General features: G+C 67.0%; 58 protein-coding genes, 1 tRNA gene and 2 pseudogenes (2 of these 61 running past the window's edge). 32 read left to right on the top strand and 29 right to left on the bottom strand.

Features of this window, described 5'->3' with window-relative positions; all coding sequences use genetic code 11:
• Both AB5S17_RS08850 and AB5S17_RS08845 read right to left on the bottom strand, forming a co-directional pair.
• On the bottom strand, positions 1–513 hold the 5' portion of the coding sequence (locus AB5S17_RS08850) for an ImmA/IrrE family metallo-endopeptidase (RefSeq protein ID WP_369238296.1). The gene continues 381 nt to the left of window position 1, outside the view; the window shows 513 of its 894 coding nt (coding positions 1–513); its start codon is at positions 511–513; its stop codon lies off the left edge, out of view.
• Positions 510–830 carry a helix-turn-helix domain-containing protein gene (locus AB5S17_RS08845; RefSeq protein ID WP_369238294.1) on the bottom strand — a complete coding sequence of 107 codons (321 nt, stop codon included), beginning with the start codon at positions 828–830 and terminating at the stop codon, positions 510–512. Before AB5S17_RS08845 ends, AB5S17_RS08850 begins: the two co-directional genes overlap by 4 nt.
• 213 nt (positions 831–1,043) lie before the next feature.
• Between AB5S17_RS08845 and AB5S17_RS08840 the strand changes: the two genes are divergently transcribed.
• From AB5S17_RS08840 to AB5S17_RS08815, 6 genes are all read left to right on the top strand, one after another.
• A complete protein-coding gene (locus AB5S17_RS08840; protein WP_369238292.1) occupies positions 1,044–1,232 on the top strand; it encodes a hypothetical protein in 189 nt (62 codons plus the stop codon).
• Positions 1,233–1,305: 73 nt separating this feature from the next.
• On the top strand, positions 1,306–2,460 hold the full coding sequence (locus AB5S17_RS08835; protein ID WP_369238290.1) for a metallohydrolase: 1,155 nt from the start codon (positions 1,306–1,308) through the stop codon (positions 2,458–2,460).
• Positions 2,453–4,729 carry a ThiF family adenylyltransferase gene (locus AB5S17_RS08830; protein ID WP_369238288.1) on the top strand — a complete coding sequence of 759 codons (2,277 nt, stop codon included), beginning with the start codon at positions 2,453–2,455 and terminating at the stop codon, positions 4,727–4,729. Before AB5S17_RS08835 ends, AB5S17_RS08830 begins: the two co-directional genes overlap by 8 nt.
• Entirely contained in the window at positions 4,726–5,538 is an 813-nt protein-coding gene (locus AB5S17_RS08825; protein WP_369238286.1) for a hypothetical protein, read from the top strand. Before AB5S17_RS08830 ends, AB5S17_RS08825 begins: the two co-directional genes overlap by 4 nt.
• 68 nt (positions 5,539–5,606) lie before the next feature.
• The gene (locus AB5S17_RS08820) at positions 5,607–6,260 is read left to right on the top strand and encodes an antitoxin Xre/MbcA/ParS toxin-binding domain-containing protein (RefSeq protein ID WP_369238284.1); all 654 of its coding nucleotides are present in this window, start codon (positions 5,607–5,609) and stop codon (positions 6,258–6,260) included.
• Positions 6,261–6,267: 7 nt separating this feature from the next.
• Positions 6,268–6,768: an RES family NAD+ phosphorylase gene (locus tag AB5S17_RS08815; RefSeq protein ID WP_369238357.1), complete on the top strand. Its 501-nt coding sequence runs from the start codon at positions 6,268–6,270 to the stop codon at positions 6,766–6,768.
• A 706-nt stretch (positions 6,769–7,474) separates the two neighbouring features.
• Here the strand turns inward: AB5S17_RS08815 and AB5S17_RS08810 are convergent.
• Positions 7,475–8,239, bottom strand: a complete 765-nt coding sequence (locus AB5S17_RS08810; protein ID WP_369238282.1) for a hypothetical protein — start codon at positions 8,237–8,239, stop codon at positions 7,475–7,477.
• A gap of 599 nt (positions 8,240–8,838) precedes the next feature.
• The gene (bdcA, locus tag AB5S17_RS08805; RefSeq protein WP_369238280.1) at positions 8,839–9,552 is read right to left on the bottom strand and encodes an SDR family oxidoreductase; all 714 of its coding nucleotides are present in this window, start codon (positions 9,550–9,552) and stop codon (positions 8,839–8,841) included.
• Positions 9,553–9,614: 62 nt separating this feature from the next.
• Here bdcA and AB5S17_RS08800 point away from each other — a divergent pair, with 62 nt between their 5' ends.
• Positions 9,615–10,220: a TetR/AcrR family transcriptional regulator gene (locus AB5S17_RS08800; protein ID WP_369238278.1), complete on the top strand. Its 606-nt coding sequence runs from the start codon at positions 9,615–9,617 to the stop codon at positions 10,218–10,220.
• 150 nt (positions 10,221–10,370) lie between these two features.
• On the opposite strand, the gene AB5S17_RS08795 is transcribed toward AB5S17_RS08800, so the two are convergent.
• Positions 10,371–10,763, bottom strand: coding sequence for a winged helix-turn-helix transcriptional regulator (locus AB5S17_RS08795; RefSeq protein ID WP_369238276.1), 393 nt, complete (start codon positions 10,761–10,763; stop codon positions 10,371–10,373).
• Between the two features lie 96 nt (positions 10,764–10,859).
• On the opposite strand from AB5S17_RS08795, the gene AB5S17_RS08790 reads away from it, so the two are divergent.
• Positions 10,860–11,585 carry an SDR family NAD(P)-dependent oxidoreductase gene (locus AB5S17_RS08790; protein ID WP_369238274.1) on the top strand — a complete coding sequence of 242 codons (726 nt, stop codon included), beginning with the start codon at positions 10,860–10,862 and terminating at the stop codon, positions 11,583–11,585.
• Positions 11,586–11,804: 219 nt separating this feature from the next.
• Here the strand turns inward: AB5S17_RS08790 and AB5S17_RS08785 are convergent, their stop codons facing one another.
• The 4 genes from AB5S17_RS08785 to AB5S17_RS08770 form a co-directional block, all read right to left on the bottom strand.
• A complete protein-coding gene (locus tag AB5S17_RS08785; protein WP_369238272.1) occupies positions 11,805–12,218 on the bottom strand; it encodes a VOC family protein in 414 nt (137 codons plus the stop codon).
• 167 nt (positions 12,219–12,385) lie between these two features.
• Positions 12,386–13,069, bottom strand: coding sequence for an EthD domain-containing protein (locus tag AB5S17_RS08780; protein ID WP_369238270.1), 684 nt, complete (start codon positions 13,067–13,069; stop codon positions 12,386–12,388).
• A 243-nt stretch (positions 13,070–13,312) separates the two neighbouring features.
• Positions 13,313–13,435, bottom strand: coding sequence for a hypothetical protein (locus tag AB5S17_RS08775; RefSeq protein ID WP_369238268.1), 123 nt, complete (start codon positions 13,433–13,435; stop codon positions 13,313–13,315).
• A gap of 188 nt (positions 13,436–13,623) precedes the next feature.
• On the bottom strand, positions 13,624–14,073 hold the full coding sequence (locus AB5S17_RS08770) for an Lrp/AsnC family transcriptional regulator (RefSeq protein ID WP_369238266.1): 450 nt from the start codon (positions 14,071–14,073) through the stop codon (positions 13,624–13,626).
• A 149-nt stretch (positions 14,074–14,222) separates the two neighbouring features.
• Between AB5S17_RS08770 and AB5S17_RS08765 the strand changes: the two genes are divergently transcribed.
• Positions 14,223–14,630, top strand: coding sequence for a DUF2000 family protein (locus tag AB5S17_RS08765; RefSeq protein WP_369238264.1), 408 nt, complete (start codon positions 14,223–14,225; stop codon positions 14,628–14,630).
• Complete coding sequence (locus AB5S17_RS08760) at positions 14,627–15,250, top strand: LysE family translocator (protein WP_369238262.1); 624 nt, start codon at positions 14,627–14,629, stop codon at positions 15,248–15,250. Before AB5S17_RS08765 ends, AB5S17_RS08760 begins: the two co-directional genes overlap by 4 nt.
• 23 nt (positions 15,251–15,273) lie before the next feature.
• On the opposite strand, the gene AB5S17_RS08755 is transcribed toward AB5S17_RS08760, so the two are convergent.
• Positions 15,274–16,167: a LysR family transcriptional regulator gene (locus tag AB5S17_RS08755; RefSeq protein WP_369238260.1), complete on the bottom strand. Its 894-nt coding sequence runs from the start codon at positions 16,165–16,167 to the stop codon at positions 15,274–15,276.
• A gap of 104 nt (positions 16,168–16,271) precedes the next feature.
• Between AB5S17_RS08755 and AB5S17_RS08750 the strand changes: the two genes are divergently transcribed.
• The 3 genes from AB5S17_RS08750 (at position 16,272) to AB5S17_RS08740 (ending at position 18,476) form a co-directional block, all read left to right on the top strand.
• On the top strand, positions 16,272–17,135 hold the full coding sequence (locus AB5S17_RS08750; protein ID WP_369238258.1) for an SDR family oxidoreductase: 864 nt from the start codon (positions 16,272–16,274) through the stop codon (positions 17,133–17,135).
• Positions 17,136–17,263: 128 nt separating this feature from the next.
• A complete protein-coding gene (locus tag AB5S17_RS08745; RefSeq protein ID WP_369238256.1) occupies positions 17,264–17,737 on the top strand; it encodes an AtaL-like protein in 474 nt (157 codons plus the stop codon).
• 70 nt (positions 17,738–17,807) lie between these two features.
• The gene (locus tag AB5S17_RS08740; RefSeq protein ID WP_369238355.1) at positions 17,808–18,476 is read left to right on the top strand and encodes an NAD(P)-dependent oxidoreductase; all 669 of its coding nucleotides are present in this window, start codon (positions 17,808–17,810) and stop codon (positions 18,474–18,476) included.
• Positions 18,477–18,536: 60 nt separating this feature from the next.
• Here AB5S17_RS08740 and AB5S17_RS08735 read toward each other — a convergent pair whose 3' ends face one another.
• Both AB5S17_RS08735 and AB5S17_RS08730 read right to left on the bottom strand, forming a co-directional pair.
• Positions 18,537–18,839: a putative quinol monooxygenase gene (locus AB5S17_RS08735; RefSeq protein WP_369238254.1), complete on the bottom strand. Its 303-nt coding sequence runs from the start codon at positions 18,837–18,839 to the stop codon at positions 18,537–18,539.
• A gap of 28 nt (positions 18,840–18,867) precedes the next feature.
• Positions 18,868–19,884: an NADP-dependent oxidoreductase gene (locus AB5S17_RS08730; RefSeq protein ID WP_369238252.1), complete on the bottom strand. Its 1,017-nt coding sequence runs from the start codon at positions 19,882–19,884 to the stop codon at positions 18,868–18,870.
• Between the two features lie 88 nt (positions 19,885–19,972).
• Here AB5S17_RS08730 and AB5S17_RS08725 point away from each other — a divergent pair, with 88 nt between their 5' ends.
• Positions 19,973–20,905: a LysR substrate-binding domain-containing protein gene (locus AB5S17_RS08725; RefSeq protein WP_369238353.1), complete on the top strand. Its 933-nt coding sequence runs from the start codon at positions 19,973–19,975 to the stop codon at positions 20,903–20,905.
• A gap of 209 nt (positions 20,906–21,114) precedes the next feature.
• Here the strand turns inward: AB5S17_RS08725 and AB5S17_RS08720 are convergent.
• A pseudogene (locus tag AB5S17_RS08720) lies at positions 21,115–21,594 on the bottom strand (sorbosone dehydrogenase family protein); the annotation flags it as partial.
• On the opposite strand from AB5S17_RS08720, the pseudogene AB5S17_RS08715 reads away from it, so the two are divergent.
• A pseudogene (locus AB5S17_RS08715) lies at positions 21,590–21,859 on the top strand (transposase); the annotation flags it as partial. The pseudogenes AB5S17_RS08720 and AB5S17_RS08715 sit on opposite strands and share 5 nt — an antisense overlap.
• Before the next feature lie 169 nt (positions 21,860–22,028).
• Here the strand turns inward: AB5S17_RS08715 and AB5S17_RS08710 are convergent.
• Positions 22,029–23,732: a hypothetical protein gene (locus AB5S17_RS08710; RefSeq protein ID WP_369238250.1), complete on the bottom strand. Its 1,704-nt coding sequence runs from the start codon at positions 23,730–23,732 to the stop codon at positions 22,029–22,031.
• A gap of 263 nt (positions 23,733–23,995) precedes the next feature.
• Positions 23,996–24,085: transfer RNA gene (locus AB5S17_RS08705), tRNA-Ser, on the bottom strand.
• Positions 24,086–24,852: 767 nt separating this feature from the next.
• Between AB5S17_RS08705 and AB5S17_RS08700 the strand changes: the two genes are divergently transcribed.
• Positions 24,853–26,013: an aromatic ring-hydroxylating dioxygenase subunit alpha gene (locus AB5S17_RS08700; protein ID WP_369238248.1), complete on the top strand. Its 1,161-nt coding sequence runs from the start codon at positions 24,853–24,855 to the stop codon at positions 26,011–26,013.
• A 25-nt stretch (positions 26,014–26,038) separates the two neighbouring features.
• Here AB5S17_RS08700 and AB5S17_RS08695 read toward each other — a convergent pair whose 3' ends face one another.
• From AB5S17_RS08695 to AB5S17_RS08665, 7 genes are all read right to left on the bottom strand, one after another.
• Positions 26,039–27,214 (bottom strand): amidase, encoded by a 1,176-nt coding sequence (locus AB5S17_RS08695; protein ID WP_369238246.1) that lies wholly within the window; start codon positions 27,212–27,214, stop codon positions 26,039–26,041.
• Between the two features lie 199 nt (positions 27,215–27,413).
• Entirely contained in the window at positions 27,414–28,007 is a 594-nt protein-coding gene (locus AB5S17_RS08690) for a Uma2 family endonuclease (RefSeq protein WP_369238244.1), read from the bottom strand.
• Between the two features lie 123 nt (positions 28,008–28,130).
• Positions 28,131–29,048, bottom strand: a complete 918-nt coding sequence (locus AB5S17_RS08685) for an SMP-30/gluconolactonase/LRE family protein (RefSeq protein ID WP_369238242.1) — start codon at positions 29,046–29,048, stop codon at positions 28,131–28,133.
• A 77-nt stretch (positions 29,049–29,125) separates the two neighbouring features.
• The gene (locus AB5S17_RS08680) at positions 29,126–30,091 is read right to left on the bottom strand and encodes an ABC transporter permease (protein WP_369238240.1); all 966 of its coding nucleotides are present in this window, start codon (positions 30,089–30,091) and stop codon (positions 29,126–29,128) included.
• A 3-nt stretch (positions 30,092–30,094) separates the two neighbouring features.
• Positions 30,095–31,054 carry an ABC transporter permease gene (locus AB5S17_RS08675; protein ID WP_369238238.1) on the bottom strand — a complete coding sequence of 320 codons (960 nt, stop codon included), beginning with the start codon at positions 31,052–31,054 and terminating at the stop codon, positions 30,095–30,097.
• A complete protein-coding gene (locus AB5S17_RS08670; RefSeq protein WP_369238236.1) occupies positions 31,051–32,631 on the bottom strand; it encodes a sugar ABC transporter ATP-binding protein in 1,581 nt (526 codons plus the stop codon). The genes AB5S17_RS08675 and AB5S17_RS08670 overlap by 4 nt, the downstream gene beginning before the upstream one ends.
• 68 nt (positions 32,632–32,699) lie before the next feature.
• A complete protein-coding gene (locus AB5S17_RS08665) occupies positions 32,700–33,794 on the bottom strand; it encodes a sugar ABC transporter substrate-binding protein (RefSeq protein WP_369238234.1) in 1,095 nt (364 codons plus the stop codon).
• Between the two features lie 328 nt (positions 33,795–34,122).
• Between AB5S17_RS08665 and AB5S17_RS08660 the strand changes: the two genes are divergently transcribed.
• The 4 genes from AB5S17_RS08660 to alc all read left to right on the top strand — a co-directional run bounded on the left by AB5S17_RS08660 (position 34,123) and on the right by alc (position 37,619).
• Positions 34,123–34,797, top strand: a complete 675-nt coding sequence (locus AB5S17_RS08660; protein ID WP_369238232.1) for an HAD family hydrolase — start codon at positions 34,123–34,125, stop codon at positions 34,795–34,797.
• A gap of 35 nt (positions 34,798–34,832) precedes the next feature.
• Positions 34,833–35,045: an AbrB/MazE/SpoVT family DNA-binding domain-containing protein gene (locus tag AB5S17_RS08655; protein ID WP_369238230.1), complete on the top strand. Its 213-nt coding sequence runs from the start codon at positions 34,833–34,835 to the stop codon at positions 35,043–35,045.
• Positions 35,046–35,157: 112 nt separating this feature from the next.
• A complete protein-coding gene (puuE, locus tag AB5S17_RS08650; protein WP_369238228.1) occupies positions 35,158–36,603 on the top strand; it encodes an allantoinase PuuE in 1,446 nt (481 codons plus the stop codon).
• Positions 36,600–37,619 carry an allantoicase gene (alc, locus tag AB5S17_RS08645; RefSeq protein ID WP_369238226.1) on the top strand — a complete coding sequence of 340 codons (1,020 nt, stop codon included), beginning with the start codon at positions 36,600–36,602 and terminating at the stop codon, positions 37,617–37,619. Before puuE ends, alc begins: the two co-directional genes overlap by 4 nt.
• Positions 37,620–37,719: 100 nt before the next feature.
• Here the strand turns inward: alc and AB5S17_RS08640 are convergent, their stop codons facing one another.
• Complete coding sequence (locus tag AB5S17_RS08640; protein WP_369238224.1) at positions 37,720–37,890, bottom strand: DUF1328 family protein; 171 nt, start codon at positions 37,888–37,890, stop codon at positions 37,720–37,722.
• A gap of 153 nt (positions 37,891–38,043) precedes the next feature.
• On the opposite strand from AB5S17_RS08640, the gene AB5S17_RS08635 reads away from it, so the two are divergent.
• The 6 genes from AB5S17_RS08635 (at position 38,044) to AB5S17_RS08610 (ending at position 42,949) form a co-directional block, all read left to right on the top strand.
• Positions 38,044–38,547, top strand: a complete 504-nt coding sequence (locus AB5S17_RS08635; protein WP_369238222.1) for an ureidoglycolate lyase — start codon at positions 38,044–38,046, stop codon at positions 38,545–38,547.
• 321 nt (positions 38,548–38,868) lie between these two features.
• Positions 38,869–39,576, top strand: coding sequence for a response regulator transcription factor (locus AB5S17_RS08630; RefSeq protein WP_369238220.1), 708 nt, complete (start codon positions 38,869–38,871; stop codon positions 39,574–39,576).
• A gap of 144 nt (positions 39,577–39,720) precedes the next feature.
• Positions 39,721–41,538, top strand: coding sequence for a stimulus-sensing domain-containing protein (locus AB5S17_RS08625; RefSeq protein ID WP_369238218.1), 1,818 nt, complete (start codon positions 39,721–39,723; stop codon positions 41,536–41,538).
• Positions 41,535–41,987: an HPr kinase/phosphorylase gene (locus AB5S17_RS08620; protein WP_369238216.1), complete on the top strand. Its 453-nt coding sequence runs from the start codon at positions 41,535–41,537 to the stop codon at positions 41,985–41,987. The genes AB5S17_RS08625 and AB5S17_RS08620 overlap by 4 nt, the downstream gene beginning before the upstream one ends.
• Positions 41,988–42,188: 201 nt before the next feature.
• Positions 42,189–42,590: a PTS sugar transporter subunit IIA gene (locus AB5S17_RS08615; RefSeq protein WP_369238352.1), complete on the top strand. Its 402-nt coding sequence runs from the start codon at positions 42,189–42,191 to the stop codon at positions 42,588–42,590.
• Between the two features lie 62 nt (positions 42,591–42,652).
• A complete protein-coding gene (locus tag AB5S17_RS08610) occupies positions 42,653–42,949 on the top strand; it encodes an HPr family phosphocarrier protein (RefSeq protein WP_369238350.1) in 297 nt (98 codons plus the stop codon).
• A 64-nt stretch (positions 42,950–43,013) separates the two neighbouring features.
• Here AB5S17_RS08610 and AB5S17_RS08605 read toward each other — a convergent pair whose 3' ends face one another.
• A complete protein-coding gene (locus tag AB5S17_RS08605) occupies positions 43,014–43,226 on the bottom strand; it encodes a hypothetical protein (RefSeq protein ID WP_369238214.1) in 213 nt (70 codons plus the stop codon).
• Between AB5S17_RS08605 and AB5S17_RS08600 the strand changes: the two genes are divergently transcribed.
• Positions 43,225–43,572, top strand: coding sequence for a hypothetical protein (locus AB5S17_RS08600; RefSeq protein ID WP_369238212.1), 348 nt, complete (start codon positions 43,225–43,227; stop codon positions 43,570–43,572). The genes AB5S17_RS08605 and AB5S17_RS08600 overlap by 2 nt on opposite strands.
• A 93-nt stretch (positions 43,573–43,665) precedes the next feature.
• On the opposite strand, the gene AB5S17_RS08595 is transcribed toward AB5S17_RS08600, so the two are convergent.
• The 4 genes from AB5S17_RS08595 to AB5S17_RS08580 are packed head-to-tail and all read right to left on the bottom strand — an operon-like array spanning position 43,666 to position 46,125.
• On the bottom strand, positions 43,666–44,163 hold the full coding sequence (locus AB5S17_RS08595; protein ID WP_369238210.1) for a DUF1178 family protein: 498 nt from the start codon (positions 44,161–44,163) through the stop codon (positions 43,666–43,668).
• A complete protein-coding gene (locus AB5S17_RS08590) occupies positions 44,160–45,047 on the bottom strand; it encodes a carbon-nitrogen hydrolase family protein (protein WP_369238208.1) in 888 nt (295 codons plus the stop codon). The genes AB5S17_RS08595 and AB5S17_RS08590 overlap by 4 nt, the downstream gene beginning before the upstream one ends.
• A gap of 24 nt (positions 45,048–45,071) precedes the next feature.
• Positions 45,072–45,329: a glutaredoxin 3 gene (grxC, locus tag AB5S17_RS08585; protein ID WP_369238206.1), complete on the bottom strand. Its 258-nt coding sequence runs from the start codon at positions 45,327–45,329 to the stop codon at positions 45,072–45,074.
• A 46-nt stretch (positions 45,330–45,375) separates the two neighbouring features.
• Positions 45,376–46,125, bottom strand: a complete 750-nt coding sequence (locus tag AB5S17_RS08580; RefSeq protein ID WP_369238204.1) for a ComF family protein — start codon at positions 46,123–46,125, stop codon at positions 45,376–45,378.
• Positions 46,126–46,283: 158 nt separating this feature from the next.
• Between AB5S17_RS08580 and AB5S17_RS08575 the strand changes: the two genes are divergently transcribed.
• Positions 46,284–47,180 (top strand): methyltransferase domain-containing protein, encoded by an 897-nt coding sequence (locus tag AB5S17_RS08575; RefSeq protein ID WP_369238202.1) that lies wholly within the window; start codon positions 46,284–46,286, stop codon positions 47,178–47,180.
• A gap of 119 nt (positions 47,181–47,299) precedes the next feature.
• Here the strand turns inward: AB5S17_RS08575 and secA are convergent, their stop codons facing one another.
• Positions 47,300–50,032, bottom strand: coding sequence for a preprotein translocase subunit SecA (secA, locus tag AB5S17_RS08570; protein WP_369238200.1), 2,733 nt, complete (start codon positions 50,030–50,032; stop codon positions 47,300–47,302).
• A gap of 273 nt (positions 50,033–50,305) precedes the next feature.
• Between secA and AB5S17_RS08565 the strand changes: the two genes are divergently transcribed.
• The 4 genes from AB5S17_RS08565 to mutT form a co-directional block, all read left to right on the top strand.
• Positions 50,306–51,232: a peptidylprolyl isomerase gene (locus tag AB5S17_RS08565; RefSeq protein WP_369238198.1), complete on the top strand. Its 927-nt coding sequence runs from the start codon at positions 50,306–50,308 to the stop codon at positions 51,230–51,232.
• 72 nt (positions 51,233–51,304) lie between these two features.
• Positions 51,305–52,546, top strand: a complete 1,242-nt coding sequence (gene argJ, locus AB5S17_RS08560) for a bifunctional glutamate N-acetyltransferase/amino-acid acetyltransferase ArgJ (protein WP_369238196.1) — start codon at positions 51,305–51,307, stop codon at positions 52,544–52,546.
• Positions 52,527–53,315 (top strand): GNAT family N-acetyltransferase, encoded by a 789-nt coding sequence (locus AB5S17_RS08555; RefSeq protein WP_369238194.1) that lies wholly within the window; start codon positions 52,527–52,529, stop codon positions 53,313–53,315. Before argJ ends, AB5S17_RS08555 begins: the two co-directional genes overlap by 20 nt.
• Positions 53,312–53,665, top strand: the 5' portion of a protein-coding gene (gene mutT, locus AB5S17_RS08550) for an 8-oxo-dGTP diphosphatase MutT (protein WP_369238192.1). The gene runs 84 nt beyond the window's last position; 354 of the gene's 438 nt are visible here — the first part of the coding sequence; the start codon lies at positions 53,312–53,314; the stop codon falls past the right edge of the window. Before AB5S17_RS08555 ends, mutT begins: the two co-directional genes overlap by 4 nt.

The following is a 53,665-nucleotide window of genomic DNA, read 5'->3' as shown; positions in this document are numbered from 1 at the left end:
GTAGCGGGTCGCGAGCGTCCCGAGTAGGTCGAAGTCTGGGCGAGTCCGTGCGGGAAGCAACCTGCGGCAATCGTTGAGGGGCATGAGGAGGTTGGCCGCGAACTCGTCGGCCTGCCTCTCGATGTCCGGTCCCTCCCCGCGATGGACGCTCTCCTCCTCGCAGTAGATCCCGCCCTCATCTTTGGCCTCGATGAGGTCGCGGTGGAGGAGGTAGTGCCCGAGCTCGTGGGCGATGGTGAAGTTGCGGCGCCCCGGGGTCTGTCCCGTCGAACAGACGATCCCCCATTGCCGCGGAACGGTGTCGGAATAGACGAGGGCACCGACGCATCCGGTGAGGTCGCGGTCTATGACCTCGTGGATCCGCGTCGCCGGCGCCGTCTTAGTCGAGTATTCGATCGCAAGGCGCTCGACGTCGACAGGACCCTTCTCGAACCTGTCGATGCCAAGCACCAGGTCCAGCATCGTTGTGAGCTTGTAGGCTTCCTTCAGCGGACGCGGCGGACTTGCGGTCATGTCGTGTGCTTGCCGCCGAGCGTTTTGGCGATCTCCCGCAACTGCCGCTTCGTGTCCGGGCTCATGCCGCTGTACGCGCGGAAGAACGCTTGGTCCTGAGCATCCCCAAGAGACTGGCTGTCGGACCCCAACAAGTAGTCAACCGTGACGTCGAGGGCGGCCGCGATGGCGGCAAGCTTCTCCGCCGAGGGCCGCGGGGGGTTCTTGTTCTCTAGTTCCCAGACGTAGCTCTTGGACGACCCTGTCACGGCCGCGAGCTGGTCGAGCGTCATCCGCTTGGCCATCCGGAGCTCCTTGATCCTCGGGCCGAAGCTCATCGCCGCCGTCGTCCGCACATGTCCATGCCTGCGTTATCCCCAAAGTTCGCTGTGGACGCATGGTAGGTTCCTTGACTCCGAAGGACAAGATGCCCATCTTGTTCGGAATAGCGATACAAGAAATAGCATTAAAGAGGTTTCCATCTTCTTGATGAGGCATCACGCAGCAGTGGCACGGATGCACTGCCTGGCTCATCGGCAACGGAGGGACGGATGGCGAAAAATACGGGAGATGGCTTCCGCCGCGGAGCGGTGATCGCGAGGACGCAGTTCCAGCGTCCGGACGGCCTCTGGCAAAAGCGCGACGAGCGCACGGGCCAGCTTATGGGCGTCAAGGACGACGGCACCCCTTTCAAGGGCGTGGCCCGCGAGCCAGACGGACGCGACACGCCGAACGCCTGACCGTCTGCACACAACCGGGCTGGTCGAGCGGCGTCGCCGCCGGTCTGCCGAAACGATGATCGAGGAGAGGGCGATGTCCGCCAAGACCACTCACTTCAAAGTCGGCAACGGCGACATGACCCTTGTGGTCCTGGATAGCGGCCGCAGCATCCTGATCGACTGCAAGATCACCAACGATGCGGATGATCCGGACCACGAGGCCGCAGATGTCGGAGCGCAGCTCCGCGACCGCCTGGCACGGGATGCTCAGGGGCGCCTGTACATCGACGCCTTCCTGCTCACGCATCCTGACCAAGACCACTGTGCCGGCCTCCGCCGGAACTTCCACCTCGGGACGCCCGGTTCGTGGGTGAAGGCGGACGACAAGATTCTCATCAAGGAAATGTGGTCGTCCCCGATCGTGTTCCGCCGCACCGACCGCAAGAACGCCAAGTCCGGGCACACCCTGTGCGATGACGCCAAGGCTTGGCGCGACGAGGCCCGCCGCCGTGTCAGGCTGTTCAGGGCACAGGGGTGGCTCGCCGACGGCGACCGCATCCAGATCTTCGGCGAGGACGTCAACGGCAAAACGGACGACCTCCTCCCGATCCTCATCTCGGCCGGCTCGACCTTTTCGACGATCTGCGGCGTGACCGACGGCACGTTCACGGGCGTCCTGCTGGCGCCAATGCTGGCCGACGACGACGAGGAGGCCGAGGTTCTCTCGAAGAACAACTCGAGCGTGATCGTGCGGATGACCCTGGCGGCCGACGGTAACGCCACGGCCGGGCGCTTCCTGTTCGGCGGCGACGCCGAGGTCGCCATCTGGGAACGGATCCGCGACGAGTACACGGACGCGGACCTGACCTACGACGTCCTGATAGCGCCGCACCACTGTAGCTGGCACAGCCTCTCGTGGGATAGCTGGTCCGACAAGCGTGAGAAGGCCAAGGTCTCCGACAAGGCCCGCTCGGCGCTCGCGCAGGCGGCGTCCGGTGCGCTCATCATCTCGAGCAGCAACTCGGTCCTCGACGACGCCAACGATCCGCCCTGCATCCGTGCCAAGCGCGAGTACGAAGCGATCCTGAAGCCCGTTCGCGGCCCCTTCCGGTGCGTGGCGGACGAGCCGGGCGACGACCCGCTGGAGATCAAGGTCGGCTACTTCGGGGTCAAGCCATCTCGGGTCGTCGCGGGGGTCGCCGGCGTCCTCGCGACGGGCGTCGGCAGTGAGGCCCTAGCACATGGCTGAGGTTTCGATCCCCCTTCCCATGGAGCGGGCCCTCCGAGTTTCCTCTGTTCATCCCGCCGTCCGCGACGTGCGGTTTGTCGAGCGTCACGAAGATGGTTCGGTATGGGCCGAGCTCGACGTCGAGCAGGAGCTGCCGTCGACGTGGCGTGCGGCTGGCGTCAGTCCCAGCGGCGTCAAGGCGATCGAGACCGTGACCATCCGGTTCCCGGCAGATTTCCCGAGGGGCTCGCCGCGTGCGTTCCTGCGGCCGGACTTCGACCGGGCCCACCCCCATCTCCTACCCGTGCCGGCGTCGCTCGGCCTTCCGCCGCAGCCGTGCGTCGTGCAGGCCTATCCGTCCGAGCTCATCCAGGCCCGGGGCTTTTCGGGCTACGTCGACCAACTGGCCGACTGGCTCGACAAGGCCGCGATGGTCGAGCTTAACAACCCGAGGCATGGCTGGGAGCCCGTGCGCCGCGACCACATAGACGACGAGCTGATTCTGGATCCCGACGAGATCCGCCGCCTCGCCACGCCTGAGGGCGAGTGCGCTGTCGTGCGGACGCAGTACCTGAGGTTCGGGCCTGCTTCCGGCCCCGTGACTATGCGCGTCGCGCTCCACACGGAGGAAAGGGTCGACCCCGCCAGCGCTGGGTGCGGGGAGGAGAAAGTCACGGACCGTGTCCGCCGCGGCCAGGGCGCCGCCCTCGTGATCTCGGCTCCGGACAGGGACGGATCTCCCTTTGTCGTGGACGTGCCGGTGCCGGAGAACGTCGCCACCGTCGAGGATCTCGTCCGTCGTGCCGACTGGTTCGGTTGCCGCGCTGACCTTGAGGCCAAGCTAGCATACATCGGGATGTTGCTGGCGAACGGCTCGTTCGGCGCTGGACCGCTGCCCGTCATCTTCCTCGTGCGACGCCCGTTCAACCTTATCGGCAGTCAATCCTCGATCGAGATATGCCCCTACCTCCTAGACCTGCGTCCGAACGAAGATCTGTTGCGGGGGAAAGGCGACGTCCGCCTGTGCAGCGTGCGCGACGACGTGTCGGTGCCCCTTCTTAGCCGAGCCTCCGGGTACGACGCCGGCGCCTCGCGCCGGCGGTGGGTCCTGCTCGGGTGCGGCAGCGTCGGGTCAAAGATCGCCGTCCACCTTGCCAGAATGGGCATGGGACCGCGGGACGTCTGCGACCGCTCGGTTATGTCACCCCACAACTACGCTCGCCACGCCCTGCTGCCGGAGCCCGGGGTTCGAGGCGGGATGCCCGGCTACAAGGCCGACGCCCTGGGGCGCGCCCTGTCAGCATTCCGGCAGGAGCCCGTCGCTCGCGTCTGCGACGCCGAGGAGCTCTGGAGCACCACTGAGAGCCGTGCCGACCTTTCCGGCTGCGACCTCGTCCTGCACACCACGGGGTCGAGCCTGCTGCGAGAGATCATCTCGACGCAGGCATGGGACGGGAGACCGCGCTTCGGCGAGGCCCACCTTCTGGGAGCGGGAACGGTTGCCTACGCTGCCTTCGAAGGACCGAGCTCGAACCCGAGCCTCAGCGATCTAGCCGCCGAGTCCTACAGGATCGTCGCCAACGACCGCGACCTCCGGGGCCAGGTGTTCTCCGCCGAGGCGCAAGCCATCGACATCGGCCAAGGCTGTGGAGCGCTAACGTTCCCGATGCCCGACGACCGCTTGGCGACGTTCGCGGCCGGGCTTAGCCACACGGTACTCCGGCGTCTCACTGCGGAGGCCGAGCCTGCGACGGGAAGCATTCATCTCGGTCGAATCCTTGAGGACGGACTGTCCCAGTCGTGGACTTCGGTCGACGTGGAGCCGTGGACGGTGGTGGCGGGAGACGCGGCCAGCGTGCGGATCAGCCCAAGGGTGAACGCGGAGATCAGGGCGGCCATAGCCGCGCGGCCGGGCGTCGAGACAGGCGGCGTGATCGTCGGCCGCTACTCGCAGGTTGGGGACAACTTCCAGGTCGTCGACCTGCTGCCGGCCCCGTCCGACAGCGTCTTCACCGCGGAGCGGTTCGTGCTAGGCGTCAAGGGGCTGCGGCAGTCGGTCCAGCGGTTGCTCGAGGACAGCGGTGGATCTCTCTACGTCCTTGGCACTTGGCACAACCATCTCGCCCCGAGCGGCCCGTCCATGCTGGACGCGGCAACCGCCGCCTGCTTGGCTCTTCGCCAGTTCTTCCCGGCCCTCATGCTGATCGCTCACCCCGAGGGCTACTCGTTCCTCACCGCCGAAGTCGGCGGCACCGTTCCAGCCGAAGCACGGGGACACGCAGCCGAATGACGGACCTATTACGAGGCGTTGGCCTGAGCCGCTACGAGCTCAACGCGCGCCTGAAGCCAGCTCTCTTGGCACTGCTCCCGGCCCTTGTTGTCGGGCTGTTCTGGTATCCGGGAGCTTGGTCGGCCGCCGGGGCGGTCGTGGCCGTCGGGAGTGCTTGCGGCGTCCTCTACGCCATCGCGCAGCTCGCGAGGAACCGGGGGCGTGCGGCGGAGCGCCGACTGGGACGCGAGGTGGGCAGAGACAACAGCGCCAAGCTCCTCACCCATTCCGACGACACGCTCGTCGCGGAGACCAAGGCCCGCTATCACGCCTACTTGCGCAACCATGGGCAGATCCTTTCGACGGAGGAGGAGGAGAAGGCAGAGCCGGTGCTCGCGTTTCGACGCGCGCGGTCGGCCGTGGATTGGCTTCTCGAGCACACCCGATCGGGCGGGGGCGGGCAGCTCCTCCTGGACGAGAACGTCTCCTACGGTTTCCAACGCAACCTCTTCGGCCTGAAGCCCTTTGGGATCGGACTGAGCGTGGTTGCCATGGCGGCGCACGTGCTTCTGCTCGCCCTCGTGGCCCAGGAGACTGAACAGTTCTGGCTCGGCGTCGCGATCTGCTTCCCTCTGCTGATCCTCGTCCTCGGTTGGTCGTTCCTGGTCACTAAGGGAGCGGTCGCGGAAGCTTCCCTTGCCTACGCGCAGAGGTTCTTGGCCAACTGCGAGCCCGCAACGAAGGCACCCCGGGCCCGCCGCGCGTCGAGCAAGAGCCAAGAGGACCCAGCGCCGACGAAACCTCGGAAACCGGAGGTTCGAGGGTCCTGAGCACGACCGTTCGGATCACCCGGCGTCGGGCTGCGCCCGGCACGGGAGCAGGCGCGTTGCCCTAGCCCTTGCAGTATTTCACGCCAGATGTCATATTCAAGGCGACAAATGGCGAGGGCGACGTGAAGGAAGAGATCATCAAGGAAGCGGTTTCTCAACGCCCCGCTCGGGCGATGGAAGCCAACGCACCCGCGGGAAAGTCGCGGAAGGGCGGCGAATGGATGGTGCGTAAGGCTGGCAAGGTAGCCACTCAGGTGCACGTTTATTCCGTGGACGGACACCGGGTCGAACGCGTGGTCAGCTTCCTTGGCGGCAAGGAAGTGATCCCGCGGGAGATCACCTCTCCGATGGACACCCACCACGTCATCTCGCGCGGCCTTCCCAAACGCTCGGTCACGCACCTGCTCGACTCGCTCGTGATTGTCCATGACCGGACCGTGCTCTCCGGAGCTCTCGGCATGTCCCTGCGCACCCAGCAGCGCCTCAAGTCAGAACCGGAGGAGACGCTCAGCGTCGAGGCCAGCGGCAAGGCTTGGCAGTTCGCCGAGACCCTTGCGCATGCGTCCGAGGTCTTCGGCACGCAAGAGGCGGCCGAGCGCTGGCTGGAGACTCCGGCGACTGCTCTCGAGGGGGCGAAGCCCATCAACCTGCTGTCGACGCCGCCCGGTAGCGAGATGGTCCGCACTTTGCTGACCCGCATTGAGTTCGGCGTCTACACCTGACATGGCGATGGTCCCGCTACCCGGTGCCCTCGGCGGCACCGAGCTTGTCGCGTGGCGGCTCGACCGTCAGGCGTACGCGGCCACCTGGGACTCCGGCGAGGGATCGTTCCGCGCCGGGGGACGGTGGAGTTCGGTCGGCACGCGGGCGGTCTACTGCGCGTTGGACCCGGCAACCGCGATCGCCGAGGTCGCGGTCCACACGGGCTTCCCGCACCTCGACACCGTGCCCCACGTCCTGACCGAGCTGCTCGTCGACGACCCGGGGGAGGTGCACGTGGTGCAGCCGCCCGATGTCCCGAACCCGAACTGGCTGGTGCCCGGGCACGTGTCGCCGGGACAGCGGGCGTTCGGCGACCATCTCCTGGCGAGCCATAGGTTCGTGGTCCTACCATCGGTCGTCTCGCGGGGATCGTGGAACCTGGTTTTCCTATCCGGGGGCGGGGGGCGCTACACGGTGCGAGACCAGCAACGGTTCGCGCTGGACCCGAGGCTTCATCCGTCGGCCTGACGGCGCCCGCGACTGCATTGGTTTTGCCGACCGCCGAGCGCGGCCGCGGCCCAACGACGCTTGCACCGGCGCTGATAGGAAAGCGTTGGGACCTCGCCACGTTATGCATCTGCGTCGGACACGGCCTTGGTGGCCGTGAACGTGTGCAAAGGGCTGTTCCGGGTGGGAAGCGGACAGTCTGCTTACGGTCAAAGTGGATAATAAGGCTGCCGTTTGAAGGTACAAAGCCGGATCCAGCCCCTATACTCTTCCCAATCGGTCGTAAGTTATCACAGGATGATGCTCATGCAGGCGTATACCTCGGACACCAGCTTATCGACTTCATGTGTGGAGGTGGGAAAGCTGTCTGCAGTGTGAACGTATTTGTTGCGAGGGTGGGCGATAGAGGTGGAAAAGGCGACGGCTCCTGAGTGGTTCAGATAGCCACGCGTGGCAGGGGGCAGGGTGCGCAGTTGGTGAAGCATATGCCCGATCCCTGACTGCGGAGACCTGCCGTTAGCGCGGAGTATTGACCCGAGGCATGTATCGAAAGCTCGGCTGGCGTGAATAACCTGAAGGAGGCGTTGACGCGTCACCGGCTGCAGCCGAAGGCATCGCCCGAGTTCCTGAATTTCTCTGTCCACCGCCTGCATAAGAGGATCTGAAGTATAAGCCGGAGCGCCCCTTACCAGGGCCTGCATCAATAGGTGGCGGGACTTTCGGGCGCTCACTTCAGCCTCGCATATCGTTCGATCAGTATGCCGACATCGTCAAGGGACCTCTTGGATCGTAACGGTGCCACGACCCAGCCCGCGAACGCGGCGGCTCGGAGCGCCTTGTCGGGATCGCCCCTAACCTCCGGATAGTCCGGGACGAAAAGTGCGTTGGCCGTCGCATTTCGAGGTTCCGCCTCGCCGTCGACGATGTCATACCACCGCCCAGCCTCCGACATCGCTAGGCTGTTCATGGCGGCCAACGTGGGGGTTGCCGAGAAAAACGCGGCGTCCACCTGGCTACCGATCCGATCACGCGACGGGTTGCGCGAGGCCAACCCTCCGCGTTCCGGGCCTTCTTTAGCCTCGAAATCCCGACGCAGAACCCGGGCGAGGCGGTAGGTGTTCGCGAAGCGCTCCTCCGAGCGTTTCTGGGCCTTTTCGGCGCGATCCAGTTGTCGGGAGTGCGAGGGAACGTTTGCAATCCTGAGGAGCGCTGGCTGGGTGCCTCGAGCACCGAGTTCGAGTTCGGCGGCGAACGCATTGTCCGCTCCCGACGGTTCGTCGGCTTCGTGCACGACTCTCACGAAAGTGGTGTGCGGGGGAAGCGCCATCATATTGAGCGCCAGTCGCGCGGTGAATAACGCAGGCCGGCGGCGTTCCTCGGCGGTCGACATCATGACTGCGGTCAGACCGGACCGTCCTCCGACCAACAAATCCACCGAGCGCAACACCAGCGGGTGGTCCGGTGCGGCGACGACCACGAAGTCACTGGTCAAGGACTGTGCCAGTCGCCGGGCGAGTTCATTACGACGTTCTGCAACCGATGGGGCCAAAAGCTTATCCTGTTCGACTACTTCTCATGGCACAGCGTGTTCGTCGGGTGAAGAGGGTGACGCTCGGCGGCGCAAGGGGCGTTGGAACCAAGATCGATGGTCTGCCCTGAAGAATTCTCTATAGTCGCGTCGGTCAAGCCGGCTTATTGAAGTCTTCGCACACGCCGGGTTCATGGTTCTCTTCCCGGTCCATGAGTGTCTCGGCAATGAGTCGCATCTCCGGGACGCATCGAGTTCGCGGGCGATGACCTCGTCGGCACGTCCGGCCAACCCTCGGACGGTAGATTCCGACATGGTCCGACATGCCCCTGAAGGCTCTTCAGCGTCCGCTTTCGAGAAACAGCGATGCGCATCGCAACGGCGAGCTTGGGTCGCGAACTGAAAGTCGGCTTTCCAGCCTAATCTGCCCGCAAGCTGCCGGTCCGGTTTCGGCCCATCTTGACCACGCTGCGAACGACGACGTCGGGTGTTCCGCCGACGGCCCGCTTCCCACAATTTGGGTCAGGGAGCGGACCGTTTCCCTCGTCCAATAATCAAGGCTGCTAAGCGCCGAAGGCGCCGTCGATCGTGTGCATGGCTCCGGTCACAAAGCCTGCCTCAGGACCGGCGAGCCAAGCCACCATCGCGGCTACCTCTTCGGGCCGGCCATGGCGCTTCAAGGCCATGAAGCCGTGCAGAAGATCGCGCATCGGTCCGTCCGCCGGATTGGCGTCGGTGTCGATCGGCCCTGGCTGGACGACATTGATGGTGATGCCGCGCGGCCCGAAATCCCGGGACAGTCCCCGAGCCAGACCCTGAAGGGCGGACTTGCTCAACGCATAGGACGCCATCCCGGGCACAGGCATGCGGTCGCCGTTCACCGAGCCGATCACGATGATCCGTCCGCCCTCCGGCATGCGCCGAGCCGCCTCGACCGAGGCGTGGTAGGGCGCATGGACATTGACCTTGAACAGGCGGTCGATCTCGTCCGGGTCCTGATCCAGCGCATCTCCGAAGATCGCGAAGCCGGAATTGACGACGAGAACGTCGAGCGGGCCGCTTTCGCGCACGGTTGCGATCACGGCGTCACGGTCGGCACTGTCGGTCCGAATTGCCTTGCCGCCGGTCTCCGCCGCCAGCGCCTCGGCCGCGTTCTTCGAGCCGGCATAGGTAAAGGTGACGGTTGCGCCATCCGCCGCGAAGCGTCGCACGATGGCGGCGCCGATCCCCCGACTTCCACCGAGAACCAGGACCGCCTTGCCTTGAAACGTCGTCATGTGTCGCATCCTTGCGCGTTAATTTAGGAGGCGCTACATAATTCTGGATCAGGAGGTCGTCAATGAATTTTGTAGCAGATAGTACAAAAAAGTCTCGCGTTCGCGGTCGACCCCGCCGGTTCGATCCGGAGCAGGCTGTCGCGGTCGCACGTGAACTCTTCCATGCCCGTGGCTACGACGCCGTCAGCGTGTCGGATGTGACCGATGCGCTCGGGATCAACCCGCCGAGTTTCTACGCAGCCTTCGGAAGCAAGCAGGGGCTCTACGCCCGCGTCCTCGAGCAGTACGCGGTCGATGGAGCGATCCCCTATGCGGACATCCTCAGAGAAGATCGTTCCGTGGCCGAGAGCTTGGCAATATTGCTCGAGGAGGCGGCCCGGCACTACGGCACCAACCCGGCGGCCGCCGGTTGTCTCGTCGTCGAAGGGACACGTTGCAATGACGTGGGCGCGCGGGACGCGGCTCTCGCCTACAACATCGCGGCGGAGACGCAGATTCGCGACTATGTCGCCATGCGCCATCCGGAAGCCGCAGCGAGCGTGACGGACTTCGTGGCGACAACCATGTTCGGCCTGTCTTCCAAGGCGCGCAATGGACATAGCCTCGATCAACTTTTGGCAAGTGCGCGGATGGCCGGATCGGCAATCGAGTTTGTTCTGCGCGAATAGTCCCGATTGAGCGGCCGCTTTCGACCGCAGCGCGCGACACGTTGGGATTCCGCGAGGGGTCGTCAACCGAACGCTAACTTCCCGTCCGCGTTGCTTCAGACTTCTCGGTGGTTAATCGCCCCGGTTCGGAAGCGGAGGTGCCCCCAGTTGCTAGATATTCTCATCGAACCCTCCGTTGCTTTTCGTCGTGTCGTAGACACGCTGCGCTTTTTCCATCGCCGAGCCGTTGGCGAGCGACCAATTGTAGAGGGCGGCGAAGGGCTCGCGCAGCGAGCAGCCGAGATCGGTGATCGTGTACTCGACGCCGATCGGCTGCGTCGGCAAAACCTTGCGACTGATCAGGCCGTTGCGCTCCAGGCGCTTCAAGGCCTCGGACAGAGCCTTGTGGGTGATGCCGTCGAGGCGGCGCCTGAGGTCGTTGAACCTGGCCGGCTGCGTGCAGAGAACGCTGAGGATCAGCACCGTCCACTTGTTGGCGATATGTTCGAGGACAGGCCGCGTCGCGGTGACGTCGAGCGGTAGTTCGAGCACGTTTTCGGACATCGGTATACGCCTTCCTATCAAGGCACCTTGCGGTGCGTTCTTGTGATTAGATATAGGAATGATACCTGTCTGTCATCACTAACGTTGTGAGGACAGATGAGCAATATTTCAGGAAAGATCGCGGTCGTCGTCGGCGGCCATGGCGGCATCGGCGGCGCGATCGCGGAGCGCTTCGCGAGAGAAGGGGCGACGGTCTACGCGACCAGCCGGCGCGGCGAAGAGAAAGAGGTCGAGTTCGGGGCCGGCAGGCTGCGTTCGCGCCAGATGGACGCTTCCGATGTGTCTGCGCTCGGTGCCTTCTTCGAGGCGGTGAGCAGCGAGGCCGGACGGGTGGACATGCTCGTCGTCAGCGCCGGCATCGCCGAGTACGCGACCCTCGACGGGATCGGCGAGGATCATTTCGACCGGGCCTTCGGGCTCAACGTGCGAGCACTGCTGTTTGCCGCCAAGGCCGCGACGGCGATCATGCCGGATGGTGGCTCGATCGTGCTGGTCGGATCGATCGCCGGCGTGATCGGCACAAAGGGCTATGGCGTCTATGGCGCGACCAAGGCCGCCGTGCGCTCCTTTGCGCGGACCTGGGCCAACGAGCTGGCGCCGCGCCGCATCCGCGTCAATGTCGTCGCGCCGGGACCGACCGATACCGCCATGATGGCGGGCGCGTCCGAAGAGGTACGCGAGGCGCTGAAGACGCTAATCCCGCTCGGCCGGATGGGCCGTGCCGATGAAGTCGCCTCGGCCGCGCTGTTCCTTGCCAGCGAGGAAGCGAGCTTCATCACCGGAGCCGAGCTGCCGATCGACGGCGGCATGGCGCAGGTCTGAGCTTTCCCGCCAGCCGCCTCCCGCCTGCCACGGCGCGGCCCTGGCAGGCGGTCGGTCTCCTCGGCCTGGAGATGGCGTGGGGACCGCTCGGAAGTCGGGGCGCCGCTCGTCGAGCGCCTCGATCCCTGTCAGACCGTCGGCGACGGTCTGTGACAAAGCAGTGATCTCGCGGCACGCGATGGGGCTTGCGATGCCGGTCAAACAGCCCGGCGTCGCCGCTCAGGGTTCGATCTGCGAAGGCGGTTTGCCAGCGCGGAGCGGTGCGAGGATGTGCCGCTCCACCAGCTCGGGCGTCCACTCGACATACTCGACGACGCTGCCGTCCGCATGCTTCAGATACATCATGCGGCCGGTTGGGATCGCGTGGATGTCGCGCAAAACGGATGCGCCGTTGGCAAGAAGCTTGGCCTTGGCGTCATCGATATCCTCGACAATCCAGGGGCCGAAGGTGCCGCGAATCGGCGCCAGCACTTCGTCCGTTCCACCAATCACGAGCACGTCGCCGATTCCGACGAGGGTCAACGGATCGTAGTCGAGCCAAAGATGCGGCTCCGTGCCATGGACCGCCTTGAGCGTTGCGACAGTGGATTTGAGATCCGTCGTGAACATGCGGGTATAGGTCTTGAGGATCATGACGATGCCTTCTCGTGGAAAAGTCGGGATCCGGCCGGGTCGGACCGGACCGTCGGGCCCAAGCCGAGTCGCTCACCAGAGCGCGACGGCCACTCTCCGCCGCCCGTCCTTTCAAGCGGAGGAAAAGTGGCCGCGCCCTGATCATTCTGCAGATTGGACGCCCCGGCTCAGCGCAGGAACCGCTCCGAGACCGCCAGCATCGTGACGGCATGACCGGCTTGGCCGAGAAGCTGGTCGAAGGCTGCTCGATCGGCGTCCACCCCGTCCTGGAACGCCGTAAGGGTGGGCCACCACAACTGGCGGGCGCCGAGGAACGGTGCGCCGTCGCTATGCACCTCCGCGCTCGGCCGGTTCACCGCATGACGCAGCGCACCGATCCGCAAGCCGAGTTCGGCGTCGTCCGTGCCCACCCAGTCGGGATTGCCGTCGAGGTGGACGAACTGCAGGAGATGGATGCTGGTCGGTCGCTCCAGCACGTCCCACTGCCGATCAACGGCGGATACGGCTCCGATGGGGGGCCGCGAGACGATTACATCTTCCTCGGTAATGAAGAAGATGACATTTGGCAGGTCCTGGAACAATGGCTCGTCGGGGCGGATATTCTCGACGAATAAGGGCTCGTCGACCAGTGCGGCGGCGTCTTTCGGGGAATCGAACGATGGCATGGCAACACCATCGTAATTGTCCTGACCCGGGCCGAGGCGGTCGGTGTCGAACTGGTGCCCCTGGACATATGTGAGCATGCCCGGGATCTGACGGCCCATGGTGCCGTGCGGGTGTCGCCAATGGTCATGGAAGCGCTGGCGGTCGATGTCGGGTCGGCGAGGGAGGAGGGCAAAGAAGCGGATCACAAAAAAGCTCCTGACTTGGTTGAGTGGGTTGCGGTGGTTGGAGGATCAGCCTGAGAGACTTGCCACGGGCGCGACCATCTCCTCGTCTGGGATGAGCGGCCGGACGCCCGAGTCGATCGACCGATTGCGTTCCTTCGCCGAGGCTGGACAGGCTGACGGGGTGATGAGGCCGACGACGCCTAAGCCTGCTGCGGGTCGTCAGCCCGCGCCGCGCCCGGAATGACCTCGGCGCGCCGATGCGGGTCAGGCGGCGATGACGATGGGGTTCGCCGACTCTTGGGCGCCGAAACGGAACAGGCGAAACAGGATATCGGGTGCGGTCATCAGAGCCAGTGCCTCGTTTGGAACGACCGCGAAGATATACAAGGGAAACCTGGTTACAAGAACGCACTTGAAAGTGCGCTGATATAGTCGGGTAAACCGCGTGCCGAAAGAGCGATCATGGCTCGATGAGACCGGCGATGAAGCGAGCTGGTGGTGCGGACGCGCGCGCAAAACGGCCGTCCGGAGAGCCGGGCCAGTCTCGAGAGGGGGGCAAAGATCCCGTCCCTCTCCTATTCCGTCGCGACCGGGCTCGGCCCGCGTTCGAGATAGGTGGACAAGGCGATGTAGCTGCGGGTGCCCGTGAAGCCCTCGATCGAATGGATGCGTTCGAGCAGGTCTTCCAGCGCCTGCGTGTCGCGTGTTCGGACCTTCAGGAGCATGGCGCTCTCGCCCGTGACCGTGTGGATCTCCTCCACCTCGGGAAGCTCCTTCAGCGCCAGGAGGTGACGCGTCACCGCCCAGCTCGTCGTGTCGACATGGACGAAGGTGAGGAGCGGGCGGCCGAGCTTGGCGCCGTCGAGCGAGGCGACATTCGCCTTGATCACCCCATCCTGCCGCAAGCGCTTGACCCGCTCATGAACGGCCGGGGCGGACAGGTTGAGCAGCTTGCCGAGTTCGGCGTAGCTGCGGGAGGCGTCCTCGGCAAGAAGACCTAACAGCGTTCGGTCGCGGTCGTCCAAGCGGGCCGGCGGTGCGAGCCTCGGCCGAATGGGATTCGTATTTTCCGACATGACGTGAAAGGCCTTTGAACCGAATATCGTTCGGAATTATAGAGCTTCTATCTTACGGAATACAAAAGGTTGTCGACGATGACCGAAGGAAATCAGGCATGTTCGATACGAAGGTCGCTATTCTGGTGTTCGACGATCTCGCGATCTGGCAGAAGCTGAACGTCACTGCCTTTCTCGCCACCGGCATTGCCGCGGAGGCGCCGGAAGCCATGGGCGAGCCCTACGAGGACGCGGCGGGTCGCGAGTTTGCCAGGCTTCTCGGGCAGCCGATGCTGATCTTCGCCGCCGGCGAAAGCGAGCTGAAGCGCGCGCATCGCATCTCCGGCGAGAAGGGCCTTGTCACTGCCGCCTATGTCCGGGCGATGTTCTCGACCGGCCACGATGCGGCGAACCGCGAGGCGTTCAAAGCGGAGCCGGCCGATGCTCCCGATCTCGTCGGCATCGCGATCCGCGGCCCGAAGAAGGATGTCGACAAGGCGATCAAGGGGGCGAAGCTGCACCCATGAGCAACACCTCCGTCGGCGTCACCCAAATGCTGCCCTTCGTGAGCTTTGCCTTCGTCGCGTCGATCACGCCTGGCCCGTCCAACCTCCTCATTCTCGGCAACAGCGCCCGTTATGGCTTTGCCGCGGCGCTTCCGATAGTCTGCGGGGCATGCGCGGGGTCGGCGGCTTTGGTCCTGCTCGTCGGATTCGGCACGGGCGAATGGTTGGCCGCACATCCGCACATCCGGACGGTGATGGCGTGGGCAGGGGCGCTTTGGCTGAGCTATCTCGCCTGGCAGATCGCTTCGAAGCCGCCCGCTGATGTCCGCGCCGCCGCCGACAAGCCGACTGGCGGATGGGCGGCGGCGACGCTGCAGGTCGCCAACCCCAAATCCTGGAGCATGGCTCTCGCCGTGGTCAGCGTCTTTGCCGGCGCGAACGCGGATCTGCCCCGTTACGCATTGCTTTCGGCCGTCTTCCTCATGGTCTCGGCGCCGTGCCTGGCGATCTGGGCGGTGCTCGGATCGCGCGCTGCGGGACGAATGCAGTCGGCGAGGAGCGCCAGAGCCTTCAACCTCATCCTCGGCGTGGCGCTCCTCGCGTCCGCGTGGGCCGGCCTCCTGGAGCACGTCTTGGTGTAGCCGACGGACAGACCGCCTCACCTTCAGGCCCCGACGTACCGGGCAAGCTCGTCGGGCGTCCCGTTCGGAAAGGCGTCCCGCAGATGGTCGAGGAAGGCGGAGACGCGGGCACTCAGCAGCCGGCGGCTGGGATAGAGCGCCCAGAGGGCGATCTCCGATCCCTCGACGTCGCCCCAATGGGTGAGCGTCCCGGTCGCGATATCGTGGCTGACCAGCGAGATCGGCAGCCGGGCGACGCCGACCCCCAACCGCACGGCATCGCGCACCATGAGGAGCGAGGCGAGGCTGAGGCAGGGCCGGACAGCAAAGGTGGACGTTCCCGTTGGCGTGGTCACCGTCCAGGCTGCCGCCGGTTCGATCCTGCCGCGCACGACCGCCGGAGTGAGCGATCCGTCGGCCGGAGGGTCGACCGCCGGGCTCGCGACGACCACGAGACGATCCCGCAGGAAGGCCCGTCCAACGAGGCTCTCGTCGCGGTTCGGGTTCACCCGGATCACCAGATCGTAGGCTTCCTCCACCATGTCGACGGCGCGGTCCTCCGTCGTGACATCGAGCCGGACTTCGGGATGCTTCAAAGCAAAATCCGCCGCGAGCTTCCCCATCGCGGTCTGCGAGAAGAGAAGCGGCGCGCTGACCCGCAGGCGGCCGCGCGGGGTGTGGCCGCCCGACGCGATGGCGGACGTCGTTTCTTCGAGGTCGGTGAGCAGCGCGGCCGTTCGCTCATAGAGCGCGCGGCCCTCTTCGGTCAGCTTCAGGGCGCGGCCGCCGCGCTCGAACAGGCGCAGATCGAGGCTTGCCTCCAGTTCCGCGACCCGGCGCGACAGCGTCGCCTTGGGGCGGCCGCTCGCCCGTGCGGCCCGGCCGAAGCCTTCGTGCCGGGCGACGAGGTTAAAATCGGCGAGGGCGAGGAGATCCATCTGTTCCACCTGTGAGACGGCAAGTCCAAATTCGTCGTCTATCGGAATGAATGCGGATCACCGATCTTGCAACTGTCTTCAAACACCAAAACGGAGTTTCTCCTATGACCATTCTGGTGACAGGCGCCACCGGCAATGTCGGCGGCAACGTCGTCGATCAACTCGTCAAGCGCGGTGCCGACGTGCGCGTTCTCGTTCGCGATCCGTCGAAGGCCGACTTTCCGGCCGGCGTCGAGGTCGTGAAGGGCGACCTGCTCGACGTCGATTCCCTGCGCCATGCCTTCTCGGGCGTCTCCTCCCTGTTCCTTTTGAACGCGGTGGTCGCCGACGAATTCACCCAGGCGCTGATCGCGCTCAATCTTGCCCGCGAAGCCGGCATCGAGCGCATCGTTTATCTCTCGGTGATCCACAGCGACGTCTATGTGAACGTGCCGCATTTCGCCGGCAAGTTCGGCGTCGAGCGGATGATCGAGGCGATGGGGATGAACGCCACCATCCTCAGGCCGGCCTATTACATCGACAACGAAGTGACGATCAAAGACGTGGTCACCGGCTATGGCATCTACCCGATGCCGATCGGCACCAAGGGGCTCGCCATGGTCGACGCGCGCGACGTCGGCGAGGTTGCCGCGATCGAGCTCGTCCGCCGCGAGCAGTCGCCGACGCCGCTGCCGACCAACCGCATCAACCTCGTCGGCCCCGAGACACTGACCGGACCCGCCGTTGCGGCGATCTGGAGCGAGGTGCTCGGCCGCGAGATCGCCTATCCGGGCGAGGATTTCGCCGGGTTCGAGCAGAACCTCAGGCAGGCGATGCCGGGCTGGATGGCGCTGGACATGCGCGTCATGGCCGAACGTTTCGTCTCCTACGGCATGGTGCCGGAAGAGGGCGACGTCGAGCGGCTGACGACGATGCTCGGCCGCCCGCTCCATACCTATCGCGACTTTGCCACGGTGATCGCCGCCTGATCCCCACAGCATCGGCCGAAAATCGCAAACGATCTCCGGCCGAGCACGATGTGTCGATTCAATCAGGCAGGGCGTCGTTCGCGCGTCCGACTGGACGCGCGCCGCTCTCGAAACTCAGGACAGGTATCATGATCTACTCGACCGCCACCGTTCCGGTGAACCCGGACGGCGAAGCCAAACCCACTCGCGAACAGGTCTGGAAGGGCATTGAGCTCACGGCCCGCGACGCCCGCGAGTTCCTCCCGGCAGGCCTTTGCACCAGATGCGACGTCAGCGAGGAAACCGCGACCCACTTCTTGCGCGATGCGACGATTGCCGGGGCAGACCTTCGCGAGATCATCGTGCTCGAACCGCAGAGGAAGGTCACCTTCTTCCAGGCGACCGGTCCCCGCGAGGGCGCGATCGTCAACGAGCTCTTCGAGGACGAAGCGGGCGAGCTGCAGCTGAAATTCTACTGCTACCTCGGCCTGCGCGGCAAGGCGCCGAACGGCCCTGAGGAGCAGGCCGAGCAGGCCCAGTTCGACAGCGACAAGGGCTACAAGGCCGCTCTGCTCTCCACCCTCAAGCGCACCCGTGACCTCCTTGCCGAAGGCCGGCTCTGACCTCCGGGCGGCAACCATCAACCGCGGGATCGCCTCGAGCGAGGCATCCCGTTCGTCGAAAGATAATGTCATGGAACAGTCTTCAGCAGCAGCCGAGGCCGCGGCCCATCAGAAAGTCCTCGTTCTCGGCGCGACCGGCGGCACCGGCCGGCACATCGTTGCCCAGGCCATCGCGCGAGGATACGAGGTCACCGTCCTCGCCCGGAACGCCGAAAAGGCGAAGGGTCTCGACGGTGCGAAGGTCGTCCTCGGCGACGCCCTCGACCAGACCACTCTGCGTAAGGCACTGCAAGGTCAGGACGCCGTCATCAGCGCCCTCGGCACCCCGGCAAGCCCGTTCCGCGAAGTGACCCTGCTCTCCACCGCAACTAGGGCCCTGACCGAAGCGATGCAGCATCAGGGCGTCAGGAAGCTCGTCGCGATCACCGGGATCGGCGCCGGCAACAGCCGGGGGCATGGCGGCTTTCTGTTCGACCGCCTCATCATGCCCCTGCTGCTCAGGAAGGTCTATGCCGACAAAACCCGGCAGGAGACGATCATCGCGGGCAGCGGCCTCGACTGGGTGATCGTGCGTCCCACCGTGCTGAACGACAAGCCGCGCCGCGGCGCGGTCCGGGCGCTGCTCGACCTCGGCGGCTTCAACGGCGGGACGATCGCCCGGGCCGACGTCGCCGACTTCGTCGTCGACCAGGTGGAAAGCGAGGCCTATATCGGGAAAACGCCGCTCATCACATGGTGAGCCGCCGCCACCCCGCGCGAGCGGGGTCGCTCTTCGGCCATTGTCATCGCCACATGATGGCTATCGCGCCAGGAGCCCTCGCTCGTTCGCGGCGTCGAATTTGACAACATCGCTTTTCATGCGGCTTCCCCATCGCGCGACGAAGGCTGCCGTATCCTCGGCGGCCAGATGGTTGTCGAGCGCCGCCTGATCCCGCCAGCGTTCGGCGACCAGCATTCGCCCGGCGGCGAAATCCTCAGGCGCGACAGCGAAGAACAGGCAGCCGTCGTGGGCGCGCGCCGCTTCGCCGAATGTCGCCATCTCGGCGAGGAAGACCGCGACATCGGTCGCTTCGATGTGAATGTGTCCGATAACGACCAGCATGACCGGCTCTCCTCAGCAATCGACCGGTTCACGCGACGGTGAGGACGATCTTGCCCTGAATGCTGCCCTGTTCGGCCCGCGCGTGCGCAAGGGCTGCTTCGGCAAGCGGGTAGGTGCTGTCGATCACGACGCGGACGGTTCCGGCATCAAGGAGAGGCGCGGCCTCCTTCAGCTGTGCGCCGCTGGAGCGGACCTGCGTCGACGACACGGTGATGCCGAGGCGTTCCGCGTCGTCCTGAGCGTCAAACCCCAGCGGGAACGCCAGGAACAGGGCGCCGCCCCGTCTGATCGTCTTCAGGAAACGGGACGCCGGCTTGCCGCCGACCGTGTCGAAGACGAGATCGACGTCGCGGATCACCGTATCGGCCGACGTCTTTTTGTAGTCGATGAACTGATCGGCCCCGAGATCGCGCATCAACGCCTCGTGCTTGCCCGAGGCAACGGCGATGACGCGGGCGCCCTTCCAACGCGCCAGCTGGACGGCCAGATGCCCGACGCCGCCCCCCGCGCCGTTGACGAGGACCGTCTTGCCGGCGAGCGGCACGGGAACATGGGGAACGGGTTGGAACGGGTTCGGCTCTTCGTGGCCGAGATCGATCAGGAACTGCCAGGCGGTGAGCAACGACATGGGCGCGGCAGCCGCTTGCTCTGGGGCGATGCCCTTCGGCTTCGGTGCCAATTCCGAGGCAGGCACGTTGACATACTCGGCGTAAGCCTTGCTGCCCTCCATCACATCGGTGGGGAAGCGGACCATGGCGTAGACCTCGTCGCCGGGAGAAAAACCGGTCGCGCCTTCGCCGACACTTTCGACGATGCCGGAAATGTCGGAGCCGAGGATCAGAGGGAACATCGGATGAGGTTGCCACTCGGGCGGCAGCGAGCGATAGCCATTCCGCAGATACCAGTCAGGTGGGTTGAGGCCGGCGGCTTGCACCCGCACCAGGACCCCGCCGGCCTTCGGCTCCGGTTTTGGGGCATCCTCGTAACGGAGCATTTCGGGCCCGCCGAATGCGTGCAGGCGGACTGCCTTCATCGTTTCACTCATAATCCCGGCCTTCGCTGATTGGACTGCGATCGATGTATTCGAGGTGACCGCTCTTGATTATCGGGGCGAATGTCGCTTCAGTTGTGCCATGAAGGAACAAATGGCTTTGGAGCGACTGACGGGCCTCGCAGCCTTCGCACGGGCGGGCTCGCTCGGCAGCTTCACCGCCGCCGCCCATGCGCTGTCGATTTCGCCCTCGGCGGTCAGCAAGAGCGTCCAGCGGCTGGAAAAGCAGCTCGGGGTTTCGCTCTTCACACGCACGACGCGGTCTCTGACCCTGACGCCGGAAGGCCGAGACCTGCACGAGCGGGCCGTCAGGCTGCTGCGGGATGCCGAGGCGATCGGGCAGACGGCATTGGCGGCGCGCATGGAGCCGTCGGGTCCCTTGCGGATTACTGCGTCCCTGCCGATCGGCATGCATGTGATCGCACCGATGTTGCCGGCTTTCTGCCAGAAGCATCCGAAGGTCAGCGTCGACCTGCGGCTGAGCGATCGGATGGTTGATCTCGTGGATGAGAATATCGACGTCGCGGTCCGCATCGGAGACCTACCCGACACCGGCCTGTTGTCGCGCAGGCTTGCGCCCCATCGCTTGTGCTGTTTTGCCTCGCCAGCCTATCTTGCAAGGAAGGGTATGCCGCAGCACCCCGAGGAACTGGCGGAGCACGACACCGTCCTGTTGCGCTATCAAAGCACGGGGCAAATCTTGCAGTGGCCGTTCCGGATCGCAGGGCGGGTGTTGGAGATGACTCCTGCGGCGAACCTCTCGGTCGATGTCAGCGAGGCGCTTGTGGCTGTTCTGGCCGCGGGCGGCGGGATCGGAGTGGCCGCGACGTTCGTCACGGCGCCCTATGTCGCCCGTGGCGAACTCGTGCCTATCCTCGCCGATTTTGCTGTCGAGCGCGACAACATCACCGCACTCTGGCCTGAGAGTCGTCGCACCAATCCCGCCGTCCGTGCATTCCTGACAGTGATGCAGGCATCCTTTCGGGATCGGATCCGATTGCTTGATGCGGAATGATGTCCGCGAACCAGGTCGAATTCTTACTCTTGAACCGATCGCAACGGGCAGCTTGCCAGTCGGCAGCTTTTCCATCGGTCGTGTCCGAAACCTGCCGGACGGCTTTCGGCCCAAACTCCCGGAAGATCCTGATAGCCTGCAGGCGCTCATCCTAGCTTTGCGGCTTAATCTCCAGCCTCGCGATCACCGTTACACTGCGACCGACTGCGTCACGCGGCGGTCACGCGCCAGATGACGTCTCCCACGTCATCGGCCATCAGCAGCGATCTGCCGTCCGGGCCTATCGCCACGCCGACGGGCCGCCCATAGGCAAGTTTCTCGTCCTTTGACAGGAATCCGGAGAGGATGTCGCGAGGAGGTCCGTTCGGCGCGCCATTCTCGAAGGGGACGAAGATCAGCTTGTAGCCGCTGAGCGTCGCGCGGTTCCATGATCCGTGCTGGCCGATCAACATCCCTTCGCCGAACCCCGGCAAGGTGCCGGCCGGCATCCAGCACAGGCCAAGCGATGCGGTGTGGCCGCCGAGAGCATAATCCGGCTGGATGGCACGGGCGACGAGGTCCGGCGCCTGCGGGACACGATCGTCCACGGTCATGCCCCAGTAGCAGTAGGGCCAGCCGTAGAACCCACCCTCTTCAACGGAGGTCAGGTAGTCAGGCGGCGTTTCGTCGCCGAGCCCATGCTGCGAAGAGGTGCTGGCCTACATGGCTTTCCCGCGCGGGCACTGGTCTCAGATCGCGTCCACGAACCCGATCGAGCGCCTCAACCGGGAGATCAAGCGCCGCGCCGACGTCGTCGGCATCTTTCCGAACGACGCGGCCGTCGTGCGCCTCGTCGGTGCCATCATGCTCGAGACCAACGACGAGTGGGCCGTCTCGCGCCGCTACATGACGCTAGAGACTCTCGGCGTCGTCAGCGATAATCCTCTCGTCAGACTGCCCGTTCTGGCAGCCTGACTGAACTCGGCCCTGCCGAGATCGGTGTCTTACACCACCTCGCGGGACACGACCAAGCTGGTCTTCCAAAAGCCCGATCAGACACACTCTTCAAGGGCTTCAAGATTCTTCACGGGAGACCATATACGACTTCACGTGTCGTCAGAACACCAATGGAAGTGCGAGCGGATTACGACGCGGCTGGCCGCCTTCCTCGCGACCGCTTCCGCTTGGCCATGACGCCGAAATTCAAGCCCCGGAACACTGAGAAATCGATTTCCGGATTGAGCGGCAGGTTCGCAAGAAGGATCGCCGACTTTTCAGACAGGGTCCGCCGCCCATAACCCTCGTGCTCGTCGGAACCAACTGCATGGCCGACCTGAAGCCGACGGATACGCCCGTCGACCTTCTCTTCGCGCATTTCGTCGATGTTGCCGCCACGCAACGAGTGGAACACTTCGCCCTGGCCCTTCTCGATCCCAGCTTTCTCAAACAGCCGCTGCATGTAGGAGGATGCGCTCTTCGAGGGATCGACAAGGCGCATGATCTCCGGGAAGAGGAAGTTTTCCCCCTGATCCATGGCCCAATCGATGAAGCCGATCTCCTTCAGGAAGGGGTGCAGGACAAAGAAGTTGGTGCTTGCGTCGGTCTTGAAGGGCACGCGCTTCCACACCCCGCCGATCCTCGTAACGCCAGGCGATTCCGCCACGAACACGCCGCGGTACTTTTCGCGGATGTCCTGACCCTGGAGGTGGATCAGGAGGCCGAGACGCCGTCCCGTGAGATGGCCGAGAAGCGGCAACATTGCCTCGTCCAGGATCCCGCCTTCGACGCCAACGCGGAAAAGCCGAGAAATCTTTTCCGCGGACAGCGGCTCGGCCGAACGTGGCGGCGCCGCGGTGTCGGGATAACGAAGCACCGCGCGGTGGAAAGGATCAGCATAGCCGAAGCTGGCCGCCTTGTAGTTGATGGCTGAACGAACGATGCCGACATAGCCGTCCTTCATCGTTTTCAGCTTCATTGGCTTAAGGTGCCGATCCCGATTGGCGTCGATGATTTGACGAGCGGTCCACCCCGGCGTTCGGTCCTTCTCCTCCGCAGGCCAGAACGACAGGAGATGGATATAAGCTTGGAGGTCGGACGCGTCGTAGGTGTCGACCCGATGGTCCCCAATCAGCTCGATGAACAGGTCACGGCGGAAGCGAGCCGTGCCGATGTCCTTGTTCTTCCCCGACTTGGCACTCTCCCGTGCCGCCAGATACTCCTCGGATACCTCGCTGAAGTGGGGCATCGTCGAGGGACGGCGCGGCACAAAGCGGCGGTCGAGTTTGAATGCCGGAATAGGTTTGCCGTTCTCGTCCCGTTGCACGGGTGCGCGATCGGCTGGAATCGCAACTGGGACAGACGCAGATTCTCCCGGAGCATAAAGGGTCGTCGCGGATCCAGGAGCCGTAACGGGAGCAGCAGATCGGGCGGCGGCGGGGGTCAGCGCCGTTCCCGCGAACATGTCGACGTATTTGCCCTTGAGGAGGTCGGCATTGTCGACGACGAGCGGGTTGCCGGCCGCGCCCCTCTCCACCTCTCGCGCGATCCCGACGAGGCCGCGCATTCCTTCGAAGGCACTGAGCTGGTCCGCAGAGGGAGCGGCAGACTCCTTGTCGATCAGCCCGCGCATGGCCTTGAGATAGCCGCGCATCTCGATCGCGACCTCCTTGGGATCGTCGCCGGAGAACATCGGCTCGACCTCGGCCCCGTTCCGCTCGTCGTCCTCCTGCTTCATGCGCTGCGCCTTGATGCGGTGAAACTCGCTGCGCGCGGCAGCGGCGAGGAGGTCGGCGACGCGACGTGCGTCGCTGGCCGGACGCGCTCCGATCCCGACGCGGATCGGCGGCACGCCTCTCCCGCCGCCGAGTTCGCGGGGCAATCTGATCTGGAAGACGTAGCTCGTTCCCGAGCGCACGAGATGCGGGCCCGGACTTCGCGCCGCGGCTCGCCTGGGCCCGTCCCTCGGAGCCGCCTTTGACGATACACCGCACGATACACCACGCTGTACACCATCCGATACACGCATCCATTCTCGACCCTTGCCGGGGCGAGCTGGCGGGCATGATGCCGGAAATGCAAGGGTTTTGGAATTGGCGGAGAGTAGAATCTAATTGGCGGAGAGGGGGGGATTCGAACCCCCGATACGGTTGCCCGTATGCCGCATTTCGAGTGCGGTGCATTCGACCACTCTGCCACCTCTCCGGAGGGCCCGCCGGAGGCGGACGGGTCGTCGGCCGGGGCATGCCCGCTGCGGGCACTCCCTCGTCTCGACGCAGCGGCCACCGCAAAGCGGCGAGCCGCCGACTGGGTCGGCGCCCTTCGGCGCGCCGGTCTCTTAGCAAGAGATGGCGCGGATGCACAAGCGAAATGATCGCGCTCGCCGGCGGCACGGCTGCATGCGCCGGTCCGGCTCGGTCCCGTCGCGACCGGAACAGGCTGTCCGTCGTCCTACCCCAGTGCGCGCACCGTCCCCGCAGGTCATACAGCGCCTGAACCCGGTGCGACGGGGCATCTCACGCCAGACTGGGGCCGCAGACGACTGCGCATCGAGCTGGCGCGGCAAACGGTTCCGCATCGGCTTCCCGCGGCAGGCGACCGCGCATCGAGCTGGCGCGGCAGACGATTCCGCATCGGGCTCGCGCGGCAGGCGATCGCGCATCGGACTGGCGCGGCGAACGATCTCGCGGCGGGCCGGCGCGGCGGCAGTCGCCGGCGGACGCCCGGTCCCGCAGATCCGCGGCTCACGGCGACAACCATCTCCGGCCGGCAAGCCCGCAGGCGGATGTGAGACGAAGGCCTCATGCGGCGCGGCCGCCTCGCGCTGCGAAGCCGGCTGCCACGGCCGTTGTCGCGAGAATGAGCGCGCTAAATCTTTCCGCATTGAGATTGCCACGCGACAATGGGATGCTGCCGCCAGCCCCGGTGCGCAGGACCGGGCCCGTTCCCGCCGCCCCGCAACGAGAGCCGCCATGACCGTCCACGATCCCGCCCTCTCCCGCTCCCCCGCCGACGAGCTCGCCGAGAATGTCGCCATGCCCTTCGAGGCGGCGCGGGCGATGCCGAAGTCGGTCTACACCTCGCCGCAGTTCCTCGCCGAGGAGCTCGAGCACGTCTTCGCCAAGGAGTGGCTCTGCGCCGGCCGGGCAGACGCGCTGAAGGAGCCCGGCGACTATCTCACGATGGAGATCGCCGGCGAGCCGGTGATCGTGCTGCGCGACAAGGACGGGCGGCTCAGGGCGATGTCGAACGTCTGCCGGCACCGCATGTCGACGATGCTCGAGGGGCGCGGACAGGTGCGGGCGATCGTCTGCCCCTATCACGCCTGGACCTACAATCTCGACGGATCCTTGCGCGGCGCGCCAGCGATGGCCGCCAACGAGAGCTTCTGCAAAGGCGACATCGCGCTGCCGCAGATCCGCTGCGAGGAGTGGCTCGGCTGGATCATGGTGTCGCTGAACCCGGATGCGCCGAGCCCGGCCGAGCGGCTGAAGGACGTCGAGGCGCTGGTCGGCTATCTCGACATGGGCAGCTACACCGAGACCTTCCGCGAGGAGCATCGCTGGAACACCAACTGGAAGGTCCTCGCCGAGAACTTCATGGAGAGCTACCACCTGCCGGTCTGCCATGCCGGCACGATCGGCGGCTCGGTCGACCTGATGAAGATGACCTGCCCGGAAGGCACCGACGCCTTCAACTATCACTTCATCCTGCGCAACGACGCCGTGCCGCTCGCCCTCGCCCATCCGTCGAATACGGCGCTCGTCGGCGACGAGCGCCGCACGACCTGGCTCCTGTCGATCTATCCCGCCCTCTTCGTCACCCTGACGCCCGGCTATTTCTGGTATCTGAGCCTGCATCCGGACGGGCCGGACCACGTCAGGATCCTCTATGGCGGCGGCATGTCGCCCGACTTCGTCGGCGATGCCGAGGCTCGCCGGCATTTCGCCGCCTTCAAGGCGCTGCTCGACGACGTCAACGACGAGGATCGCGGCTGTACCGAGAAGGTCTACAAGGGCCTTTGCGGCCGGCTCAGCGAGCCGGGCCCGCTGTCGCATCTGGAGCGGCCGAACTTCGAGTTCGCGCAGTACATCTCGCGGCGGGTGAACGCCGGCCGGTCCGGATCGGCATGACCCGCCGGCGGGCCGGCGTGCGCGGCTAGGGCCGGCCGAACATTCGCGCCGCGAGCGCGATCAGCGACCGGTCGGAGCCGCGCGGGCCGATCAGCGACAGGCCGAAGGGCGCGCCATCGACGTCGCCCGCGGGAAAGACGACCTGCGGCAGCTTCGCCATGCCGGCGACGCAGAGGAGCTGCATCGCCGCGTGGCGGAAGCCGTCGAAGACGGCGCGGCCGGCGTCCAGCCGGAAGGGCGCGTCGTGCACCACCGGGGCGAGCAGAACGCCATCCGTGCCGAGCAGCCGGTCCATCGCCGCGGCGAAGGGCGCGCGCACGGCGTTCGCCGCCGCCTCGTCCGCTTCGGTCATGCGCCTGGCGAAGGCGACGCGCTCGTCGAGGCCGGCGGCGAGCGGCATGTTCGTCGCGTCGATGAAAGGCAGGACGGCGCGCTTGGCGTCGCAGCTCTGGACGATGCGGAAGGCGTCGTAGAGCGCCTCGACGCCCTCCCCGGGATAGACCGCGACCGGCCGGGGCCCGAGATCGGAGAAGTGCGCCTCGTAGACGGCACGCTGCTCGGCTGCGAGCCGCTCGACCATGTCCGCCGGCATCAGCCAGCGCGGGCTCTCCGGCAGCGGCGCGGAGTCCTCGCCGAGAAGGACGTCGCCGGCCGCGGCAAGGACTGAAGCGTCCCTGGCGAAGAAGCCGCAGGTGTCGAGGCTGGAGGCGAGTTCCATGCAGCCGTCGAGCGGGATGCGGCCATGCGTCGGGCGAAGGCCCCAGAGTCCGCAGAAGCTCGCGGGTGCGCGCACCGAGCCGCCGGTGTCGGTGCCGACGCCGATGTCCGCCAGCCCCGCCGCGACGGCCGCGGCCGAGCCGGAGGAGGAGCCGCCGGGGATGCGGTCCGGCGCTTTCGAGTTGACCGGCGTGCCGAAATGGACGTTCATGCCGTAGAGCGACCAGGCGAGTTCGTCGGTCTGCGTCTTGCCGACGAAGCGCGCGCCCGCGTCGAGCAGCGCCTGGATCGCCGGCGCCGTCCGCTCTTCGACATCGGCCATGGCGAGCTTTGTCGGGCAGCCGCAGCCGGTCCGGTAGCCCTTGACGGCGAAGAGGTCCTTCACCGCCAGCCGAAGCCCCGAGAGCGGGCCGTCCGCGGCGCTGTCCACCGGCACCGGAGGATAGGGCATGAAGGCGTGGACCGGATCGTCGGGCAGCAGCATGGGCAGGATCCTCTTCGGCAGACGAGTTCGGCGCCGGCGCATCGCGCGGCGGACGCGCGAGCTTAGCCGAATTGGTGCGCTGCGGTAGAGGCCACTCTCTTCATGCCCATCGCCAGCGGTGACAGTTCCGCTGAGCGCGGTGGAACGGCGACGGCCCCGGCGCCCGCGATCGCCCGGCGGGTCGCGTCACGCGGCCCGGCTATTCCGGCACGACCTGCAGCGCCGGACGCAGCTTCGGCTCCAGCGTGTCGTAGATCGCCGCCCAAGGAAGTCGGGCGCCGATCTCCGGCAGATCGGTGGTTTCCTCGAGGCGGCCGTATTTCTCGATCGTCCACTCGCCGAACTCCGCGCGTCGATAGAGCTTGATCGAGACGACGTCGGGCTCGACGAACATGATGACGCGGATATCCGGATGCTGGCGGTACTCGTCGAGCTTGTCGGTCACGTCGGTCGACAGCCCGCTCGGCGACGAGACTTCGACGACCAGCGTGGGCCGGCTCGCCTCCTTCGCCGAAGGATTGGGCGGCCCGCAGTCCACCGCCAGGTCCGGGAAGCGGACGCCTCGATCACCAGTGCGAACGGCCGTACGCTTGATCGTTGCGCGCCATCCGCGCGCCTTTGCCGGCGGCACCAGAGCGAGGAGGATATTGCTGGCTGCGACGTTGTGGCTCTGCGTCCGCCCCGCCACCATCTCGATCGGGTAACCATCGACCAGCTCGTAGCGCCCGCTCTCCGTCTCGATCCAGTCAAGAAAGGAGTCGGCGGTCATCGGGCCGAGCTTGGGGGTCCCCATGGCGTAGGTCCTCCGGGCGTGGCGGCGGCCGGAACGACCGGCCGCACCGACTATAGCGCGCGTCGGTCGTGCCTGCGAAGGCTGCGCCGTGCCGGCAGCCGAGAGCCTCGGAGCGGGCTTTCGTCAGATCGTCCTGACGCCGTTCACCGGCAGCCGGATCGCATACAGGCTGGTCGTGCCGCAGATGTAGAGGACGTTCCGCTTCGGGCCTCCGAAGCAGACGTTCGCGACGACCTCCGGCACCAGGATCTTGCCGATCAGCGTGCCGTCCGGGTCGTAGCAGTGGACGCCGTCGGCGGCGCTGGTCCAGATCCGGCCCTCGGTGTCGAGCCGGAAACCGTCGAAGAGGCCGGCCGTGCAGTCGGCGAAGACCTCGCCGCCGGAAAGCCTGCCGTCGTCCGCGACGGCGAAGCGGCGGATATGCGCCGGCCCGTCCTCGGGCCGGTGCGTGCGGCCGGTGTCGACGATGTAGAGCAGGCGCTCGTCCGGCGAGAAGGCGAGGCCGTTCGGCTGGACGAAGTCGTCGGCGACGACCGTGATCGCGCCCGTCCGCGGATCGACGCGGTAGACGCGGTTGGCACCCTGCTCGCTCGTCGCCCTGTTGCCCTCGTAGTCGCTGTCGATGCCGTAGGTCGGGTCGGTGAACCAGATCGAACCGTCGGACTTTACGACCACGTCGTTCGGCGAATTCAGCCGCTTGCCGTCATAGGCGTCTGCGATGGTGGTCACGGTGCCGTCGAACTCGGTGCGCGAGACGCGCCGACCGCCGTGCTCGCAGGAGACGAGGCGGCCCTGCCGGTCGACGGTGTTGCCGTTGGAATTGCCGGAGGACTGGCGGAAGACCGAGACGGCGCCGCTGCACTCGTCGAAGCGCAGCATGCGGTCGTTCGGAATGTCCGACCAGACGAGATAGCGGCCGGCGGGAAACCAGGCCGGCCCCTCGGCCCAGCGGCAGCCCGTGTAGAGCCGGTCGAGCCGCGCGGTCGGGATGTGCAGACGGCGAAAGCGCGGATCGAGCACTTCGAAGATCGTGTCCGGCATGGCGGTTTCCCCTCCCAAGGAAGCGTTGATCGGCCGGGCTGCGGGCGGTCGCCACGCCGAGCGGCCGAACGGTCGGCTCAGTCCGTCGGCCGGGCCTGGCGGGCGTAGAGCAGGACGAGGCCGATGATGATCAGGCCGAAGACGATGTTCTTGCCGGCCGGTCCGATCTGCGCGACCGACAGGATCGACTGCAAGAGGACGACGATCAGCACGCCGGCGATCGTCCCGACATAGCCCCCCGACCCGCCCATGATGTTGGTGCCGCCGATGATCACCGCGGCGATCGGCACCAGGAGGTAATCGTTGCCCATGCCGAGATAGGTCTGGGAGGAATAGCCGGTCAGAAGGATGCCGCCGATCACAGCGCACAGCCCGGAGACGACGAAGGCGCCGACATGGACGAGGCGCGTGTCCACCCCGGAGAGGAACAGCGCCGGCTCGTTGTTGCCGGTGGCATAGAGGAAGCGGCCGAAGCGCGAGCGGGCGAGCACGAGGACGGTCAGTGCCGCCAGCACCGCCCAGACGATCGGTGCGACCGGAACCGAGCCGACATAGCCGACGGCGAGGAAGCGGATGAAGCCGGGAATGGTCGAGTCCGGCGGCTGGCCGTTGGTGTAGACCATGGTCGCGCCTTCGAGCAGCGCGTTCATGCCGAGCGTCCAGACCAGCGAATGCAGCCGGAAGACCGCGACGCCGATCGCATTGACGAGGCCGACCGCCGCGCCGACAAGCAGCGCTGCCCCCACCGCGACGACGACGCCGTAGCCCTCGCCGTAGAGCGTCGCCATCAGGATCGAGGAGAAGGTCAGGTTCCACGGCACCGACAGGTCGATCTGGCCGGTGAGGATCACGAGCGTCTGGCCGATCGCGATGATGCCGATGAAGGTCGCGATCTGCAGCTGCGCGCGGACGTTCCCCCAGGAGGCGAAGTGCGGATTGTAGGCGATCGCCGCAAGGATCAGGACGACGAGCAGCACGTAGGAGACGATGACGCCGTGCCTCGTCCAGCCGGTCAGCCGCGTCGCGAGAGAAGAAGTCGCCATGGGTCAGGCCCTCAGGATCGCAAGCCAGCTGCGCGCGCGCTGCGTCCAGGCGTTGCCGAACATCAGGACGAGGATCAGGATCCCGCCCTGGAAGACGCTCTGGTAGAAGGGCGAGACGCCGGCGGCGAACAGCACGGAAATGATGATCGAGATGAAGAAGGCGGCGACGATCGGCCCCAGCGCCACGCCGCGCCCGCCGCTGAGGACGGCGCCGCCGAAGACCACGGCCGCGACCGAGTTCAGCGTGTAGGTCGTGCCGACGGAGGCGTCGCCCGACGTCGTCTGCGCGGTGAGGAACAGCCCGGCGCAGGCGGCGAAGAAGCCGCCGAGGACATAGGCTGCGACCAGCGTTCTCGGCACGTTGATCCCCGACATGTGCGCGCCGCCCGGATTGTCGCCGACGGCGTAGATCGCCGTGCCGAGCCGCGAGCGCATGATTGGGGTGCGGATGAGGCAGGCGACGACGAGGAGCGCCACCAGCGAATAGGGCAGATAGCCCCAGGATCCCGTCAGCGTCGTTGCGTAATAGGACGGCACCGAGCCGCCGGGCTGCGGGCGCACGAGCAGGGCGAAGCCGGAATAGATGTAGAGGGTCGCCAGCGTGACGATGATCGGCTGGATGCGGCCATAGGCGACGAGGAGGCCGTTGACGAGGCCGGCTCCGGCGCCGACGCCGAGCGTCAGGAGGACGACCGCGATCACACTCCAGGGACTGTCGCCCATATAGGTGGCGGCGATCGTGTTGGAGAGGCTGACGATCGCGCCCACCGACAGGTCGACGCCTCCGGTGAGGACGACGGTGAGCTGGGCGAGCGCCGCGAGCGCCAGGGTCGTCCCCTGGTTGGCGAGGAGCTTGACGCCGAAGGGCGACAGGATCAGCGGCTGCTTCAGCCAGTAGTAGACGAGCAGGACGATGAGCGCGCCGATGGCGACGAGCGAGCCCTTGTAGCGGCGGAGCGTCATGCGGCGGCTCCTGCGGTCCGGGCCGCCTCGGCGGAATTGCGTTCGCGGCCGAGCCCGAGCGATGCGGAGAGGATGTTCGCCTCGGTGATATCGGCGCCTTCGAGTTCCTCGGCGATGCGGCCGTCGTCCATGATCAGGACGCGGTGGCAGAGCCCGATCAGCTCGCTGGTCTCGGTGGTGTAGAGGATCACGCCCTTGCCCTCGCGGGTGAGCCCGGCGATCAGCTCGTAGAAGGCATGCTTGGTGCCGACATCGATGCCGCGCGTCGGATCGTAGAACAGGAAGATGTCGGCGCCGGTCTCCAGCCATTTCGCGAGCACCAGCTTCTGCTGGTTGCCGCCGGAGAGCGAGCGCGCCGGCAGATCCATGGAGGCGGCCTTCACCTCGAGCCGCTTCATCATGCCTTCGACGAAGCGGCGCTCCTGCGCCTTGCTGACGAAGCCGAACCGGCCGAGCCGGTCGAGCAGCGCGAAGGTGATGTTCTCGCGCACGCTCATCGGCAGCACCAGGCCTTCGGTCTTCCGGTCCTCGGGAATCAGCGCGACGCCGGCGCTCTTCGCCTTCCAGGGGGCGCCGAGCCGGGTCGCGCGCCCGCCGAACCGAATGTCGCCCTTCAGCCGGCGATAGACGCCGAACAGCGCCAGGAGAAGGTCGCCCTGCCCCTGCCCTTCCAGACCGGCGACGCCGAGGACTTCCCCGCGGCTGAGCGACAGCGAGACGTCCTTGAGGCCGGCGCCGGCCGACAGCCCGGCCACCTCCAGCAGCCCGTCCGGCGCCTCCGGAATCTCCGTCCTGTCGGGGAACGACCGTTCGACGCGCTGGCCGAGCATCATCTCGACGATTTCCTCGTCGCCCGCCTCGGCCGCCGCGACCGTGCCGACATGGCAGCCGTTGCGGAACACCGTCATGCGGTCGACGAACTCGCGGATCTCGCTCATCCGGTGGGAGATGAAGATCACCGAGGTGCCGCCGCTCTTCAGCTTGCGCAACAGGTCGAACAGGCGCTCGACCTCCTTGCGGCCGAGCGCCGACGTGCCCTCGTCGAGGATCAGCAGCTTCGGCTCCTTCGACAGCGCCTTGAAGATCTCGACCAGCTGCCGGTCGGCGAGCGAGAGGTCGGCGACCATGGCGCCCGGCGGGATGTGGTCGACGCCGAGGCCGGCGAAGAGCTCGCGCACCTGCGTCCGCAGGCTGCGGCGGTCGATCTGGCCGAGGAAACCGGTCGGCTCGTGGCCGATCATGATGTTCTCGGCGACGGTGAGGTGCGGGAACAGCGACAGCTCCTGGAACACCGTCGCGACGCCGTGCTCGGCGGCTTCGGCCGGTCCTGCGAAGCTCACCCGCTCGCCGGCGAGCGTCATCGTCCCCGAATCCGGCTGCAGGACCCCGCTGAGGATCTTCACCATCGTCGACTTGCCGGCGCCGTTGGCGCCGAGCAGGGCATGGATTTCGCCGATCCGGCAGGAGAAATCGGCGTCCTTCAGGGCGTGCACGCCGCCGAAGCTCTTCGAGATGCCGTGCGCCTCCAGAAGATTGCCTTCGCCGCCTGCCGGCGACCGATCGGAAGGAGAACTCAAACCTGGCTCCAGGACTGCGATCGCGCCGGCACTGGCCGCCGGCGCGATCGGTCAACGACGGAAGGGGGTCAGACCTTCTGCTTCAGGATGTTGTGGACGTCGAAGTTGAGGTCGCAGACCGGGATGGAGATCGGCGTGAAGAAGCTGTCCGGCAGGTCCGGGAAGAAGTTCTCGCCGGCCTTCAACGTATCCGTTGTCGCCGTCGGCAGCGGCGCACTGACCGAGCGCGGCACCTCGTTGCCCTTCAGGATGTCGATCGCGACCTTGATGGACAGCGCAGAGAGCGCCGGCGACTGGCCGATCGACAGCATCGGGAACTTCAGCTCGGAGGCCAGCTTGCGGAAGCCGTTTTCGGCCTCGCCGGCGATCGGCGGGATCTTCTGGCCGGCCTGCTGGAACGCCCTGACCACGCCGGTGTCGCCGCCCTGGCTCCAGACGCCGTCGAACTTCGGGCTGGAGGCGAGCGCGTTGGCGACGACCTTCTGCGCCGTGCCGTCGTCCCAGTTGCCGTAGACCTCGGTGGTCTTGATGTCCTTGTGCTTGCCGAAGACGTCGTTGGCCGCGCGCGTGCGCTCCTGGTCGACGAAGGTGCCGGCGACGCCGCGCACCATCAGGATGTTGCCCTTGCCGCCGGTCTTGTCGACGATGAAGTCGGCCCACTTCTTGCCCATCTCGTACTGGTCCTGGTTGACCAGCACGGCCTTCTCCGTCGTCACCACGTTGTCGAAGGACACGACGAGGATGCCGGAGGACACGGCCTGGTCGATGACCGAGTTGAGGCCGGTCGGCGAGGCCGCGTTGAGGATGATCGCGTCGACGCCGGACAGGATCATCTGGTTGATCTGGGCGATCTGCGCGCTGACCTCGTTGCCCGAACTCGACGCCTGGAACGACGCGATGTCGCCCTTCACCTCGGGCCGCTCGGTATAGGCCTTGGCGATCTGTACCATCTCGGTGCGCCAGGTGTTGCCGATGTAGGAGTTCGACAGCGCGATCTTGTAGGGGCCGGGCTTGGCGGCCTGCTTGATCATCTTGGTGTCGGACGACCACGGCACGATGCACTTGTCGGCGCCGGCCGCGAAGGCCGAGCGCGAGACGAGGCCGGACAGGGCCGTCACCCCGACGCCGCCGGCCATCACCTTGATGAAATCTCTGCGCTGCATGGATCGTCTCCTCCCGAGGACCGGCCGAACGATGCGACCCCTCCCGGGCACGATCGATCGCCACCAAACAATGCATACATTATGCACCATCGCGCTGCTTCTGGAAGAGGCTTTCCGGGTGCCGCCGGGCGAGGCGGCGAATTTCACCCGCTGGTAATCATTGGCCCGCCGCGCGCCCGTGAGGCGAAGCGGCGGCTTCGGGAAGACCGCCGTCGATCACGCCGGCACCGCTTGTCCGGGCGAAAGTCGGCGCTCGGGAGACGAAGCCGCTGGACAAATCCGCGCACCGTCGCAAGTCGCTTCGAGGAGATCCCGCCGGAGCCGCGCCATGCCCAAGGAACCCGCCTTCCTCTTCGATCTCGACGGCACGCTGGTCGACAGCGTCTACCAGCACGTCCTCTCCTGGAAGGACGCGCTGGACGCGGAGGGAATCCCGCTCTCGGTCTGGCGCATCCACCGCAAGATCGGCATGAGCGGCGGCCTGTTCACCAACCAGCTCTTACGCGAGATCGGCGAGGAAATCACCGAGGAGCGGCGCGAGCGGCTGCGGCGCCTGCATGCCGAGGCCTATGCCCATCATTCCGAGAAGGTCCGACCGCTGCCGGGCGCGATCGACCTCCTGAAGACGCTGACCCGCGTCGGCACGCCTTGGGCGATCGCCACCAGCGGCCGGATGGAGACGGCGAAGCACAATCTCGACCGGCTGGAGATCGACGTCGAGAACACCCCGATCGTGACCCGCGACGACGTCGAGCACGCCAAGCCCGATCCGGACCTCTTCATCGCCGCGGCGAAGCTGCTCTCCGTTCCGACCAGCGTCGCCATCGTCGTCGGCGACTCGATCTGGGACATGCTGGCGGCGCAGCGCTGCCGGGCGCTCGGGGTCGGGCTCCTGTCGGGCGGCTACGGCCAGGACGAGCTGGAGCGCGCCGGCGCCTTCCGCGTCTACGAGGATCCTGCCGACATGCTGTTCCATCTCGACGAGGTCGGGGGCGGACGGTGACCCGGGCGACGGGCATCCGCCGAGGACGGGACGGCATGCTGACCAGCAAGCTGAATGCTGGACTGACGACGATCCCCGCCGAGGTTCTCGAGCATCTCGGTCTGCGGGAAGGCGACGAGATCGTTTACGTCATCACCGGCGATGAGGTGCGCATGGCACGACGGCAGCCGGAGACGCGCGACGATCCCTTCGCCATCTTCTACGAATGGAACAGCGAAGAAGACGAGAAAGGATACGAGCGACTGTAGGGCCAGACGCCATACCGAGAATTCGTCCGGCGCCGCTCTTCCTGGCGATTGATCGCCGGCGCGCCGACAGCTACGCCTTCATCCTGACCGCCAATCGCGAAGACCGCTGCCGATGACCTCTTCCCGCTATCCCCGCGACCTCAACGGCTACGGCCGCAACCCGCCGGATCCGCAATGGCCGAACCCCGGCGGCGACGGGCCGGCGAAGATCTGCGTGCAGTTCGTCGTCAACTACGAGGAGGGCGGCGAGAGCTCGATCCTCGACGGCGACCCCGCGTCCGAATCGCTGCTGTCCGAAATCGTCGGGGCGCAGCCCTGGCCGGGGCAGCGCAACCGCAACATGGAGTCGCTCTACGAATACGGCGCCCGGGCGGGCTTCTGGCGGCTGTGGCGCATGTTCACCGAGCGCAACATGCCGGTCACCGTCTACGGCGTCGCGCTGGCACTGCAGCGCAATCCCGAGGCGGTCGAGGCGATGCTGGAGGCCGACTGGGAGATCGCCAGCCACGGCTTGAGATGGCTGGAATACAAGGACTTTTCCGAGGAGGAGGAGCGCCGGCACATCGCCGAGGCCGTGCGCATCCACACCGCCGTCACCGGCTCGCGCCCGCTCGGCATCTACCAGGGCAAGCCGTCGGAGAACACGCTGCGGCTCGTCATGGAGGAAGGCGGCTTCGCCTATTCCTCCGACAGCTATGCCGACGATCTGCCCTACTGGGTGGAGGGCCCGAACGGGCCGCATCTCATCATTCCCTACACGCTCGATACCAACGACATGCGGTTCGCGACGCCGCAGGGCTTCAACTCCGGCGACCAGTTCTTCGCCTATCTCACCGACGCCTTCGAGACGCTCTATGCCGAGGGCGCGGCGGGCAGCCCGAAACTGCTGAACATCGGCCTGCACTGCCGCCTCGTCGGCCGTCCGGGCCGCGCCGCGGCGCTCGCCCGTTTCCTCGACTACGTCCAGGCGAAGCCCGACGTCTGGGTGGCGCGCCGCATCGACATCGCCAGGCACTGGCGCGAGCGCTTCCCCTACCGTCCGGGCCTGAGGCCCAGCCGGATGACGCAGACCGCCTTCGTCGAGACCTTCGGCGGCGTCTTCGAGCATTCGCCCTTCATCGCCGAGCGGGCCGTCGCAGGCGGGCTGCAAGCCGCGCACGACCGACCGGCGGGCCTTGCCGGGCTCCTCGCCCAGAGCTTCCGCGAAGCCAGCGAGGCGGAGCGGCTGCAGGTCCTGAAGGCGCATCCCGATCTTGCCGGCCGCCTGGCGCTCGCCGGCGAACTGACCGAGCGCTCCAAGGCCGAGCAGGCGGGCGCCGGGCTCGACGCCCTTAGCGAAGACGAGCTCGCCCGCTTCACCGACCTCAACACCCGCTATGTCGAGCGCTTCGGCTTTCCGTTCATCGTCGCGGTGAAGGGCCTGACCAAGGACGACATCCTCCGCGCCTTCGAGACGCGGATCGAGAACGACCGCGACACCGAGTTTCAGACCGCCTGCCGCGAGGTGGAAAAGATCGCGCGCATCCGCATCGACCAGATCTTCAAGGACGCCGCATGAGTTCCGAGCGCTTCGTCACTGCCGCCCCGCTGCCCCAGGAGACCGACCTCCTGAAGCGCTTCGTCGACCTCGCCCATCCCAGGCTCGGCACCGAAGTCACCTACGCCACCGACGACTTCTTCGCCGACAAGAGCCGGATGATCGCGCCCGAGGCGCCGGTCTTCTATCCCGACCGCTTCGACGACCACGGCAAGTGGATGGACGGCTGGGAGTCGCGCCGCAAGCGCACGGCCGGGCACGACCACGCGGTGGTCCGGCTCGGCCAGCGCGGCACGATCGCCGCGATCGACATCGACACCGCCTTCTTCACCGGCAATTTCCCGCCCGAGGCCTCGGTCGAGGCGGCGGACACGGTGGACGAACCCGGCGCGGCGGACTGGCGGGAGATCGTTCCGCGCTGGGCGCTGAAGGGCAACAGCCACAACCTGTTCAACCTCGAAGCCGGCCCGCCGGTCCGCTGGTTGCGGCTGAACATCTATCCCGACGGCGGCGTCGCGCGCCTCAGGGTCTACGGCACCATCGCCAAGGACTGGACGACGGTCGGCGCGGGCGAGGTGGTCGATCTCGCCGCGATCGAGAACGGCGGCACGGCGGTCGCCTGGAACGACGCCCATTACGGCCATCCCGCCAACATGCTGGCGCCCGGCCGGGCCCCGGTCATGTCCGACGGCTGGGAGACGGCGCGCCGCCGCAAGCCCGGCAACGACTGGTGTGTCCTGAAGCTCGGAACGGCCGGGACCATCTCCAAGGTCCTGATCGACACGCATCACTTCAAGGGCAACTACCCCGACCGCTTCACGCTGCGCGCCGCGCAGGTCGAGGGCGAGGTTTCGTCCGAGGCGATCGGGGCCGGCAGCGCCGACTGGCCGCTGCTGGTGCCGGAGACCAAGCTCGAGGCCGACGCGGTGAAGGAGATCGGGAGCGTGGAGGCGCTCGGGCCGGTCACGCATGTCCGGCTCGACATCTTCCCCGACGGCGGCGTCTCGCGCCTCAGGCTCTACGGGACCAAGGCGTAAGGCCGTCCGGCGACGGCCCGGGCGCGCCGAGCGCGCGGGCTCTGCCAGATCCTTCCGTCGGCCGGTTGAAGAGCGGCTGCCCTCGCCCCGGCCGCGCCCGTCAAAACAGGCTGATGCCGAGAGCGATCAGAATGATGAACAGGACGATCAGCCCGAGCAGGATGAAGAACAGGATCTTCGCGATTGCTGCCGCGCCGGCGGCAATGCCGGTGAAGCCGAACAGGCCCGCGATGATCGCGACGATGACGAAGAAGATGATGAGCTTGATCATGACGGAAGTCTCGGATGACGGCAGGGGTCGGAGGAAATCGGAAGGCAGCGGAGCCAGGGGCTCCTACCGTTCCACGAAGTCCGTTTGCCGGCAACCGGTTCCCGTGAACAGTGCTGTTTGCGCTGCGGTCGGACCATGAGGACCAGCGCGTCGATGACCGAAATCGTTCCGCAACCATTGACGGCGGCCGCTTTCGCGCCCTTCGGCGAGGTCATCGAGACGGCCGGTGCCGAGGAGCGGCTGATCAACAACGGCTCGACGATCCGGTACCATGGTTTGGCCGGGGTCGACGTCGCGGCCGGCGGCGGCCGGCCGCTGATCTCGATCTTTCGCGGCCAGCCCTTCGCGCTGCCGATCGAGATCGCGATGATGGAGCGCCATCCCCTCGGCAGCCAGGCCTTCTATCCCCTGTCGGGCCGGCCCTGGCTGGTCGTGGTGGCGAAGGACGCGGCCGGGCGCCCGGGAGATCCCCTCGCCTTTCTGGCGCAGGGCGACCAGGGGGTGAACTACGCGCCCGGCGTCTGGCACCATCCGCTCCTGTCGCTGGACGGGACCAGCGACTTCCTGATCGTCGATCGCGAGGGCCCCGGCAGCAATCTCGAGGAGGTGCCCTATCGTCAGTCGTTCAGGATTTCACGCCTCGAAGGCCGGGACTGACGCTTCGTCCGCCGCCGGGCGGCCGCGCCTCCATCGGCGATCGAGGCCGGTGAAGGCCGCTCCCAAGTACCGTGCGCGTTGGCCCTCCGGAAGGCCCGAAGAACATTACGCCTTGGCAAGATTCCCTTTCCGCCACAATTAGCGCAGATTGATGCCGCGAAAGAGGCCGCAGCCGGGCTGTTCGATCGCCGAGTCCCCGATCCCGGATGCGGCGCTTTCTCGACCGCCTGCCCTCTTCGCGCCTCTGCGGCTCCGACGACAGCGTCGGCCCCTCGCCCGGCGGACGCCGCATCGGGAGGGTGAAAACTGGAGACGACCGCAATGCCGACAATCGCCCTTGTCGACGACGACAGGAACATTCTCACATCCGTGTCCATCGCGCTGGAGAATGAGGGCTACCGGGTCGAGACCTACACCGACGGCGCCTCGGCGCTGGAGGGCCTGCAGTCCAGCCCGCCGCATCTGGCGATCTTCGATATCAAGATGCCGCGCATGGACGGCATGGAGCTGCTGCGCCGCCTGCGCCAGAAGTCCGACCTGCCGGTGATCTTCCTGACCTCCAAGGACGAGGAGATCGACGAGCTCTTCGGCCTGAAGATGGGCGCGGACGACTACATCAAGAAGCCGTTCTCGCAGCGCCTGCTGGTCGAGCGGGTCCGCGCGATCCTGCGCCGCGGCGCCCCGCGCGAGGCCGCCGGCAAGCCCGGCGCCGCGCCCTCGCCGGAATCCTCGCTGGAGCGCGGGCAGCTGGTCATGGACCAGGAGCGCCATACCTGCACCTGGAAGGGCAAGCCGGTGACGCTGACCGTCACCGAGTTCCTGATCCTGCACGCCTTGGCGCTGCGGCCGGGCGTGGTGAAGAGCCGCGACGCGCTGATGGACGCCGCCTATGACGAGCAGGTCTATGTCGACGACCGCACCATCGACAGCCACATCAAGCGGCTGCGCAAGAAGTTCAAGGCGATCGACGACGAGTTCGACATGATCGAGACGCTCTACGGCGTCGGCTACCGCTTCCGCGAGATGTAGGGCCGAAGCGTTCGATCCAGCGCTGAAGGGGCGAGCCCTCCCCGCCGTCGCGGATCGCGCGATTGCGCCGCAGCGTGCTATATCCCGGCTTTCGAGCCCGCGCCGCAGGCGCGCGTCGCCAGCATACCGATCCTTGAAGTTTCCATGGTCTCCGTCGCGGAAGAGAACGAACAGGGCGAACAGGCCGGCGCCAGGAGCCGGCAGCGCGAGGCGTTCCTGCGCAAGCGGCTGCGGCGGCTGCCCTTCATCCGGCGCACGCTCTACCGCATCCGCTGGCTGCTCGGGCACTCGATCTTCTCCTCGCTGACGCGGCGGATCGTCTTCCTCAACCTCGTCGCGCTGATCGTCCTCGTCTCGGGCATCCTCTATCTCAACCAGTTCCGGGCCGGCCTGATCGACGCGCGCGTCGAAAGCCTCCTGACGCAGGGCGAGATCATCGCCGCCGCGATCGCCTCCTCGGCCACCGTCGAGACCAATTCGATCACCCTCGACCCGGAGCGGCTGCTGGAGCTGCAGGCCGGCGACACGCTGGCGCCGAGCGCCGAATCGACCGACAGCCTGGACTTCCCGATCAATCCCGAGCGCGTCGCGCCGCTGCTGCGCCGGCTGATCTCGCCGACGCGCACGCGGGCCCGGCTCTACGACCGCGACGCCAACCTGATCCTCGACACCCGGCACCTCTACTCGCGCGGCCAGATCCTGCGCTACGACCTGCCGCCGGTGGAGGACCAGCACCCCGGGCTGTGGCAGCGCGTGAAGGAGTGGTTCCAGCGGCTGTTTCGCAGTGACAACCTGCCGATCTACCGCGAGACCCCCGGCGGTTCGGGAACGAGCTATCCCGAAGTGATGAGCGCTCTCACCGGCGGGCCGGCGACCGTCGTGCGGGCGACCGAGAACGGCGAGCTGATCGTCTCGGTGGCCGTGCCGATCCAGCGCTTCCGCGCCGTGCTCGGCGTGCTCCTCCTGTCGACGCAGGGCGGCGACATCGACAAGATCGTCCAGGCCGAGCGCACCGCCATCGTGCGGGTCTTCGGGGTCGCGGCGCTGGTCGTCATCGTCCTGTCGACCCTGCTCGCCTCGACCATCGCGACGCCGCTGCGGCGGCTTTCGGCCGCGGCGATCCGGGTGCGGCGGAGCGTCAACGACCGCGCGGCGATCCCCGACTTCGGCGGGCGCACCGACGAGATCGGCAATCTGGCGACGGCGCTGCGCGACATGACCAATTCCCTCTATGCCCGCATGGACGCGATCGAATCCTTCGCCGCCGATGTCAGCCACGAGCTGAAGAACCCGCTGACTTCGCTGAGGAGCGCGGTCGAGACGCTGCCGCTGGCGCGCAACGAGACCTCGAAGAACCGGCTGCTGGAGATCATCCAGCACGATGTCCGGCGGCTCGACCGGCTGATCACCGACATCTCCGACGCTTCCCGACTCGACGCCGAGCTCGCACGGCAGGTCGCGGCGAAGGTCGATCTGGCGGCGCTGCTCCAGTCGGTGGTGGACGGCGCGCGCGGCCATACGCGCGAGGGCCGCTCGCTGACGATCAAGTTCGAGAAGCAGGCCCTGCCGGCCGCGCAGAAGGCCGGCTACCAGATCTCGGGCCACGACCTGCGGCTCAGCCAGGTCTTCACCAACCTGATCGAGAACGCCCGCTCCTTCGTGCCGGCCGAGAACGGCCGGATCGACGTCGCCCTGCGCCGGCGCGGCCAGCGCGTCGTCGTCACCATCGAGGACAACGGCCCGGGGATCCAGGCGGAGATCATCGACCGGATCTTCGAGCGCTTCTATACCGACCGTCCGGCCGGCGAAGCCTTCGGCCAGAACTCCGGGCTGGGCCTGTCGATCTCGCGCCAGATCGTCGAGGCGCATGGCGGCACGCTCAGGGCCGAGAACATCCTCGACGAGACCGCGCCGAACGGCGTCGCTGGCGCCCGCTTCATCGTCTCCCTGCCGGCGGAATGAGCGGGACGGAGAACATCCACGGCTCGGCCATCGCTCTACGGGGATCGGCCGTCCTGGTTCGTGGGCCTGCGCGCTGCGGCAAATCGGCCCTCTGCCTGTCGGCGCTTCGCCGGGGCGCGGCGCTGGGACTGGAGCCTCGTCTCGTCGCCGACGACCGCGTCCTCGTCCGGCGCGAGGGCGCGGCCGTCATTCTGTCGGCGCCGCCGCAGCTGAAGGGGCTGATCGAAATCTCCGGCGTCGGGATCCTGACCGAGCCGGCGATCGACTCGGCGCCGCTGACACTCGTCGCGGATCTCTGTCCGCCGGAGGCGATCGAGCGCTATCCGGACGAGCGGGAGGCGATTCTCGCCGGCGTGCCGATCCGGCTCGTCCGGCTGCCGATGCGCGATGCCGCCTTCGGCGCCGACGTGCTGGTATCGCTGGCGCTGGCCCTGCAGCCGCCGGGGTGACGCCGCTTTGCGGTGCGTTCAGAATGACGCAAGGCTTCCCGGCCATCATTTCACTTGCGCATCAATGCGGGGATGACAAGATGCGCGCCCGAAGGGCCGAGTGGTCCTGTCCGGCGGCCGCGGGGTTGCGGACCCCAGAAATTCGGCAGTGAGCCGGGGAGAAGTCACGATGTTCGTCCAGACGAAGCGAACGGTCTCTGTATGATTGGACTGGTGCTGGTCACCCACGGCCGCCTCGCCGACGAATTCCGCAATGCGGTCGAGCACGTCGTCGGCCCCCAGGATGCCTTCGAGACGATCTCGATCGGCCCCGAGGACGATATGGAACAGCGGCGCGTTGACATCGTCGAGGCCGTGGCGCGCGCCGACCGCGGCGCCGGCGTGATCATCCTCACCGACATGTTCGGTGGAACTCCTTCGAACCTCGCGATTTCCGTCATGGACGGCAAGCGCGTCGACGTGCTCGCCGGGGTGAACCTGCCGATGCTCATCAAGCTCGCCAGCGTGCGCCAGGAGAAGCCTCTGGCCGAGGCTCTCGTCGACGCCCAGGAAGCGGGCCGCAAATACATCAATGTCGCGAGCCGCGTGCTCAGCGGCAAATAATGTCGAGCCGGCGGCCCTTGCGCGAGCAGGGATCGTCCGGCGCCAGGGAGGCGGATTTGGATATGTCGGGCGGCGGTGGCGGCCGCGTCGCGGGGCCGCGAACGCTGACGATCGTCAACAAGCGGGGACTGCATGCGAGGGCCTCGGCACGGTTCGTCCAGACCGTCGAGCCCTTCGACGCCGAGGTCACGATCAGCAGGGACGGGATGAGCGTCGGCGGCCTCTCCATCATGGGCCTGATGATGCTCGCGGCCAGCCAGGGTTCGACGATCGAGGTTTCGGCCGTCGGCCCCGATGCCGAGGCCGTGCTCGACGCGATCGAGGCGCTGGTGGCCAGCCGCTTCGGCGAGGAAGGCTGACAGGACGCCGACCTCACCTTCCCCTGCGCCAGCCACGGCACCTCCCTGCGGCAAAAGCTTCCCGTCAGGGGAAGCTTGCATCAGCCGACAAGTTGTTCTGCGCCATGACTTCGATCGTCGACAATATCAACTCGCCGTGATCAAGCTGCGTGCAAGCCCCGCCTGCGATGGTCCTCCCGCGGTGACGAGGGTCATGTGATGCGGTCCATGCGATCCGGTTGCCGCACATCGTTCCAGAAAGTGAGACGCGCAACGGCCGAGGATCGAGGATCATCATGGCGCCCCTTCGAGACAGCATCCCCAACGAGACGACATGTCCCGTCCCGCTCGAAGTCCTGGCCCTCCTGCTGCGGTCCGACGAGCGCACGCGCGGCAGCCTGATCCGCGAGATCCCCGCCGACGTGCGGTCCCGTCTCGCCTTCTTCTGCTACAACCGCGTCCATCTGCGCGTCCTGGCCTTCCGCATCACGCTGCTCTGCGAGCTGAAGGACCTGCGGCTCCTTGCCGGCGCCAAGGGCGACCTTCTGTACCAGCAGGCGACCGAGCACGGCATCTTCGAGGACGCCGAACTCGGCCGCCCGCGCCACAGGGGCGTCACGCTCGCCAGGACGGCGCGCGGCTGAGGACTGCGAGACTGGCTTCGCAAGGAAAGCCGGTCGGCCGGACGCCGCGACTCCGGCCAGATCTTCGACCCGACGGCCGAACCCTCGGCAGGCTCAGTTCTTGTCCTCGGGGAGCGGTGGCAGCGGCAGGGCGGTGATGCCCTCCTCGTGAAGATCCTTCACCTCGTGCGGCGACGCCTCGCCGTAGATCTGCCGCGCTTCGGTCTCGCCGTAATGGATGCGCCGCGCCTCCTCGGCGAATTTCGGCCCGACATAGTCGGCCTTGGCGCGGACCTCGCGCGCCAGTTCCTGCAGCCTGGCGAAGGCCTTGGCGAGTTCGGGATGCGGCGGCTCGGCATTGGCGAAGGCGGCGGGCGCCGCGCTGCCGGCGGGGACCGGCGCGGCGTTAGCCGGAACCGCCGCAAGGTCCGGCCGCTCGCGCTTCGTCCCCGATACCGCCGGCCGCATCAGCGCCTTGCCGATCTTCACGGATCCGCAGACCGGGCAGGCGATGAGCTCGCGCACCACCTGGCTCTCGAAATCCTCGTTGGAGCGGAACCAGCCGTCGAACTGGTGGCTGTCCGGCCGGCACCGCAGCGCGAAGCGGATCACTCGGCGGCCTCCGCCAGGGCGCCCGTCACCGCGACGCGCTTGCCGCCCTCGCCCATCAGGAAGGGCCGGGCATTCTTCAGGTTCGGGATCTTGCCGCGCGCGGCCGCGACTTCGGCCGTGTCGATATCGGCCACGGCATAGCCGGGCTCGTTGCCGTCCACTTCCGCGACGACGCGGCCCCAGGGATCGACGATCAGCGAATGGCCATAGGTCTCGCGGCCGTCGTCATGGCGCCCGCCCTGCGCGGCGGCGATCACATAGGCGCCGTTCTCGATGGCGCGGGCGCGCAACAGGACATGCCAATGCGCCTCGCCGGTCTGCCGGGTGAAGGCGGCCGGCGCGGTCAGCACCTCAGCCCCCGCCATCGCTTCCTCGCGGAAGAGATGCGGAAAGCGCATGTCGTAGCAGATGGCGAAGCCGAGCCGCGCCGTCCCGCCGTCGAAGGCGAGATCGGCCAGCGCCGCCGCGCCGCCCGGCCGGTAGGTCCGCGACTCGCGCCAGCTCTCGCCATTGTCGAGATCGACGTCGAACATGTGGATCTTGTCGTAGGAGGCGAGACGCGTGCCGTCCGGCGCAAAGAGCAGCGCCCGGTTCGCCACCTTGCCGTCGCCGAGCAGGATCGCCGTCGAGCCGACATGGACATGGATGCCGTGCCGGACGGCGAGACGCGCGGCCGTCGCGGCGATGACGTCGTCCGCCTCCGGGCGCAGCCGCTCGAACAGCGCCGGGCGGTCGCGCTGAACCATGCCGGTCATCTCCGGCGACTGGACGTACTGCGCCCCGTCCTTCACCGCTGCGGCGACGAGCGCCGAGAACGCCTCGGCATTCTCCTCCGGCTCGACGCCGGAGCGCATCTGCAGCACGGCGGCGCGAAACTTCGTCATGCGACGTCTCCCGGATTGGCGCCCTCAGGCGGCGAGCAGCGGATCGAGCTTGCCGGCACGGTCGAGCGCATAAAGATCGTCGCAGCCGCCGACATGGGTGTCGCCGACGAAGATCTGCGGGAAGGTCGCCCCGCCGTTGGCGCGCTCGCGCATCTCCTGGCGAAGCTCGGGCGAGGAGGTCGCGTCCTTCTCCTCGAAGGCGACCCCCTTCTTCTGGAGAAGCTGCTTTGCCCGCGCGCAATAGCCGCAGAACTGACGCGTGTAGATGGTGACGTCCGCCATGACATTCGTCCCGGATGAAAGCTGTCGAAGAAACAGGGATATGGCCTCACTCGCCGCCGGCCGCAACCCTGGCGAAGGTGAGGACGTCGACATCGCTCGCCCCCGCCCGCTTCAGCGCCCGCGTCGCGCTCGCGACCGTCGCGCCGGTCGTATAGACGTCGTCGATCAGAAGAACGCGCCGGCCGCGGATCTCCGGCCGGCGCTGCTCGGGGACGCGGAAGGCGCCGCGCACGTTCTCCTGGCGCTGTCGCGGCCCGAGCCCCACCTGCGTCTGGGTCGGCTTCACGCGGATCAGCGCCAGCGGCGCGAAGTCGACATGCGCTTGCCTCGCGACGCTCCGGCCAAGCTCCGCCGCCTGGTTGAAGCGCCGCCGCCACAGCCGCCCGGCATGCAGCGGCACCGGCACCACCACGTCGGCATCGGCGAGCAGTTCGCCGCCGGCCCGGCTCATCCAGCCGGCCATCAGCGGCACGAGGTCGGTTCGGTCGCCGTATTTCAGCGCGGTGACGAGCCGCGCCGCCAGCCCCTGATAGATCACCGCCGCCCGCAGCCGGGCGAAGGGCGGCGGATCGGCGATCGCCTCGGCCGACAGGAAGCCCTTGCCGAGATCGTAGGAGAAGGGCAGGCAGAGGATCTCGCAATAGGGCCGTTCGATGAAGCGCAGCGCCGACCAGCAATCCGGGCAGACCGTACCGGCGCGCGTAATGGCCGTCTGGCATCCCGGACAGATCGGGGGAAACAACAACCGCCCGAGCGACCCGGTGATGGCTGCGGTACCGCGCTTGAAGATGCGCATCGACCCGTCCCGTTCAGGCGCGGCGCCCGGCCCGGGGCAAGCCGCAGGGTTCCCGCCCGCCGCCACGGCGAGGCCGGAACCTCCTCCAAACCTTGACGATATCCCAGCCGCCGTCAGCTACAAGCTCCCGACCGTTCAAAATTGCTGTGTGTGATTCCATGCCGGACGCCCCGGACCATCTCGTCTTCGACCGCGCGCTGATCGACCGGCGCCGGCTGCGCCGCCTGACGTCGGGCGAACTCGGCCGGACCGGCTTCCTCCTCGAGGCCGTGGCGGACGATCTTGCCGACCGCCTGTCCCTGGTCGAGCGCCACTTCGCCGTAGCGGTGGATCTCGGCGGGCACACCGGCGCGATGGCCGAGCGGCTGAGGCGCAGCGGCCAGACCGGGCTGGTGGTGCGGGTCGAGCGTCTGCCGGGCCTGTTGCGGGGAGAGGATCTGGCTGTCGTCGCCGACGAGGAGGCGCTGCCGCTCGCCGACGACAGCGTCGATCTCATCGTCTCCACCCTATCGCTGCAGCTTGTCAACGATACGCCGGGCGTGCTGGTCCAGATCCGCCGGGCGCTGAAGCCGGACGGCCTCTTCCTCTGCGCCTTCCTCGGCGGCGAAACGCTGAACGAGCTGCGGGCAGCGCTGTTTGCCGCCGAAGCCGAGCTCTACGGCGGAATCTCGCCGCGCGTCGCGCCCTTCGCGGACATCCGCGATGCCGGCGCGCTGTTGCAACGGGCGGGCTTTGCCCTGCCCGTCACCGATACCGACCGCACGATCGTGCGCTACGACAACCTCTTCGCGCTGATGGCCGACATCCGGTCGATGGGCATGGCGAACATGCTGGTGCAGCGCTCGACCCGACCGGTCTCGCGCCGCCTCTTCCTGCGTGCGGCCGAGATCTATGCCGAGCGCTATGCCGACCCCGACGGGCGCATCCGCGCCACCTTCGACGTCATCTCCATGTCCGGCTGGAAGCCGCATGAGAGCCAGCAGAAGCCGCTGAGGCCCGGCAGCGCCAGGGCCAGCCTCGCCGACGCGCTGAAGGACCGCTCCGGCGAGTTCTGACGCCGCGCACGCGGCTGCCTCGTCTGTGCCGCGCCAGCCTTCTACCGGCGGATAGGAGAAGGGCCGGACGACGTCTCCGTCATCCGGCCCTCCTCACTTTCGGATGAAGCCCCCTCGCCTCAGACGAAGGCGCCGTGGCAGTGCTTGAACTTCTTGCCGGAGCCGCAGGGGCAGGGCTCGTTGCGCCCGACATGGCCCCAGCTCGAGGGATCGTTCGGGTCGCCGCGCAGACCGTCGGCCGCCGCCGGGGTGAAGTTGGCGGTCAGCCGCTCGCCGCCGTTGCCGAACTCGTCCATGCCGGTGGTGGCGTCGAAATGGTGGGCCTCCATCGCCGGCACCTGCAGCATCTGCTGCTCCTGCTCTTCCGGCCGCACGATCTCGACCCGCATCATCTGCTGGGTGGTGCGGGCGCGCAGGTTGCCGAGCATCGCCGTGAACAGTTCGAAGGCCTCGGACTTGTACTCGTTCAGCGGATCGCGCTGCGCATAGCCGCGGAAGCCGATGACCGAACGCAGGTGGTCGAGATTGACGAGGTGATCGCGCCAGAGCTGGTCGAGCGTCTGCAGCACGATCGAGCGCTGGACGTAGGCCATGACATCGGCCCCGAAGCGCTCGGCCTTGTCCTTCATCGCCGCGTCCGCCGCCTGGAGGAGACGCTCGCGCACGTCGTCCTCGGCGATGCCCTCCTCCGCCGCCCAGTCCGGGATCGGCAGGTCGAGGTTGAGGACCTCGGCGACCTCCTCCTTCAGTTCCTCGGTGGACCACTGCTCGGGATAGGCCTTTTCCGGGATGTGCCGGGCGACCATCGCCTCGATGGTCTCCTGGCGCATGTCGGCCATGATCTCGTCGAGCTCGGTCGCGTCCATCAGCTCCAGGCGCTGGTCGAAGATGACCCGGCGCTGGTCGTTCATCACGTCGTCGTATTTCAGAAGGTTCTTGCGGATGTCGAAGTTGCGCGCCTCGACCTTCTTCTGGGCCTTCTCCAGCGCCTTGTTGATCCAGGGGTGGACGATCGCCTCGTCCTCCTTGAGGCCGAGCTTGGTGAGCATGGAGTCCATGCGCTCGGACCCGAAGATGCGCATCAGGTCGTCCTGGAGCGACAGGTAGAACTTGGAGCGGCCGGGATCGCCCTGGCGGCCGGAGCGGCCGCGCAGCTGGTTGTCGATGCGCCGCGACTCGTGCCGCTCGGTCGCCAGCACGTAGAGCCCGCCGGCCTGGAGCGCGACTTCCTTCAGCCGCTTGATGTCGGCCCTGATCGCCTCTTCCTTGGCGGTGCGCTCGGGCCCCTCGGGCATGTCGGCGAGCTCGCGCTCGATCCGCATGTCGGCATTGCCGCCGAGCTGGATGTCGGTGCCGCGGCCGGCCATGTTGGTGGCGATGGTCACCGCGCCGGGCACGCCGGCCTGGCTGACGATGTAGGCTTCCTGCTCGTGGTAGCGGGCGTTGAGGACCTGGAAGTTCTTCAGCCCGTCCTTGCGCAGCCGCTCGGCGAGCAGTTCCGACTTCTCGATCGAGGTCGTGCCGACGAGGATCGGCTGGCCGCGCTTGGCGGCCTCCTGGATCTCCTTCGAGATCGCCTTGAACTTCTCGTCGAAGGTCCGGTAGACCTCGTCGTCCTCGTCGATGCGCTGGATCGGCAGGTTGGTCGGGATCTCGATGACGTCGAGGGCATAGATGTCGCCGAATTCGGCGGCTTCCGTCTGCGCCGTGCCGGTCATGCCGGACAGCTTCTTGTACATGCGGAAGTAGTTCTGGAAGGTGATCGAGGCGAGCGTCTGGTTCTCCGGCTGGACGGTCACGCCCTCCTTGGCTTCCAGAGCCTGGTGCAGACCCTCGGAGAAGCGCCGGCCCGGCATCATGCGGCCGGTGAACTCGTCGATGATCACCACCTCGTCGTTACGGACGATGTAGTCCTTGTCGCGCTGGAACAGCGTATGCGCCTTCAGCGCATTGTTGACGTGGTGGACGATCGCGACGTTCTCGATGTCGTAGAGCGAGGCGCCCTGCAGATGCCCGGCCGCCTCCAGCATCCGCTCCAGCTTCTCCGTGCCCTCCTCGGTGAAGGTTACGGAGCGCTGCTTCTCGTCGAGCTCGTAGTCGGACTTGTCGAGCTGCGGGATGAAGCCGTCGATGGTTCGGTAGAGGTCGGAGCGGTCGTCGAGCGGCCCGGAAATGATCAGCGGCGTGCGCGCCTCGTCGATCAGGATCGAGTCGACCTCGTCGACGATCGCGTAGTGGTGGCCGCGCTGCACCATCTGCGAGCGCTCGTACTTCATGTTGTCGCGGAGATAGTCGAAGCCGAGCTCGTTGTTCGTCGCGTAGGTGACGTCGCAGGCATAGGCCTCGCGGCGCTGGTCGTCGTCGAGGCCGTGGACGATGATGCCCGTCGTCAGGCCGAGGAAGCGGTAGACCCTGCTCATCCACTCGGCGTCGCGCGAGGCGAGGTAGTCGTTGACCGTGACGACGTGGACGCCCTTGCCCTCGAGCGCGTTGAGATAGACCGCGAGGGTCGCGACCAGCGTCTTGCCTTCGCCGGTCTTCATCTCGGCGATGGAGCCGGAATTCAGCACCATGCCGCCGATCATCTGGACGTCGAAGTGGCGCATGCCGAGGACGCGCTTGGCCGCCTCACGGACAACTGCGAAGGCAGGCACCAGGAGGTCGTCGACAGTCTTGCCGGCGGCAATCTCCGCCTTGAAGGCCTCCGTCTTGCCCCGAAGCTCCTCGTCCGACAGCGCGGCCATCTCGTCTTCGAGTGCGGCGATCGCGTCGACCCGGCTCTGATAGCGCCGGACGAACCTCTCGTTTGCCGAACCCAGCAACTTGCGAGCGAGGCCGCCAAAACTGACCATGAACCGGTCCTTCCAATTTCGTGAGCTGCCGATGCCCTCACCGGCCCGCCGGCCGCTGCCGCATTCCCGGTGGTTTGACCGCTATCGGGAGCCTTCAATCTATGCGGAAGGCGGCTGGACTTTCAGATGGCGCGAGAGATAAGAGGGGGCCAAACCGATGTCAACGGCGTCCCGGCCCCAGCGGCGGCGCCGGCTCGCAGGAGCGGGAGCGGTGCGAAAGGCCGCTTTCGGTGTGGGCCAGGCATTCCAACCTCCCGGAAGGAAGATCGTTCCATGACCATGAAGCTTCGCCTCGCCCTGACGGCCGGCGCCCTCGCCCTCTCGACCGCGATCGCGGCCGCCGCTCCGGCGGCTTCCCCCGCCGATTCCGACGTCATCGCGAAGGTCGGATCGGCCAAGATCACCGAGGCCGAGCTGAAGGCCGCCCAGAACGACATCGGCCAGCAGTTCCAGAACCTCTCCGACGACCAGCAGCGGCTCGCCGTCCTCTCCGCGCTGATCGACATCAAGGCGCTCGCCGAAGAGGCCGAGAAGGCGAACATGCAGAAGGACCCGCAGGTCGCCGCGCAGCTCGCCTTCGAGCGCGACCGCACGCTGCACAACGCCTATTTCGCCAAGAAGGGCGTCGACACGATCTCCGACAAGGACCTCAAGGACCTCTACGACAAGGAGGTCAAGACGATCCCGCCGCAGCAGGAGATCCATGCCCGCCACATCCTGGTGAAGACCAAGGAGGAGGCGCAGAAGATCATCGACCAGCTGAACAAGGGCGCCGACTTCGAGACGCTCGCCAAGAAGGAGTCGACCGGGCCGTCGGGGCCGAAGGGCGGCGATCTCGGCTGGGTCGAGAAGGGCCAGCTGGTGCCGGCCTTCGAAAAGGCCGCCTTCGCGCTGAAGCCGGGCGAATACACCAAGGAGCCGGTGCAGACCCAGTTCGGCTGGCACGTGATCAAGGTCGAGGGCGAGCGCCAGGCGCCGCCGCCGAGCTTCGACCAGGTCAAGGACCAGCTGCGCCAGCTGGCCATGCGCCAGAAGTACATGCAGCTGGTGCAGGACGCCCGCAAGAACTTCAAGGTCGAGTATGTCGACCCGAAGGTGAAGAAGCAGGTCGACGATCTCGAGAAGTCGGTCGCCGCGGGCGCCAACGGTGCCGCCGCAGGCGACGCGCAGTCGGCCGCGCCGGCGACGCCGGCCAAGTAGGTCTCGGCCGAACGGTATGGCGGAAGGGGCAGCCCCCCTTCCGCTTCCATCGCTGCTCCTTCAGGACCCGTCATGACGACCACCGTCTCGCCTCTGGCTCCGAAGACCTTCGCGACCCTTCCGGCCATCGAGGGGCTGCGGATCGCGACCGCCGCCGCCGGCATCAAGTACAAGGGGCGCACCGACGTCCTGATGATGGAGTTCGACGCGCCGGCCGACGTCGCCGGCGTCTTCACCACCTCCAGATGCCCCTCGGCGCCGGTGGACTTCTGCCGTGAGAGCCTGAAGGGCGGCACGGCGCGCGCCGTCGTCGTGAATTCCGGCAATGCCAACGCCTTCACCGGCAAGCGCGGCCGGCAGTCGACCGCGATGACGGCCGAGGCCGCCGCCGCCGCCGTCGGCTGCGAGCCGGGCCAGGTCTTCCTCGCCTCGACCGGCGTTATCGGCGAGCCGCTCGACGCGGCGAAGTTCGCCGGCCTGCTCGGCGGCATGGCCGAGGCGGCGCGGCCCGATCGCTGGCGCGAGGCGGCCGAGGCGATCATGACGACCGACACCTATCCGAAGGTGGCGACGCGCACGGTCGCGATCGACGGCGTCGCGGTGACGATCAACGGCATCGCCAAGGGCGCCGGCATGATCGCGCCGGACATGGCGACGATGCTGTCCTTCGTCGCGACCGACGCGGCCATCGCGGCGCCGGCGCTGCAGGCCATGCTGACCGAGGCGGTGGCCCCGAGCTTCAACTCGGTCACGGTCGACAGCGATACCTCCACGTCCGACACGCTGCTGCTGTTCGCCACCGGCGCGGCCGCGGCGCGCGGCTGCCCGCGCATCGCGGACGCCGCCGATCCGCGTCTTGCCGACTTCCGCGCTGCGCTCGGCGACCTGCTGCTCGACCTCGCCCGCCAGGTCGCCCGCGACGGCGAGGGCGCGCGCAAGGAAATCCAAGTGACGGTCGAGGGTGCGGCGAGCGACGCGGCGGCCAAGCGCATCGCGCTGTCGATCGCGAACTCCCCGCTGGTGAAGACCGCCGTCGCCGGCGAGGATGCCAACTGGGGCCGCGTCGTCATGGCCGTCGGCAAGGCCGGCGAGGAGGCCGACCGCGACCGGCTGGCGATCCATTTCGGCGACGTCCGCGTCGCCGTCGACGGCGAGCGCGACCCGGCCTATTCCGAGGAAGCGGCCTCCGCCGTCATGCGCCGGACGGAAATCCCGATCCGCGTCGAGCTCGGTCTCGGCGAGGGTCGCTGGACCGTCTACAGCTGCGATCTCACCAAGGACTATGTCGCGATCAATGGCGATTACCGAAGCTGAGCGGCTGCGCCAGCTGGCCGTGGTGCGGCGGCTGGAAGCGGCGGGATTCCGCGCCTGGCCGGCGACCTCGACGGCCTTCGACGGCACCTGGGCGGTGCGGCTGACGCGGTCCTTCCCGGCCAAGCGGCTGAATTCGGTCAATCCGCTCGACCCGTCCGACAATGCGGACATTCCCGCCCGGATCGCCCGCGCCCGCAAGACCTTCGCCGAATACGGCCGTTCCGTCATCGTGCGCCAGTCGCCGCTGGCCCCGCCGGACCTCATCGCCTATCTGGACGAGGAAGGCTGGCAGAGCTTCGGCGAGTCGCTGGTGATGACGGCCGATCTCGCCGACCTCGATCTCGCCGGCACCGTCGACCGCATCCCGATCCGCGACATGGCCCGCTATGTCGAGGCGAGCCTTGCCGTTCACGAGCGGCCGACGACCTTGCGCGGCGGGCTGATGGAGATCCTGCAGGCGATCCGCCCGCCGAGCGGCCTGTTCGTGTGCGAGGACGAAGGCCGGCGGCCGATCGCCGTCGCGCTGGCGATCCACGACAACGACCTCGCCGGCCTGCTCGACGTCGCCGTCGCGGCGGACGAGCGCGGCAAGGGCATCGGCGGCGACCTCGTGCGCACGGCCCTGCGCTACACCGCCCACAAGGGCGCCAAGACCGCCTGGGTGCAGGTCGAGGCCGACAATGCCGCCGGCCTCGCGCTCTACGGCAAGCTCGGCTTTACGCTCGCCTATCGCTACGTCTATCGCGCGCCGCCGGGAGAGGCCCGGTGAGCGAGGCGGCAACCGTCGCGGGACGCCGGCTGCTTCTCGTCGTCGCCTGCGCACTGATCGATGCGGACGGCCGCGTCCTCATCTCCGAACGACCCGCCGGCAAGGCGCTCGCCGGCCTCTGGGAGTTTCCCGGCGGCAAGCTCGAGCCCGGCGAGACGCCCGAAGAGGCGCTGGTGCGCGAACTGCAGGAAGAGCTCGGCGTCGTCACGCAGGTCGCCTGCCTCGCGCCGCTGACCTTCGCCAGCCACGCCTATGACGACTTCCACCTCCTGATGCCGCTCTATGTCTGCCGGCGCTTCTCGGGCACGGCGACGCCGCGCGAGGGGCAGCGGCTGAAATGGGTGCGCCCG

The sequence above is a fragment of the Jiella sp. M17.18 genome, assembly GCF_041027365.1.
GTDB lineage: Bacteria > Pseudomonadota > Alphaproteobacteria > Rhizobiales > Rhizobiaceae > VKMB-3413.
This window is presented reverse-complemented; position numbering and strand designations above follow the sequence as displayed.

What these genes read in the sequence shown, in the direction of transcription:
- AB5S17_RS08605 (WP_369238214.1), bottom strand. Translation starts at nt 43,226, where the DNA reads ATGATGATCCTCGATCCTCGGCCGTTGCGCGTCTCACTTTCTGGAACG.
- grxC (WP_369238206.1), bottom strand. Translation starts at nt 45,329, where the DNA reads ATGGCGGACGTCACCATCTACACGCGTCAGTTCTGCGGCTATTGCGCG.
- AB5S17_RS08620 (WP_369238216.1), top strand. Translation starts at nt 41,535, where the DNA reads ATGAGCGGGACGGAGAACATCCACGGCTCGGCCATCGCTCTACGGGGA.
- AB5S17_RS08655 (WP_369238230.1), top strand. Translation starts at nt 34,833, where the DNA reads ATGCTGACCAGCAAGCTGAATGCTGGACTGACGACGATCCCCGCCGAG.
- AB5S17_RS08580 (WP_369238204.1), bottom strand. Translation starts at nt 46,125, where the DNA reads ATGCGCATCTTCAAGCGCGGTACCGCAGCCATCACCGGGTCGCTCGGG.
- AB5S17_RS08600 (WP_369238212.1), top strand. Translation starts at nt 43,225, where the DNA reads ATGGCGCCCCTTCGAGACAGCATCCCCAACGAGACGACATGTCCCGTC.
- AB5S17_RS08665 (WP_369238234.1), bottom strand. Translation starts at nt 33,794, where the DNA reads ATGCAGCGCAGAGATTTCATCAAGGTGATGGCCGGCGGCGTCGGGGTG.
- AB5S17_RS08735 (WP_369238254.1), bottom strand. Translation starts at nt 18,839, where the DNA reads ATGCTGGTCGTTATCGGACACATTCACATCGAAGCGACCGATGTCGCG.
- puuE (WP_369238228.1), top strand. Translation starts at nt 35,158, where the DNA reads ATGACCTCTTCCCGCTATCCCCGCGACCTCAACGGCTACGGCCGCAAC.
- AB5S17_RS08800 (WP_369238278.1), top strand. Translation starts at nt 9,615, where the DNA reads ATGAATTTTGTAGCAGATAGTACAAAAAAGTCTCGCGTTCGCGGTCGA.
- AB5S17_RS08675 (WP_369238238.1), bottom strand. Translation starts at nt 31,054, where the DNA reads ATGACGCTCCGCCGCTACAAGGGCTCGCTCGTCGCCATCGGCGCGCTC.
- secA (WP_369238200.1), bottom strand. Translation starts at nt 50,032, where the DNA reads ATGGTCAGTTTTGGCGGCCTCGCTCGCAAGTTGCTGGGTTCGGCAAAC.
- AB5S17_RS08700 (WP_369238248.1), top strand. Translation starts at nt 24,853, where the DNA reads ATGACCGTCCACGATCCCGCCCTCTCCCGCTCCCCCGCCGACGAGCTC.
- AB5S17_RS08615 (WP_369238352.1), top strand. Translation starts at nt 42,189, where the DNA reads ATGATTGGACTGGTGCTGGTCACCCACGGCCGCCTCGCCGACGAATTC.
- AB5S17_RS08625 (WP_369238218.1), top strand. Translation starts at nt 39,721, where the DNA reads ATGGTCTCCGTCGCGGAAGAGAACGAACAGGGCGAACAGGCCGGCGCC.
- AB5S17_RS08760 (WP_369238262.1), top strand. Translation starts at nt 14,627, where the DNA reads ATGAGCAACACCTCCGTCGGCGTCACCCAAATGCTGCCCTTCGTGAGC.
- AB5S17_RS08840 (WP_369238292.1), top strand. Translation starts at nt 1,044, where the DNA reads ATGGCGAAAAATACGGGAGATGGCTTCCGCCGCGGAGCGGTGATCGCG.
- AB5S17_RS08765 (WP_369238264.1), top strand. Translation starts at nt 14,223, where the DNA reads ATGTTCGATACGAAGGTCGCTATTCTGGTGTTCGACGATCTCGCGATC.
- AB5S17_RS08745 (WP_369238256.1), top strand. Translation starts at nt 17,264, where the DNA reads ATGATCTACTCGACCGCCACCGTTCCGGTGAACCCGGACGGCGAAGCC.
- AB5S17_RS08790 (WP_369238274.1), top strand. Translation starts at nt 10,860, where the DNA reads ATGAGCAATATTTCAGGAAAGATCGCGGTCGTCGTCGGCGGCCATGGC.
- AB5S17_RS08610 (WP_369238350.1), top strand. Translation starts at nt 42,653, where the DNA reads ATGTCGGGCGGCGGTGGCGGCCGCGTCGCGGGGCCGCGAACGCTGACG.
- AB5S17_RS08555 (WP_369238194.1), top strand. Translation starts at nt 52,527, where the DNA reads ATGGCGATTACCGAAGCTGAGCGGCTGCGCCAGCTGGCCGTGGTGCGG.
- argJ (WP_369238196.1), top strand. Translation starts at nt 51,305, where the DNA reads ATGACGACCACCGTCTCGCCTCTGGCTCCGAAGACCTTCGCGACCCTT.
- AB5S17_RS08685 (WP_369238242.1), bottom strand. Translation starts at nt 29,048, where the DNA reads ATGCCGGACACGATCTTCGAAGTGCTCGATCCGCGCTTTCGCCGTCTG.
- AB5S17_RS08815 (WP_369238357.1), top strand. Translation starts at nt 6,268, where the DNA reads ATGGTCCCGCTACCCGGTGCCCTCGGCGGCACCGAGCTTGTCGCGTGG.
- AB5S17_RS08690 (WP_369238244.1), bottom strand. Translation starts at nt 28,007, where the DNA reads ATGGGGACCCCCAAGCTCGGCCCGATGACCGCCGACTCCTTTCTTGAC.
- AB5S17_RS08845 (WP_369238294.1), bottom strand. Translation starts at nt 830, where the DNA reads ATGAGCTTCGGCCCGAGGATCAAGGAGCTCCGGATGGCCAAGCGGATG.
- AB5S17_RS08590 (WP_369238208.1), bottom strand. Translation starts at nt 45,047, where the DNA reads ATGACGAAGTTTCGCGCCGCCGTGCTGCAGATGCGCTCCGGCGTCGAG.
- AB5S17_RS08730 (WP_369238252.1), bottom strand. Translation starts at nt 19,884, where the DNA reads ATGAGTGAAACGATGAAGGCAGTCCGCCTGCACGCATTCGGCGGGCCC.
- AB5S17_RS08660 (WP_369238232.1), top strand. Translation starts at nt 34,123, where the DNA reads ATGCCCAAGGAACCCGCCTTCCTCTTCGATCTCGACGGCACGCTGGTC.
- AB5S17_RS08630 (WP_369238220.1), top strand. Translation starts at nt 38,869, where the DNA reads ATGCCGACAATCGCCCTTGTCGACGACGACAGGAACATTCTCACATCC.
- AB5S17_RS08830 (WP_369238288.1), top strand. Translation starts at nt 2,453, where the DNA reads ATGGCTGAGGTTTCGATCCCCCTTCCCATGGAGCGGGCCCTCCGAGTT.
- AB5S17_RS08835 (WP_369238290.1), top strand. Translation starts at nt 1,306, where the DNA reads ATGTCCGCCAAGACCACTCACTTCAAAGTCGGCAACGGCGACATGACC.
- alc (WP_369238226.1), top strand. Translation starts at nt 36,600, where the DNA reads ATGAGTTCCGAGCGCTTCGTCACTGCCGCCCCGCTGCCCCAGGAGACC.
- AB5S17_RS08640 (WP_369238224.1), bottom strand. Translation starts at nt 37,890, where the DNA reads ATGATCAAGCTCATCATCTTCTTCGTCATCGTCGCGATCATCGCGGGC.
- AB5S17_RS08785 (WP_369238272.1), bottom strand. Translation starts at nt 12,218, where the DNA reads ATGATCCTCAAGACCTATACCCGCATGTTCACGACGGATCTCAAATCC.
- AB5S17_RS08740 (WP_369238355.1), top strand. Translation starts at nt 17,808, where the DNA reads ATGGAACAGTCTTCAGCAGCAGCCGAGGCCGCGGCCCATCAGAAAGTC.
- AB5S17_RS08565 (WP_369238198.1), top strand. Translation starts at nt 50,306, where the DNA reads ATGACCATGAAGCTTCGCCTCGCCCTGACGGCCGGCGCCCTCGCCCTC.
- AB5S17_RS08680 (WP_369238240.1), bottom strand. Translation starts at nt 30,091, where the DNA reads ATGGCGACTTCTTCTCTCGCGACGCGGCTGACCGGCTGGACGAGGCAC.
- AB5S17_RS08750 (WP_369238258.1), top strand. Translation starts at nt 16,272, where the DNA reads ATGACCATTCTGGTGACAGGCGCCACCGGCAATGTCGGCGGCAACGTC.
- AB5S17_RS08825 (WP_369238286.1), top strand. Translation starts at nt 4,726, where the DNA reads ATGACGGACCTATTACGAGGCGTTGGCCTGAGCCGCTACGAGCTCAAC.
- AB5S17_RS08635 (WP_369238222.1), top strand. Translation starts at nt 38,044, where the DNA reads ATGACCGAAATCGTTCCGCAACCATTGACGGCGGCCGCTTTCGCGCCC.
- bdcA (WP_369238280.1), bottom strand. Translation starts at nt 9,552, where the DNA reads ATGACGACGTTTCAAGGCAAGGCGGTCCTGGTTCTCGGTGGAAGTCGG.
- AB5S17_RS08695 (WP_369238246.1), bottom strand. Translation starts at nt 27,214, where the DNA reads ATGCTGCTGCCCGACGATCCGGTCCACGCCTTCATGCCCTATCCTCCG.
- AB5S17_RS08725 (WP_369238353.1), top strand. Translation starts at nt 19,973, where the DNA reads ATGAAGGAACAAATGGCTTTGGAGCGACTGACGGGCCTCGCAGCCTTC.
- AB5S17_RS08795 (WP_369238276.1), bottom strand. Translation starts at nt 10,763, where the DNA reads ATGTCCGAAAACGTGCTCGAACTACCGCTCGACGTCACCGCGACGCGG.
- AB5S17_RS08755 (WP_369238260.1), bottom strand. Translation starts at nt 16,167, where the DNA reads ATGGATCTCCTCGCCCTCGCCGATTTTAACCTCGTCGCCCGGCACGAA.
- AB5S17_RS08575 (WP_369238202.1), top strand. Translation starts at nt 46,284, where the DNA reads ATGCCGGACGCCCCGGACCATCTCGTCTTCGACCGCGCGCTGATCGAC.